The organism is Cesiribacter andamanensis AMV16, assembly GCF_000348925.1.
GTDB classification, from domain to species: Bacteria; Bacteroidota; Bacteroidia; order Cytophagales; family Cyclobacteriaceae; genus Cesiribacter; species Cesiribacter andamanensis.
The window spans coordinates 1-42,099 of record NZ_AODQ01000029.1 but is presented as its reverse complement, the minus strand read 5'-3'; the positions used below and the strand labels follow the sequence as shown (position 1 = coordinate 42,099).

General features: G+C 57.1%; 37 protein-coding genes and 2 pseudogenes. 26 read left to right on the top strand and 13 right to left on the bottom strand.

The genetic code is table 11. The features are described from left to right. From ADICEAN_RS07530 to ADICEAN_RS07505, 6 genes are all read left to right on the top strand, one after another. Positions 1–1,129, top strand: a 1,129-nt coding sequence (locus ADICEAN_RS07530; protein ID WP_040396500.1) for a hypothetical protein, incomplete at its 5' end; no start/stop codon positions are given. A 143-nt stretch (positions 1,130–1,272) separates the two neighbouring features. Then, entirely contained in the window at positions 1,273–2,208 is a 936-nt protein-coding gene (locus ADICEAN_RS07525) for an ABC transporter ATP-binding protein (protein WP_009194970.1), read from the top strand. After that, positions 2,205–5,843 (top strand): ABC transporter permease/M1 family aminopeptidase, encoded by a 3,639-nt coding sequence (locus ADICEAN_RS07520; RefSeq protein ID WP_009194969.1) that lies wholly within the window; start codon positions 2,205–2,207, stop codon positions 5,841–5,843. Before ADICEAN_RS07525 ends, ADICEAN_RS07520 begins: the two co-directional genes overlap by 4 nt. A gap of 3 nt (positions 5,844–5,846) precedes the next feature. Then, complete coding sequence (locus tag ADICEAN_RS07515) at positions 5,847–8,399, top strand: ABC transporter permease (protein ID WP_009194968.1); 2,553 nt, start codon at positions 5,847–5,849, stop codon at positions 8,397–8,399. 1 nt (position 8,400) lies between these two features. After that, entirely contained in the window at positions 8,401–9,492 is a 1,092-nt protein-coding gene (locus tag ADICEAN_RS21035) for a gluzincin family metallopeptidase (RefSeq protein ID WP_009194967.1), read from the top strand. Positions 9,493–9,714: 222 nt separating this feature from the next. Next, positions 9,715–10,632: a DUF808 domain-containing protein gene (locus ADICEAN_RS07505; protein WP_009194966.1), complete on the top strand. Its 918-nt coding sequence runs from the start codon at positions 9,715–9,717 to the stop codon at positions 10,630–10,632. Positions 10,633–10,672: 40 nt separating this feature from the next. On the opposite strand, the gene ADICEAN_RS07500 is transcribed toward ADICEAN_RS07505, so the two are convergent. Next, positions 10,673–11,560: a dienelactone hydrolase family protein gene (locus ADICEAN_RS07500; protein WP_009194965.1), complete on the bottom strand. Its 888-nt coding sequence runs from the start codon at positions 11,558–11,560 to the stop codon at positions 10,673–10,675. A gap of 198 nt (positions 11,561–11,758) precedes the next feature. Continuing rightward, positions 11,759–12,601: a diacylglycerol/lipid kinase family protein gene (locus ADICEAN_RS07495; RefSeq protein WP_009194964.1), complete on the bottom strand. Its 843-nt coding sequence runs from the start codon at positions 12,599–12,601 to the stop codon at positions 11,759–11,761. Positions 12,602–12,738: 137 nt separating this feature from the next. On the opposite strand from ADICEAN_RS07495, the gene surE reads away from it, so the two are divergent. Further along, complete coding sequence (surE, locus tag ADICEAN_RS07490; RefSeq protein WP_009194963.1) at positions 12,739–13,470, top strand: 5'/3'-nucleotidase SurE; 732 nt, start codon at positions 12,739–12,741, stop codon at positions 13,468–13,470. Positions 13,471–13,536: 66 nt separating this feature from the next. Here the strand turns inward: surE and ADICEAN_RS21030 are convergent, their stop codons facing one another. Both ADICEAN_RS21030 and ADICEAN_RS07480 read right to left on the bottom strand, forming a co-directional pair. Continuing rightward, on the bottom strand, positions 13,537–15,039 hold the full coding sequence (locus tag ADICEAN_RS21030) for a serine/threonine protein kinase (RefSeq protein WP_009194962.1): 1,503 nt from the start codon (positions 15,037–15,039) through the stop codon (positions 13,537–13,539). 160 nt (positions 15,040–15,199) lie between these two features. Further along, on the bottom strand, positions 15,200–15,448 hold the full coding sequence (locus ADICEAN_RS07480) for a hypothetical protein (protein ID WP_009194961.1): 249 nt from the start codon (positions 15,446–15,448) through the stop codon (positions 15,200–15,202). A gap of 409 nt (positions 15,449–15,857) precedes the next feature. Here ADICEAN_RS07480 and ADICEAN_RS07475 point away from each other — a divergent pair, with 409 nt between their 5' ends. Beyond that, entirely contained in the window at positions 15,858–16,880 is a 1,023-nt protein-coding gene (locus ADICEAN_RS07475; RefSeq protein WP_009194960.1) for an LLM class flavin-dependent oxidoreductase, read from the top strand. A gap of 150 nt (positions 16,881–17,030) precedes the next feature. Here the strand turns inward: ADICEAN_RS07475 and ADICEAN_RS07470 are convergent, their stop codons facing one another. The 8 genes from ADICEAN_RS07470 to ADICEAN_RS07435 form a co-directional block, all read right to left on the bottom strand. Further along, complete coding sequence (locus tag ADICEAN_RS07470; protein WP_009194959.1) at positions 17,031–18,299, bottom strand: SdiA-regulated domain-containing protein; 1,269 nt, start codon at positions 18,297–18,299, stop codon at positions 17,031–17,033. 68 nt (positions 18,300–18,367) lie between these two features. Next, positions 18,368–19,645 (bottom strand): sensor histidine kinase, encoded by a 1,278-nt coding sequence (locus ADICEAN_RS07465; RefSeq protein ID WP_009194958.1) that lies wholly within the window; start codon positions 19,643–19,645, stop codon positions 18,368–18,370. Continuing rightward, positions 19,645–20,319, bottom strand: a complete 675-nt coding sequence (locus tag ADICEAN_RS07460; protein WP_009194957.1) for a response regulator transcription factor — start codon at positions 20,317–20,319, stop codon at positions 19,645–19,647. The genes ADICEAN_RS07465 and ADICEAN_RS07460 overlap by 1 nt, the downstream gene beginning before the upstream one ends. Positions 20,320–20,346: 27 nt before the next feature. Next, complete coding sequence (locus ADICEAN_RS07455; protein WP_009194956.1) at positions 20,347–21,285, bottom strand: TVP38/TMEM64 family protein; 939 nt, start codon at positions 21,283–21,285, stop codon at positions 20,347–20,349. A 25-nt stretch (positions 21,286–21,310) separates the two neighbouring features. After that, the gene (locus tag ADICEAN_RS07450; protein WP_009194955.1) at positions 21,311–21,754 is read right to left on the bottom strand and encodes a hypothetical protein; all 444 of its coding nucleotides are present in this window, start codon (positions 21,752–21,754) and stop codon (positions 21,311–21,313) included. Positions 21,755–21,904: 150 nt separating this feature from the next. Beyond that, on the bottom strand, positions 21,905–22,282 hold the full coding sequence (locus ADICEAN_RS07445) for a HEPN domain-containing protein (RefSeq protein ID WP_009194954.1): 378 nt from the start codon (positions 22,280–22,282) through the stop codon (positions 21,905–21,907). Positions 22,283–22,435: 153 nt separating this feature from the next. Continuing rightward, positions 22,436–25,969: a pyruvate:ferredoxin (flavodoxin) oxidoreductase gene (gene nifJ / locus ADICEAN_RS07440; RefSeq protein ID WP_009194953.1), complete on the bottom strand. Its 3,534-nt coding sequence runs from the start codon at positions 25,967–25,969 to the stop codon at positions 22,436–22,438. Positions 25,970–26,120: 151 nt separating this feature from the next. Further along, on the bottom strand, positions 26,121–26,471 hold the full coding sequence (locus ADICEAN_RS07435; RefSeq protein ID WP_009194952.1) for a 4Fe-4S dicluster domain-containing protein: 351 nt from the start codon (positions 26,469–26,471) through the stop codon (positions 26,121–26,123). 222 nt (positions 26,472–26,693) lie between these two features. Between ADICEAN_RS07435 and ADICEAN_RS07430 the strand changes: the two genes are divergently transcribed. The 18 genes and pseudogenes from ADICEAN_RS07430 to ADICEAN_RS21020 all read left to right on the top strand — a co-directional run bounded on the left by ADICEAN_RS07430 (position 26,694) and on the right by ADICEAN_RS21020 (position 41,542). Next, a complete protein-coding gene (locus tag ADICEAN_RS07430) occupies positions 26,694–28,562 on the top strand; it encodes a 2-oxoacid:acceptor oxidoreductase subunit alpha (protein WP_009194951.1) in 1,869 nt (622 codons plus the stop codon). Positions 28,563–28,564: 2 nt separating this feature from the next. After that, entirely contained in the window at positions 28,565–29,578 is a 1,014-nt protein-coding gene (locus ADICEAN_RS07425) for a 2-oxoacid:ferredoxin oxidoreductase subunit beta (protein WP_009194950.1), read from the top strand. Positions 29,579–29,656: 78 nt separating this feature from the next. Continuing rightward, positions 29,657–29,995, top strand: coding sequence for an NADH-quinone oxidoreductase subunit A (locus tag ADICEAN_RS07420; RefSeq protein ID WP_009194949.1), 339 nt, complete (start codon positions 29,657–29,659; stop codon positions 29,993–29,995). Between the two features lies 1 nt (position 29,996). Next, on the top strand, positions 29,997–30,614 hold the full coding sequence (locus ADICEAN_RS07415) for an NADH-quinone oxidoreductase subunit B (RefSeq protein WP_152426347.1): 618 nt from the start codon (positions 29,997–29,999) through the stop codon (positions 30,612–30,614). 4 nt (positions 30,615–30,618) lie between these two features. Further along, positions 30,619–31,095, top strand: coding sequence for an NADH-quinone oxidoreductase subunit C (locus tag ADICEAN_RS23010; protein ID WP_009194947.1), 477 nt, complete (start codon positions 30,619–30,621; stop codon positions 31,093–31,095). A gap of 6 nt (positions 31,096–31,101) precedes the next feature. Further along, entirely contained in the window at positions 31,102–32,223 is a 1,122-nt protein-coding gene (locus ADICEAN_RS07405) for an NADH-quinone oxidoreductase subunit D (protein ID WP_009194946.1), read from the top strand. A 12-nt stretch (positions 32,224–32,235) separates the two neighbouring features. Beyond that, the gene (nuoH, locus tag ADICEAN_RS07400; RefSeq protein WP_009194945.1) at positions 32,236–33,303 is read left to right on the top strand and encodes an NADH-quinone oxidoreductase subunit NuoH; all 1,068 of its coding nucleotides are present in this window, start codon (positions 32,236–32,238) and stop codon (positions 33,301–33,303) included. A 5-nt stretch (positions 33,304–33,308) separates the two neighbouring features. Beyond that, complete coding sequence (locus ADICEAN_RS07395; RefSeq protein WP_009194944.1) at positions 33,309–33,734, top strand: 4Fe-4S dicluster domain-containing protein; 426 nt, start codon at positions 33,309–33,311, stop codon at positions 33,732–33,734. Between the two features lie 56 nt (positions 33,735–33,790). Further along, the gene (locus ADICEAN_RS07390; RefSeq protein WP_009194943.1) at positions 33,791–34,411 is read left to right on the top strand and encodes an NADH-quinone oxidoreductase subunit J family protein; all 621 of its coding nucleotides are present in this window, start codon (positions 33,791–33,793) and stop codon (positions 34,409–34,411) included. 27 nt (positions 34,412–34,438) lie between these two features. Then, positions 34,439–34,756, top strand: coding sequence for an NADH-quinone oxidoreductase subunit NuoK (gene nuoK, locus ADICEAN_RS07385; RefSeq protein WP_009194942.1), 318 nt, complete (start codon positions 34,439–34,441; stop codon positions 34,754–34,756). Positions 34,757–34,767: 11 nt separating this feature from the next. Next, positions 34,768–36,687 (top strand): NADH-quinone oxidoreductase subunit L, encoded by a 1,920-nt coding sequence (nuoL, locus tag ADICEAN_RS07380; RefSeq protein WP_009194941.1) that lies wholly within the window; start codon positions 34,768–34,770, stop codon positions 36,685–36,687. Next, positions 36,620–37,765: pseudogene (locus ADICEAN_RS07375) on the top strand (complex I subunit 4 family protein); the annotation flags it as partial. The gene nuoL and the pseudogene ADICEAN_RS07375, both read left to right, overlap by 68 nt. A gap of 43 nt (positions 37,766–37,808) precedes the next feature. Then, positions 37,809–37,895: pseudogene (locus ADICEAN_RS23855) on the top strand (hypothetical protein); the annotation flags it as partial. A gap of 120 nt (positions 37,896–38,015) precedes the next feature. After that, complete coding sequence (locus ADICEAN_RS23005; protein ID WP_201766020.1) at positions 38,016–38,186, top strand: hypothetical protein; 171 nt, start codon at positions 38,016–38,018, stop codon at positions 38,184–38,186. Between the two features lie 18 nt (positions 38,187–38,204). After that, positions 38,205–39,632, top strand: coding sequence for an NADH-quinone oxidoreductase subunit N (locus ADICEAN_RS07370; protein WP_009194939.1), 1,428 nt, complete (start codon positions 38,205–38,207; stop codon positions 39,630–39,632). Between the two features lie 7 nt (positions 39,633–39,639). Then, entirely contained in the window at positions 39,640–39,966 is a 327-nt protein-coding gene (locus tag ADICEAN_RS07365) for a hypothetical protein (RefSeq protein WP_009194938.1), read from the top strand. Positions 39,967–40,419: 453 nt separating this feature from the next. Then, the gene (locus ADICEAN_RS21025) at positions 40,420–41,151 is read left to right on the top strand and encodes a PAS domain-containing protein (RefSeq protein WP_009194937.1); all 732 of its coding nucleotides are present in this window, start codon (positions 40,420–40,422) and stop codon (positions 41,149–41,151) included. A gap of 1 nt (position 41,152) precedes the next feature. Continuing rightward, complete coding sequence (locus ADICEAN_RS21020) at positions 41,153–41,542, top strand: sensor histidine kinase (protein ID WP_009194936.1); 390 nt, start codon at positions 41,153–41,155, stop codon at positions 41,540–41,542. Positions 41,543–41,771: 229 nt separating this feature from the next. Here the strand turns inward: ADICEAN_RS21020 and ADICEAN_RS07355 are convergent. Next, positions 41,772–42,099, bottom strand: a 328-nt coding sequence (locus ADICEAN_RS07355) for a 6-phosphogluconolactonase (RefSeq protein WP_040396488.1), incomplete at its 5' end; no start/stop codon positions are given.

The window sequence follows — 42,099 nt, the reverse complement described above, 5'->3', positions numbered from 1 at the left end:
CAATGCCATGGCTGAGTGCTGGAACGAGCGCCTCACCTATGAAAGTGATGAAATTAACTGGGGCAGTGGCCGGGAGCTGGCCTTTGTGCTCCTTGCCGCCCTGGTAGCGGGGCTGATCGCCAAGCTGCCGGCCATTTTGCCCATCAGCGAGGAGGCCTTCTATCCCCGCAACATTGGCTTTATTCTGTTCCCCGCCCTGGCAGCCTACTTTGCCTGGAAACGAGCGCTGCCAACCCCCCGAATAGCCCTGCTGGCTGGTGCCATGCTGGTGGGTCTGCTGTTTATCAATTTCCTGCCAGCGCTGGAGAGCAGTGATACCAGCGTGCTGGCCTGCATTCACCTGCTGCTGTTTCTGTGGGCGCTGCTGGGCATAGCCTTTGCAGGGGATAAGCTCAAGTCGGATGAAATGCGCCTGGAGTATCTGAAGTACAACGGCGACCTGGTGGTGATGACTACGCTCATCCTCATAGCCGGCGGCATCATGACGGGCCTTACCATCGGGCTGTTTTCGCTGATCGGCTTTCAGATTGAGGAGTTCTATTTTCAGAACATTGTAATCTTTGGCCTGCCGGCAGCCCCCATTGTGGGCACTTACCTGATCCAGACCAATCCGCAGCTGGTCGGCAAAGTATCGCCGGTCATTGCCAGGCTGTTCTCTCCCCTGGTGCTGGTGATGCTGGTAATCTACCTGCTGGCCATGGCCTGGTCGGGCAAAGACCCCTACAACGACCGGGAGTTTCTGCTCGTTTTCAATGCACTGCTGCTGGGGGTTATGGCCATTATTTTCTTTTCCGTAGCCGAAACCTCCCGTACCTCAAAAAGCAAAATGGAGATCTGGATGCTCTTCTTGCTTTCCGTAGTCACCATCCTGGTCAATGGCATAGCCCTCTCGGCCATTCTGTTCCGCATCACCGAATGGGGCATTACCCCCAACCGGCTGGCAGTACTGGGCGGGAATGTACTCATCCTGATCAACCTGCTGCTGGTTACCACCCAACTGTACAGAATTGTCTTCAAGCAGGATAGCACCACGGAGGTTGGCAAGGTCATTGCCTTTTACCTGCCGGCCTATTTTGTGTGGGCCATCATTGTAACGTTTCTGTTCCCCTTTCTCTTTGGCTTTGCCTAAAGCACAAGTACAAATACACCCTCACTTTCCTCGGGGTATAAAGTCACTCCTGAACTGGGGATAGAAGGAAATAGGGGTGTCAGCTGCTCAAAACACCAGCACTAAATCGCTACGGAACACACATCTCCAGGGACTCACACGCTATGGAACTAACCATCTCCAACCTATCCAAAACCTACACCAACGGACGGCCGCTCCTCGGCGGACCCACCGAAAGCGTACAGGCATTAAAAGGCGTAAGCCTGCGCATTCCCAGGGGCATGTTTGGCCTGCTGGGCCCCAATGGGGCCGGCAAATCTACGCTGATGCGCATTCTGGCCACCCTGCAGGAGCCCGACAGTGGTAATGCCCGGCTGGGCGAGCTGGATGTGATCAACCAAAAAGAAGAGGTGCGCAAAACGCTTGGCTACCTGCCGCAGGAGTTTGGCGTGTACCCCAAAGCAAGCGCCGAAGAATTGCTGGACTACTTTGCCATCATGAAGGGGATCATAAGCCGAAAGGCCCGCCGGGAGGTAGTGGAATCGCTGCTGCGGCAGACCAACCTCTGGGAAGTGCGCCGCCAGAAGCTGGGCGGCTACTCGGGGGGCATGCGGCAGCGCTTTGGGGTGGCAGTGGCCCTGCTGGGCAACCCCCGGCTGCTGATTGTAGATGAGCCCACTGCCGGCCTGGACCCGGCCGAGCGGGTGCGCTTCCTGAACCTGCTGAGCGAACTGGGCGAGAACAGTGTGGTGATCCTTTCTACCCACATTGTTGAAGATGTCTCCGAGCTGTGCACCAATATGGCCATCATCAACAAGGGCGAGATTCTGCTGGAAGCCCAGCCCCTGCGGGCCGTAGAGGCGCTCAAGGGAAAGATCTGGCGCAAGCTGATCCAGAAACAGAGCCTGCCGCAGCTGGAGCAGGAGCATCAGCTGATCTCCACCAAGCTGCTGAGCGGGCGCACCCTGGTGCATGTGTACAGCCCCGAAGACCCCGGTCAGGGATTTGAAGCGGTAGCCCCCGATCTGGAAGATGTGTACTTCAGCACCATGGGTGGATTTTACGGCTCCGGTCAGCGAAAGCAGGAGCAGGTGCTATGAGGCTCTGGACCATCTTTCGCTACGAGTTCGGCTACCAGCTGCGCCTGCCCTGGCCCTGGCTGTTTGGGGTAGTGCTGATCATTCTCAGTTTTCTGATGACCCGGGACGGCTCCCTTTCTGAGGTGCTGTATGCTGATTTCTTTCTGAATTCCCCCTTTGCCGTGGTGAAAACCACCGTTTTTGGCAGCCTTATCTGGCTGATGATGGCAGCAGCCATTGCCGGCGATGCCGCTGCCAGAGACCGGGCTACCGGCATGCACCCCCTTAGCTACACCACCCCTGTGGGCAGGGGCGCCTATCTGGGCGGGCGTTTTTTAGCTGCGCTCCTGCTCAATGCCCTGCTGCTGCTGGCCGTTCAGCTGGGCATTCTGCTGGGGGTGTACCTGCCTGGGGTAGATGCGGCCCTCATTGGCCCTTTCAGGCCGGCGGCCTTTCTTAGTGCCTATGCCATTATTTCGCTGCCGAATGCCGTTGCGGCTACGGCCATACAGTTTGCCCTGGCCAGCGGGAGCGGACGTGCCATGGCGGGCTACTTTGGCAGTTTTCTGCTGGTTTTCATGGGGTTTTTTGTGGCTTCGGTGCTGCTGTACGGGCAGGGGCTGGGTACACTGGCAGACCCCATCGGCATCCGCATAATTGTAGAAGATATTGCCCACCTCTGGACAACGGCCGAAAAGAACTGGCGCCTGTTGCAGCTGGAAGGCATGCTGCTACAGAACCGCCTCTTCTGGCTGGGCATCGGGGGTATAGCGCTGGCCGGTACGTACCTGAGCTTTCGCTTTGCTCATCCCAGGGAGGGCGGCTGGGGGTGGCGCAAAGGGAAGAAACAGGCGCTTGCCCCGCACTCCCAGAATCCTGAGCGTAATGCCCTTTCGATTCCCCAGGTGCCCCGGCATTTTGGGCTTGCCCTTCAGGCCCGCCAGACGCTGCTTATTGCCCGTACGTCCTTCAACGCACTTGCCTTTAGCTGGGGCGAGTTTGCCCTGCTGGGTATGCTGCCCCTGATGACACTGCCGGTGCTGCTCGATCAGATGGAATCAAGGGGTGTTCCGCTGGTGCCCACGACCATCAATATTATTTATGAATTAACGGGTTCGCTTTCAGATGAGCTTAGCCGCTGGGTGATCGTTCCTTTTCTGATTGTCTACTTCGCCGGGGAGCTGGTATGGCGGGAGCGCGAGGCCCGCATGGGGGAGATTGCCCACAGCATGCCCGGCTCTGATTGGGCGCCCCTTTTGGGCAAGTTCCTGGGGCTTGCCCTGATGCTGTTGCTGTTCCTCTGCCTGCAGAGTGGGGCGGGAATGCTTGCCCAGACCCTACTGGGCTATAGAGAGTATGAACCCAGCCTGTACCTGAAGATCATGCTGGGCATACAGTTTCTGGACTACCTGCTGTTTGCCCTGCTGGCCCTGGTGCTGCATGTGGTGGTAGACCAGAAGTACATTGGTCACCTGGTGGCCGTTATTGCCTTTGTGTTCATTGCCATGGCCTCGCTCTTTGGCATCGAGCATAACCTGCTGATCTGGGGTGCAAGTTCGGGCTGGTCGTATACGGATATGCGCGGCTTTGGCCCCTCCCTGGAGCCCTGGTTCTGGTTTAAGGGCTACTGGCTGGCCTGGGCGCTGCTGCTGGCGGTGGGGGCAAAGCTGCTCTGGGTACGGGGCAGAAAAAACAGTCTGCTGCTGCGGCTTCGGCAGGCTCCCGGACGCTTCCGGGGCGCAACGGCCTATGCGGGTATGGTAGCGGCAGGGGCTGTGCTGCTGCTGGGGGGATGGATCTTCTACACCACCAATGTGCGAAACGAGTACCTCACCACCTCCGAAAAGAAAGCCCGGCAGGCCGCTTATGAGCAGCGGTACGGCCGCTTTGCCGCCAGCGCCCAACCCCGTCTGAGCGCCGCCCGTCTCCAGGTAGCCATTTACCCCGACGAGCGTAGGGCGGAGATCCGGGGTACGTACCGCCTGCTCAACAGCAGCCCGGAGCCGATTGATTCCATTCATGTGGCCACTGCAGGGGCTGTTGAGACCCGCGCCCTGGCGTTTGACCGCCCGGCCAGCCAGCTGCTTGCCGATGAGCAGCTCCACTACCGCATCTACAGGCTAGAGACCCCCCTGCAGCCCGGGGACTCGCTACAGCTGCATTTTCAGCTGCTAAAAAAAGCAAATGGCTTTAGCGAAAGCGGCATTGATCCCTCCCTGGCAGCCAACGGCACCTATTTTACCAACAGCTGGCTGCCGGCCATTGGCTATCAGTCCGGTAGGGAACTGCTCAATGCCCCTGACCGGCGGGCGCATGGCCTGCCCCCGCGCCCCATCATTGCCTCTCTGTATGATGAGAAGGCCCGGGAAAGGCGCGGAGGCGGCATCGCCTTTGAAGCCGTAGTGAGTACCAGCGCAGAACAGGTAGCGGTAGCGCCGGGAGCGCTGCTGGGTAGCTGGACCAAAGGGGGACGCCGCTTTTTTCACTACCGTACCGATGCCCCCCTTGGGGGCGAATGGGCCTTTTTTTCTGCCCGCTATGCCGTGCAGGAAGCACTGTGGACAAACCCCGACAGAAGCGGGCAAACCATCACCATTCGTCTTTACCACCAGCCAGGGCGCACGGCACAGCTTGAGCGCATGCTGGAGAGCATACATGCTTCTCTTACCTATTATACCCGTCACTTCGGTCCGTATCCCTACAGCTTTTTAACCTTTGTAGAGCGCCCGGGCAGGGGTACGGGCATGCATGCCGATGCCAGCATGATCACCTATGCCGAGGGCTTTTCCCTCTGGCAGCCCATGGGAGACGAAGAAACTCCGGATGTGCCATTTGCAGTAGTGGCGCATGAACTGGCGCACCAGTGGACCGTGCCCTATGCTCCCGTAGAAGGGGCCCCGGTGATGTCCGAAAGCCTGGCCTGGTACTATGCCATGAAGGTGGTGGAAACCGCAAAAGGGGAGGCGCATTTCAGGCGATTTCTGAGCTGGATGCACCAACCCTACCGGAAGGAGATCCGCCGGGGCGAACCCCTGCTGCGGGGCCTGGATCCCTACATGTCCTACCGCAGGGGTCCTTTTGCCCTCTATGCCTTAAGCGAGTACATCGGTGAGGCGCAGGTAAACAGGGCCCTGCGGCGCCTGCTGGAAAAGTACCAGGCACCGGCCGCCCCCCTGGCCACTACGCTTGATCTGTATGCCGGGCTGCAGGCCGAAACACCCGATTCGCTGCAGTACCTGCTGCATGATCTTTTTGAGGTAAATACCCATTGGGAGCTCAAGGTGGAGCAGGCCACGGCAAGCCCCACACCCGAGGGCAACTGGCAGGTTAGGCTGGAGGTACAGGCCCGCAAGCTGGTGTTTGACAGCGCAGGGGTAGAACGCGAGGTACCCATGATGGATTGGGTAGACCTGGCCCTCTTTGCCTCTCAGAAAGGGGGTGCCGCACAGGCGCCGCTCTACCGGCAGAAACATCGGATCCATACCGGCCGGCAGACTCTTACCCTAAGCCTGCCTGAGCAACCCGCGCGTGCCGGTCTGGACCCCTACAACCTGCTGATCGATCCAAAGCGGGAAGACAATGTGCAGCCGGTAGTACCTGAGCAGGCGCAGGCACCGGCAGCCGCTAAGCGCCTAAGCCAACAAAAAAAGGAGTAGCCCATGAAATTCTGGACAATCATTCGATTTGAACTGGCCTACCAGCTACGCCAGGGGGCTACCTGGATCTATCTGGGTTTAGCTCTTCTGTTTCCGCTCTTCTTCTCAGCCATTGGCAATCCCTCCGATAGCAGCGTTTTTCTAAATGCTCCCTCTTTCCTGATCTTTGTAACCGTATTTACCAGCGTACTCTGGCTGCTGACGGCAGGGGCCATTGCCGGCCATGCGGCGGCACGGGATGTGCACACCCGCATGCACGCCCTTACCTACACAGCCCCTGTGCACAAAGCAGCTTACCTGGGCGGTCGCTTTGCAGCGGCCTTCCTGCTGAATGCGCTCCTGCACCTGGCCATTCCCCTTAGCTTTTACGCCAGCTTTACCCTCAGGTCGGTCGATCCCGCATTGCTTGGCCCCTTCAGGCCCGAGGCGGTGCTAACCACCTACGGCTACCTGTCCCTGCCGCTGGCCTTCATTGGTACGGCCTGGCAGTTTTCTGCTGCCGTACTGGAGCGCAACGCTATTGTGGCCTACATTGCCAGCATTCTGCTCTTTCCCGTTGCGTTCCCCATCATGGGTACGCTGGCCGGCAAGCTCAGCGGTAATTGGGAACTGGTAAAGCTGATCGATCCCCTGGGAATCACCCTTATTGGCGGGCTGGATACGTGGACGAGCTATGAAAAGAATAACCGCCTCCTGGAGCTGGAGGGCTCATTTCTCTGGAACCGTCTGATTTGGCTTAGTCTGGCGGTGGGCGCCCTTGCCGTTGCCTACCTCCGTTTCCAATTTGTTCATGCGGTTTCCAGTCCCTGGTGGAGCAGGATCCGCTTCCGAAAAAATGGGCCTAGCCCCCTGGCAGTCCCGGTCAATACCAGGGAAGGAGCTGCCCTCCTGGTTCCTCCGCTCACCCCTTCCTTCGGGCTGGCCACTGGGCTGCGGCAGACAGCAGCCATTGCGGGCTCATCCTTTCGAATGATTGCCAAAAGCAGGGGTGGACTCCTCATCGTGGGCCTCTTAACGGCGCAGATGATCCTATTTGCCGTGGAGTACCTGGAGTTCAGGGGGGGGCCGCAGTATCCCACCGTCATGAACCTGCTGGGAATGCTTACTGCTCCCCTGAGGGATAGTCAAACGCCGCTCCTTATCATCCCGGTCCTGATTGTCTTTTATGCCGGGGAGCTGGTCTGGCGGGAGCGGGACTGGGGCATGCACAGCCTGTCCGATACAGCGCCGGTATCGGAGTGGAGCCTGTTGCTGGGCAAGTTTTGCGGGCTTGCGGGGATTGTACTGGTTTGGCTTGGCTTTTTGCTGCTGGCCGGCCTGCTCATTCCGCTCAGCATGGGGTATCAGCAGCTGCAGCCGGGGGTGCTGCTGCAGGCGCTTTTTGGCTTTCAGCTAGTGGAGTACCTGCTGTTTGCCCTGCTGGCCCTGGTGGTGCATGTGCTGGTGAACCAGAAGTACCTGGGCCATGGGGCAATGCTGCTGATCTACCTGGTGCTGGTGTTTCCGGCAAAGATTGGCCTTGAGCATAAGCTGTTGATCTATGCCTCTGATCCGGGCTGGTCCTATACGGACATGCGCGGCTTTGATCCCCATCTGGGTCCCTGGCTCTGGTTTAAGGGCTACTGGCTGGCCTGGGCGCTATTGCTGGCCGTTGGGGGGCGTCTCTTGTGGATGCGTAGTGCAACGCCCAGCCTCCGCATGCGCCTGCAGCTAGCCCGCCAGCGCCTTAGCCGCTTCACACTTGCAGTGGCGGCTGTAGCTTTAGGGGGTATAGGGCTTACTGGCGGCTATATCTATTACAACACCAATGTGCTGAATGCCTATACAACAGCTGCTGAGCGCACAGAACGCAACGCCCGCTACGAGCTGCAGTATGGACGGTATAAGCACCTGCCGCAACCCCTGCTACGGGCCGTCAGCCTGCAGCTTGATCTGCATCCCAGCCAGCGGAAAGCCGATGTGCAGGCTACCTACCTGCTGGTAAATGAGAGCGGGCAGGCGATTGACACCCTGCACCTGGCTACGGCTGAGGGGGTCATAACCTCTGACCTGCATCTTGACAGGCCCTTTACCCCCCTGCTGGAAGACAGGGTGCTGGGCCACAACCTCTACAGGCTGGAGAGGCCGCTACAGCCGGGCGATTCCCTGCGCCTCAGCTTCCGGGTCCAGTACCAGGCACAGGGCTTTTCGCATAGCGGAATTAGGGCTTCGGTGATCCAAAATGGCAGCTACCTCATCAATTACGAGTGGTTGCCGGGCATAGGCTATCAGCCGCAGCGCGAGCTCCGGGATAACGGGCAGCGCCAGCAATACGGACTGGGGCCCTGGAGTATGCCCTCTCTCTACGACAGCACCCGGACATGGCAGATCATGCCCGGCCAGGAGCTGATTGATTTTGAAGCGGTGGTGAGCACTGAAGAAGGTCAGCTGGCGGTGGGCCCGGGCCAGCTGCTGCGGCACTGGACCGAAGGGGGGCGGCCGCTTCTTTCACTATGCTACCAGCGCGCCCATCCGCAATACCTACTCCTTTTTCTCCGCAGCTTATGCTACCCATGAGGTGCAGTGGAAAGATCCTGCGTCGGGGCAGCTGGTGGATATCCGCCTCTATTACCACCCGGGGCATGCCGAGCACATTGCCCGGATGGCAACCAGTGCGCAGGCTTCCCTTACCTACTTTAGCCGGATGTTCGGGCCCTACCCCTATCGCCACCTGACCCTTGTTGAGCGCTCGGGCTATGCAGGAGAACTGAACGCCGAGCCTACTACCATTGATTATGGCGAGTCGTTTACCTTCTCCAACCTGAAGGACAACCCCTGGGCGCTGGACCTCATCTATTTTCCCATAGCGCACGAAGTTGCACACCAGTGGTGGGGTGCGGCACAGCTGCTGCCTGCACAGGTGGCAGGGGGTATAGTCGTGTCTGAAACCCTTGCCAACTACTCCGCCCTGCAACTTGTGGAAGAAGAATATGGCGAGGCCCATGCCGAAAAACTGCTGAGCATGTGGCGAAAATCATATGAAGTGCCCCGCTCCCGCGCCACAGCTCCGCTGCTGCAGGCGGCCGATGCCTTCATAGGGTATCGCAAAGGACCCCTTGCCCTGCATGCCCTTACCGAATACATGGGCAAAGCGCCGGTACATGCAGCACTCCGGCGGTTGATTGCACAATACGGTTCGGGCACTCCCCCTTTTGCCACCTCACTCGATCTTTACCGGGAGCTGCAGGCCGCTACCCCAGACTCGCTCCAGAACCTGCTGGAAGATTATTTTGAGAAAAACCTCTACTGGCAGCTAAAGACCAGCCAGGCGGAGGTGCAGCAGCTTGAGTCCGGCAGCTGGCAGGTTCACCTGCGCCTGCAGGCCCATAAAGTGCTGGTCGACAGCACCGGTGCTGAGACTGGCGTACCCATGAATGACTGGGTAGAAGTGGGTGTTTTCGGATCGGGCGAGGCTTCCGGCACCCCCCTCTACCTGCAGAAGCACCGCATCCGCTCGGGGGAGCAAACCCTTGTCCTGACCGTGCCGGCCAAGCCTGTCCGTGCCGGGCTTGACCCCCGCTACCTGCTCATTGACCTGAACCTGGACGATAATATCCGGAAGGTACAGCAGGCGGGGATAGCCGAGGAGCCGCCCAGTATCATTGACTAAGCAGGCCAGGTAATTCCTTCAACCAGGATAGCGTGCTGCCGCTCCAGGGGAAGGGGATGCGGAAAAAGTGCCGGAATTATCAGCAGGGAGCCCCCTGCACCAGCCAACTTGTGCAGATAATCATTATTTTGCGAGGCTCGCCCACAGCAGCCCAGGCTCCCGGCTATCTGGCTTTTGGAAGGGAGCAACAAGTATTGGTTTTTTTATCTCTATACACGGTTTATGGCTTCTGGACTTCTGGCCTTATTGGATGATGTAGCTGCCCTGGTGAAAGTAAGTGCGGCTAGCCTGGACGATGTACCCACGCAGGTGGCAAAAACAACGGGCAAAGTATCGGGAATTGTGATAGACGATACGGCAGTTACGCCCAAATATGTGGTAGGCCTGGATCCCTCAAGGGAGCTGTCCATTATTTTTCAGATCGCAAAAAAATCCCTGTTCAACAAACTAGTCCTGCTCAGCCCGGCGGCCCTGCTGCTGGGATTCTTTGCTCCCTGGGCAATTCCGCCCATATTAATGCTGGGCGGCGCCTTTTTATGCTATGAGGGCTATGAAAAGGTCCACTCCATGTTCAGCACGTCACATGCTGAAAACCCTGATAGCCAGCAGGCAGCAGTAAAAGTGATCACCCCTGAGGAGCTGGAAAAGGAGCGGGTGACAGGCGCAGTGCGCACAGATCTGATCCTGTCTGCGGAAATTATGGCCATTGCGTATGCCACCGTAGCGGAAGATGCCCTGCTTACCCAGATTGTGGTGATGATCTGTGTAGCGCTTTTTATCACACTGGCAGTATATGGGTTTGTAGGGCTGATTGTAAAAGCCGATGATTTTGGGGTGCACCTGGCCAAAAGGAGCCAACGTCCGCAGCTTAGAAAGCTGGGGGAAGGCATTGTGAAGTTTATGCCCCATTTTCTGAAAATTCTTGGCTATGTGGGAACGGCTGCCATGCTTTGGGTAGGTGCCGAAATCATTGCCCATGGCATTCCCTACACCAGCCATGCGCTGGATGATATAGGGCATTCCCTGGCCGAGTGGCCGGCGCTGGGCTGGCTGGCCAAGGTTGTTGTTTCGGCCATAGGGGGTCTGGTGCTGGGATTTTTCATTGATAAGGGGGTAACACTTTTGAAAAAAGCTCTTTAAGGGAGCACATGCCACACAGCCCTAAGCCTGCCCTGGGTGGTCAGCTCAGGTGCTGCCTGAAAAAATCAATGGTGCGTTGCCAGGCGAGCTCGGCAGCCGCTTTGTCGTAGCGCGGGGTGCTGTCATTATGGAAGCCATGGTTTACCCCGGGGTACATATGGGCGGTATAGGCCTTGTTGTTTGCCTTCAGGGCAGCTTCATAAGCCGGCCACCCCTCGTTTACACGCCCATCCAGCTCGGCATAGTGTAGCAGCAGCGGCGCCTGTATGGCAGGCACGTCTTCTGCAGCGGGTTGCCCCCCATAAAAGGGTACGGCTGCGGCCAGTTCCGGCAGGCGCACGGCCATCATGTTGGAGATCCAGCCGCCAAAACAAAAGCCCACCACGCCCACCTTTCCGTTGCAGTCGGGATGTGCCTTTAAATGCGCATAGGCGGCGATAAAATCTTCCAGCATTTCATGTCGGTCCCGCTTGCTTTGCAGGGCCCGGCCCTCGTCGTCATTTCCGGGGTAACCGCCCAGGGGGGTAAGGGCATCCGGAGCAAGGGAGATAAAGCCGGCCAGGGCAGCCCGGCGGCCTACATCCTCTATATAGGGGTTCAAGCCGCGGTTTTCATGTACCACCACAATGCCGCCCAGCTTTCCAGTTGCGTTTGCCGGTTTTGATAAAAGGCCTTTGATGGTGCCACCCCCTTTTGGGGAGGGGTAGGAGATATAAGAAGTGCTCAGCCGCGGATCATCCGTAGAGATCTGCAGCGTACCCGTATAGTTGGGCATTACAAAGCTCATGAGCGAGGCAACTGTAAGGCCGCCTACGGCATAGGCCGATAGTTTTTCCAGAAATTCCCGCCGGTCTATCTGGTTGTGGGCATAGTCATCATAGAGGTCAAATACCTCCTGCCTGATGTTTTCTTTTTTGATCTCGTCCATAAAAAAGAGGGGCTTGGTGGGGAAAAATCGTGCCGGGCAGATCCCGCTAGCGTCAATATCGGAAAGATTGGGCTGAAAATCGATAAACTGTTCCGCTATTTCCCGGGCTGCACTGGCTGGTGGACGTGGCGGATACCTTTCTATGGTCTGGTGATGAGGAGAAGCTAAAACTTTGCCGAAAGCGGCCGCTATGCGGAGTCAACTGCTCAGCACCTCCAGCCCCTTGGGAATAAGACTGAACTGGATCGTAAGCGCAGAGGGGCTATCGTGCATCTCAATGCCATCATAATGGTGGCGGCCGCTCCAGCGTATGCTCAGGCTTTTGGCTCGGTGTACGGGCAGGGAGCCGCGGGGCAGATCGCCCTTCTGAATGGCGGAGAGGTACTGCTGCAGCAGCTGGCGTTCTTCTTCCCGCACCAGCACCACATCCAGCAGGCCATCGCTGGCATCGGCACCCGGTGCCAGCGCAAGGCGGGGGCCGGTATAGCCCATGTTCATGACCTGTACCAGCAGGTAGCGCCCCTCCAGCGGGTACCCGTCAAGCACTAGCCTGGCGGTATCGGCCTGTTGGGTACGCAGCAGTTTCAGCAGCTGCTGGCGGGCAGCCTGCAGCTCGGCTTCCTGTGTGCGGGTGCCGGATGTATCTTTGGAGTGTTCTGCGCCCAGGTGAGGAAGCAGTCCAAAGCCGGCCGATTCCAGGAAATAGTCCTGTGCGCCGGGCTTTTCCATTAGCCCTACATCCAGGGCTTTGCGGCGGGAGAGGTCCCAGTGCCGGATGAGTACTGCGGGCGGCCCGCTGATACCCAGCTGGGTGGCAATATTATTGGCAGTGCCCAGGGGTAAAAAGGCCAGGGGTACCCCCTTGCCTACCAAATGCCTGCTCACTTTCAGAAGGGTGCCGTCTCCGCCTGCAATCACCACCAGCTGGCCCGGATCCTGCAGCTGCGCCTCGTAATCGTCGGTCTTGTAATTACAATAGTGCGCCTGAAAGCCTTTCTCTTCCAGAGCAGCCAGAAGTTGTTGAGCGGGGTTACTGATCAAAGCCCGCTTCGGGATTGTGAACAAGGGTTATGGGGATGGCCATGCGCAGCTGACTAGGGAATGGGGAGCAATGAGATAAACGAAACCGGAGCAGTCAGGTTATCGCTACAGGAGCTGAGCCAATTAAACGAAATGCTATGCGAATATTGATTGCAAATGATGATGGGATCTACAGCCCGGGCCTGCTGGCCCTGGCGGAGGTAGCCCGGGAGTTCGGACAGGTGCGCATTGTAGCCCCCGATGTGGAACAATCGTCCATGGGCCATGCCATATCGGCCCATACCCCCCTGCGCTATCGCCCTACGGCCATAGGCGATTTTGAAGCGTACCGGGTCAATGGCACCCCGGCCGATTGTGTGGCGCTGGGGCTTTTTCATTGGGAGCAGCAGGTAGATATTGTGCTGTCGGGCATTAACCTGGGCACCAACCTGGGCAATTCTGCCTGGCATTCGGGCACCCTGGCTGCTGCCAAGCAGGCCGTGCTCTTTGGCTTCAGGGGCATTGCCTTTAGTACGCCCGTAAGCCGGGAGGAGCCCGACTTTAGCGCCATCAAACCCCATGTGCGGGAATGCCTGGAGCTATTGCTGCCCCAAAAGGATCTTTCCCTGATCAATGTGAATATTCCCCGCAATGCAAAGGGGCTTCGCTGGGTGCGGCAGTCGCTGCGCCATTACGATGGCAAGGTAGTGCCCGGCACCGACCCCATGGGGCGGCAGCATTACTGGTTTACGGTGGTGCCGGTAGAGATTACGGAAGAAAATACCGATCGGTGGGCAGTAGAAAACGGCTGGGTATCGCTCACCCCTCTGCGGCTCGATCTTACCCATGAAGAGGAGCTGGAGCGGGCCCTGAAACGGGCAAAATCCTGATCAAAATCTCTTTGCTGGTATACACTGCCTGCCTTGGCTACCTTCTGGCCGGCGCAAAATAGTCCCTTAGGAGAAGCGCCGCTTTAGCTTTTTCACCCGTTTGTGATGGGGGTTCTTCCTGGGGGCTGAGCTAGATTTTGGCCGAAGCTGAAACAGGGGCTTTTTCTTTTTGGAAATGGTTGTGTTGGAGGTAGCGGGACGGCTGGTAGCAGTTGTGCTGCTTTTGCTGCTTTGTGGGCTTCTCGCTATCCGGTCTGGCTTTTTTGCAGGGCCTGTGGCAGGCGTTGTGGCTGCCGGGCGGGCGGCTGCGGCTGAAGGCGCTCCGCCAGCTGCTGTGCCGGTGTTGCCGCTCATCTCTTTGGGAACCAGCAAGGGCTTTTCGGCAAAGCGGGTGCTGCCGGGCTGTGCAGAAGACCGGCTGGCTTGCTGCCGGGCAGGCTCCTGATGCCGGCCAGGGGGCTGCACCCCTTTTTTTGCTGGGCTGCTGCTGGCGATAGGGGGGGTGATTGGTTCCAGGCTAACCGACTTCCCAGGCTCCTGTATGCGGCTGTCATGAGCGCTTCCAGCTGGGTTTCCAGCCAGGGACTCTTCCTGACCAGGCGTGGGGGAGGCTCCTGCAGGCTCCAGCTCATACAAAGCCACACCTGCGGTAGCCACCAGGGCCACCGCCGCAGTGGCCAGGCCTGAAACCAGCGTCTTGCTCAGGGGGCGTATGCGGTTTTTCTTTCCTGCTCCGGGCCAGCTACCTGTTTCAAGATACTGGCTGCCCAGCTTGCAAATAGCGCTGGCGCTGGGCCTGTTGCTGGGATCGGCTGCCATGCAGGCTTCCAGAATGGCACTTAAGGCAGGGGAGTAGGCAGGGGGCAGGGCGGGGATGCGCGCGCCCTTTAGCAGGCACTGGCCTCCCGCCCCTTCCCAGGGTACGGTACCGGTGCACATCTCATACAGGCTTACGCCCAGCGAAAAGATGTCGCTGGCGGCATCGGCGGCTGGGTGCCGATCGAAACGCTCGGGTGGGGCATAGGCAACGGTTATGGCCTGCAGAGAAGCTGCCGTGTGGGTAAGGGTGGTGCGAAGGCGGCTGCTGATGCCAAAATCGGCCAGCATGAACAGGTCCGGCTGCAGCAGCAGAATATTGTCGGGCTTGATGTCCTGATGGATGATGGAGGGCTGCTGCCGGTGAATTTCTTCCAGGGCCGACCCGATCTGGCTCATGACCAGCGCTACCTGCCGCTCGCTGTAGGTTTCTCCCTTGCGCAATCCTTCCCCCAGCGATCCGTAGGGGCAGTAGGTCATCAGCAGATAGGGTGACCCATCGGCCACATCAAAATGGTTTACCTTTAGCAGGTGCGGATGGGAGAGGTTGTGGGTAAGGGCGAATTCGTTTCTAAACTGTTGAAGACCCCATTCATCCAGCCCCTGCTGAGGCGCGTAGATCTTCAGGGCTACTGTTGCCTCATGGGCCATCAGGTCGCTGGCTTTCCAGACCTCCGAGAATCCACCTTCACCCAACAGGTGCTCTAAGCGATATCTCCCGGCAAAAATAGTGTTCGGCTCAAATACAGGCATAAAAATTTACTACGTCCAACCCAAAAAAAACAGTAGCCGCCTGAGGAAGGGGATGCACCTGCGGGTAAGCAGCGCCTTCTGACCACAAAAAAATAGCAGGGGTCAGCTACTAACGCACATTATATATACTGAAGGCTGCCGGTTTTATTGTCCGGACTGCTCATACTTCTTCTGCCGGCGCTTGCTGTGTCTGGGGCGGAGAAGGGGTCTGCTTCTGCCGGGCCAGGATCTGGTAATAGAGGTAAGGGCTCTGAGATGCAGCGCTTTCCTTGCTGAACTGTGCATTTGGCTGGGCTACTATGGCGCCATGCAGCACATAGCCCTCCGGTAATAACTTTTCTACCTGGATTTCAATCTCTTCCTGATTGGCGCCATACACAATTTTAAATGAATTCGCATCAAAGGTCATGGTAAGGGGCTGGTCCTGTAGGTGCTCAACAACTTAAGAGAATCTTCCAGAGGCGGCTAAGCATGTCGCCCAGGGCCCTGCCGGCATCCGCTCCTGCCTTCTGTGGCTGTAGCAAAGGTGGGTGATGGCTGCTGGCCAGGCAGGGATAGTCTTGCTGGACTACCCCTAATACGCAGCGGGAAGGGCTTAAGTTGTAATAAAAATTAAAATTAGATTAAAAAAATCCCGCAGCTGACTTTGTTACTTTTGTGCTGTACCCATTGTTGCAGAAATTGGTTTTTCGGCTAGATGGATAGAGCGCTGGTCGCCAGTGGGCTATGCTTTCGGGTGCGCTGCTGCACAACAGCCTGCCCTGCGGCGGCCGAATGTTTCCGGCACTGCCGGTGTTCTCCTTTCAGATCCATTGTACATGTCAACAATAAATACTTCCATACCCTACTCCCTGCTGGAACTGGCCACCGTATCGGCCGGCAGCAGCCCTGCCGATACCTTTAAAAACAGCCTGGACCTGGCCCGCAAGGCTGAGGCATGGGGCTATACCCGCTTTTGGCTGGCCGAGCATCACAACATGCTCAGCATTGCCAGCTCGGCCACCTCGGTGCTCATGGGCCATATTGCCGGTGGCACCAGCCGCATCCGGGTAGGCTCCGGGGGCATTATGCTGCCCAACCATGCACCTCTGATCGTAGCCGAGCAGTTTGGCACCCTGGGGCAGCTCTATCCCGGCCGCATCGACCTGGGCCTGGGCCGGGCGCCCGGTACTGACCAGCTGACGGCGCATGCCATCCGCCCGGACCGCATGCAGGCGGTTTACAATTTTCCCGAGGAGGTGGGGCAGATCCAGCAGTATTTTTCACCTGCCAACCGCAGCGCCCGGGTGCGGGCCCATGTGGCCGAAGGGGTGGAGGTACCCCTTTACATCCTGGGCTCCAGCACCGACAGCGCCTGGCTGGCGGCCAAAAAGGGCTTGCCCTATGCCTTTGCCAGCCACTTTGCTCCGGCGCAGCTCTTTGAGGCCCTGTCGATCTATTATGCCAATTTTCAGCCCTCGGAGCAGCTACAGGAGCCCTACAGCATTGCCTGCATCAATGTGATAGCGGCCGATACCGATGCCGAGGCAGAGCGGATCTCCAGCTCGCTGGTAAAAATGATGCTGGGGGTGCTCACCAACAAGATCGACTACATGCAACCCCCTGCGGAGCTGAGTGCCGAGCTGCGGGCCCTGCTGCAGGAACCAGCCTTTCAGCGCATGCTCAAATATGCCTTTATCGGCAGCAAAAAAACCGTAGCGCAACAGACGGCCGACTTTCTGCAGGAAACGCGGGTAAATGAGCTGATGGTGGTCTCCCACATCTACGATCATGCCGACCGGCTGCGCTCCTACCGCCTCTTTTCCGAGATCATGCAGGAAAAAGAGGTACTGTCTGCCTAAGCTGAATCAGGGATTAGCAGGATACGCTGCGGCGGCAGGTTCGTATGAAAAGCTGCTAACGGGCTGGTGCTACAAGCTCGCACCAGCGAAAGCGGTAGCTGCTCTTTTTGTTTGCTGCCTGAGCTATAGGGCGCTTATCTGTTTTGATGCTTAATAGCCGGAGGTATACTTCAGCAGTACCCCTTTGCCTTTTTTACCCCCTTCACTGGAGATGTAGAGCGCCCCATCCGGGCTAAAGGCAAAGGCCTCGGGCTGGCGCAGCTGCCCCTTATCCAGGGAGATCAGTTGCCGGATCTGCCCCTGGGGGTCAAGGGTCAGCAGCAGGTGGTTTTTGGCATCCAGCAGGTAGAGTGTTCCGTTGGTTTCGTTTATTTCCAGGGAAGAAGGCTGCAGCACATCGTAAGGGTCCTTCTTGCTGCTGCCCGCCAGTTTTTCCTGATCCAGCGGGATGGTGATCACCGGCTTGGGCTGCATCTTTTTATCGGCCAGCGAAAAGGCATAAAGGCCCTTGTAATTGCCCAGCTTCTTGTCGTAGCCCTTGGGGGCAATAAGCAGGCGCTGGTTGGCCTTATCGTAGGCCAGGCCTTCGGTATCCTGGCTTTTGGCCAGTACCGAGGGGTGCAGGGTGGTGGTGGGCTTGCCCTGGCGCAGGGGGCTAACTTCAAAGAGGGCGCCATCGCTGCGCAGTACAAAGGCTGTGTTGTCTACTACGACAAGTCCCTCGTAATCGCCCTCTTCGGCAAAGGGGATGGTTCGGGTAATGGCTTTTTTGCTGAGGTCGTAGAGGTAAATAATTCCCTCCTCATCCTGCACACAGGCCAGCACCCCCTCATCCAGAAAGGCCATGCCGGATATTTCCCGCAGCTCAGCGGGCAGCTCCCAGCTGCTTTGAGGGGCGGTAAGGGTAGAAGGTCCTTCGGTAGCAGGTGCGTGTCTGCTAAGGAGCGAGGCCTGCTCCAGCTGCGATGTGGGGCCGTTGGCAGCAGCCTGCTGTTCCAGTAACTTCCCCTGCTCATCAAAGAGCAACAGCAAATCATCTTTATCTTCCAGTTCTACCTCGTAATAGGTTTGCTGATCCTGCTGCACACGTGCAACCTCGTCTATTTTGTACTGCGTATAGCGGCTTTGCAGCAGCGCCAGGGCAGCAGGAGGCAGGTAGCGGTCGTCTATCTCTTCGCTGTAGCGCAGCAGCCGGCCATCGACGCTAAAGTGGGCAGTGCGTTCCCAGCTGCTAAGCTCAAATTCTACTTGGTAGGTATCGCCCTCCAGCTCCCACTCTACCCGCTCGGCGGTGGGGTATAGCTGTACAAACTGCTGCTCTACGGCATCAGGTATGGTGGGCTGTCCCCACCAGTTGCCCTCACAGGCAGTCAGGGAGAGGATGCCAGCCAGGGCAGTATATATCATCTTCGTTTTCATAGGTAGTATGGGTAAGTTCCAATACAAGTATACTTCCCCAATCTGTAGGAAATCTGGAGATGAGGCAGTTAGCCGGCCGTTGGCGGAAAATAAATGCAGAGAATGTGCTGCCCCTCGCTATAGGTATAGCTTGGGACAAGGGCATAGTGCTCACAGATCTTTTTGACCAGTGCCAGGCCAATGCCAAGGGACTCGGGGGCCTGGTGGCCGCTGGTAAAGCGGGTAAAGTACTGCTCGGTGGTGGCGCCGGCATAGGCCTCGCCGGTATTTTTGATGCAGAGCTGGCGGGGGGTAAGGCTAATGGAAATGCTGCCGCCGGTATGGTTGTGGCGAATGGCATTCACCAGCAGGTTCGAGATCAGGATCTCGGCCAGGCCCCGGTTCATGCGCCTGTATACCGGCTCCAGCAGGGGGGGCTCTACCACAAGCTCCCGCATGCCGATCATTTCCTGCAGCTGCTCCAGCTGCTCCTTCACCAGGCTATGGAGGGGCAGCTCTTCCTGCTCGCTGAATTCCTGATTCTCAATGCGGGTGAGCAGAATAAGGGTCTTATTGAGCCGCCCCAGGCGGTTGATGGGCGCATAGAGTTCCTGCAGCAGCTGGGCCTGCTGTTGGCTGAGGGCATCGGACTGCATGATCAGCTCCAGCTTGTTGTTGACAATGGCCAGGGGGGTCTGTATTTCGTGCGAGGCGTTTTCGGTAAATTCCTTCAGGTTCAGGTAATCCCGGTGCATCTTGTGGGTCATGGCTTCCAGCACGGCATTAAGCTCCTGAAACTCCCGGGTACTGGTAGGGGTAAGCTGCAGGGGCGGGTCTTTGGCCAGGCTGTAGCGCTTTATTTTGCTGAGGGTATCGTAAAAGTGCCGCCAGATAAATTTGTTGATGTAGTAGTTGATAAAGACCAGCCCCACCAGCAGCAGCACAAAGATTACCCCCATGGCCAGCATGGTGCTTTCAAACAGATCCTCAAAATCGGTGAGCGACTTCAGAATGGTGTACTCATAGGGCCGGCCATCCTGGTAGGCGGTAAAGGTAAGGCGGCGAAAGTATACATACTCCTCGTCGTAGCTGCTGTAGATCAGCGTATCGGCCAGCTTTTCCAGGGTGGGGCTGGCGGGGTTTGCCTCCTTTACCAGAATGGCCTCCGAGATGCCAGAGGTAACGCTGGGCAGGCGGTTGTTTTGCCGGATAAAGGCAAGGATGTTTTCTTTGTCGGTGAAGAGCTGGTCATCTACCTCATCGTAAATTTCCTGCTGCATGATCCAGTAAAAATTGATGCCTCCCAGCAGAAACACCACGGCAGAGAGCAGCAGGTAGTAGTAGCTGGTTTTGGTGAGTACCCGCATCAGCAGTTGAATTTATAGCCCAGCCCGTATACTGTCTGGATGTAGTCTTCGCCACCCCCTTCCAGCAGCTTGCGGCGTAGGTTTTTGATGTGGGTATAGACAAAATCAAGCGAGTCCAGAAATTCGGCATGGTCGCCCCAGAGGTGCTCGGCGATGGAATCTTTGGTGAGCACCCTGTTTTTGTTGGAGATGAAGTAGAGCAGCAGGTCGTATTCTTTCTTGGTAAGCGCCAGTTTGGTTTCGCCTATGGAGGCTTCGGCGGCATCGGGATAAACCTTCAGCGAATTGATCTCGATCACCTTCATGCCCTGAAAGCTCCGCCTGCGGATAACGGATTTGAGGCGGGCGTTCAGCTCCGAGAGGTGAAAGGGTTTGGTCAGGTAATCATCTGCCCCCAGCTCCAGGCCGCTGATCTTATCGTCAAGCGCATCGCGTGCTGAAATGATGATAATACCGGTCTCTGCACTTTTTTCTTTTAGCTGGCGCACCAGGTCCAGGCCATTGCCGCCGGGCAGGCCCAGATCTACCAGCACGCAGGCATAGGTGTAGAAGGCGATCTTGGTTTTGGCCTCCCCATACGCATCGGCCCATTCGCACACATAGCCCCCCTGCTGCAGGTAGGTACAGATGGATTCCCGCAGGGCCTGTTCATCTTCAATCACCAGAATTTTCATATGCTTTTGCTCAGAAGGCGCTACAGCCTATAACCGTTTTTTGGGGGAAAGGGTGGTGTGCAGGGCAGATTTTTGGCCATTTGCCGTACTACAGGGGGCTGCCCGGCTATACGCTGGCTTAGTCCCCTGTAGTGGAGGTAGCGGATTTGCCTTTCCCCTTTTTAGCCTACTGTAGAGCATGTAGCCCAGCAGCGCTGCTATGCTGATGGCCGATACCCAGATAAGACCGGTTTTGAGCCGTTCGTTGTTCTCGCCCAGCCAGGCCAGCAGGATGGTCAGAGGGGTAATGCCCGCCAGGGTGGCGCCTATGAATTTGAGATACGACATGCGGGCCAACCCGGCCACAAAGCTTACCGCATCATTGGAGAGAAAAGGGGAAACACGGGCAATAATGATGGCCCAGACGCCCCAGCGGTCCATAAAATGGCTCACCTTTTTTTCGGCTTTCTGCCCGATGAGCCGCACCACGCCGGCCTCGCCCAGGCTTCTGCCCAGCGCCCAGCCAATGGTAGAGGCAACCAGCACCGCTGCAATGGCCAGCGCGGAGCCCCAGAAGGGACCATAGGCCAGAATGGCTACCAGCATCAGCGCCACTACATTTACCACCAGCAGAAACATTTGCGCCACCATGGCCAGTATGATAAAAAGCGGACCCCAGGCGCCAAACTGGCTCACCCATTCAGAGATTTTCTCTTCCTCGCCGCTGCCAAGTACCTGCCAGCCCTCCTGCAGGCTTTGCTGAAAGGACGGGATAAAGAAGTAGGCCGCTATACCGCCCCCTATCAGCAGAACGGTCAGCAGCAGGGGCCAGCGGCTCTGTTTAGGACTGGCTGCATCCGCAGCTGCCTTTTTATCCTGGCTGGCGGAGGGGGCTGCCTGGGCCCTGCGGGCCTGTCCGTTAGCGGAGGGTGCAGGCCGGATTGAGGGGGAGTTGGATGTATTGTGGGGGGTAGCGCTGTTCTTCATTGTAAAAAATATGGGGTAAGAGGAGCTATTTCATATAGGCGGGCTCGTCCAGCTTTTGGCCGTCTGCCGAAAAGACCAGCCAGTAATCCCGCCCCTTCCCATCAAAGGCCAGTTGGTAGTAGGTGGTGCCCCCCTGCTTCAGCACCTCTATATCGGCAAGGGGAATGCCGGCATAGTCCCGCTCCAGGCTAGCCCGTACGGCCTGGGGCAGCTCCTCTTCCAGGATGTCGTATTTATATTTGACGATGGCGCCCGTGCGGTCCAGCAGCACTTCATAGGGAATGTTGTCAAGGTTGAATTCGGCGGCGTAATACTGATCAATTTCCTCCCATTCCAGCACCCGAACATCGGGAAAGTCGGCTGCCAGCCCCTGGCGAACCACCTGGGGTACATTTTCTTCGGCCAGTTCGTTGTCGCAGGCGCTCAGGCTGAGGCCAATCAGGAGCAGGAGTAAGGGGAGCCATTTCATAGTGGTGCCAGTTAAAAAATACAGGTCTAGTTCCTGAAGCTACGGCCCGATTCTGTGCTAATTCTGAAGTTGGGGGGATGGCGGGAATTTGCCCATAAAAAAAAGCGCTTCGGGAAACCGAAGCGCTAAAGGAGAGGATAGCAGTAGCCGCTAAGTGATCAGGTTTTCTTCCCGGATCAGGCACTCCAGCCGGCTGGCTACCGTAAGGCAGCTGCAGACCTTGGGAATATCCGCGCAGCCCCGGCTGTTGGGCAACTCTGAGCGGCAGCGGAAGGCCGAAATGTCAATGCGGTTGAAATGAATGTTCATAAAAGCACATTCATCAAAGAGCTCTTCCAGCGTGGTAAACTCAGACGGATCAAGGGATTCATTCAGCAGGTATCCCCGCAGAAAGTGCTCTACGGCAAGCTGGGCATTCTGGCAGATCACATCGGGTGACAGGTCTTCCTGCGGCCTGAAAAACTCGTTCTTGGCTTGATTTAATTTATCGATTGCTTCGCTAAATAGCTGGTTGGCGGTAGGTTCCATCTTTGTTCAGGTAAAAGGGTGGAGTGCCATGGAGTTGGTAGGGAAAATAGTGCTGCTCAGCTGCTCATGAGGTGGGCTGGCCCCTACAGCATCCGGCTGATGCTGCAGGGGGGGTGCCCGCTTCATTAGGCTGCTCAACAGGGGGCTGGCGCCTTAGCTGTTTTTCAGCAGCTCCAGTTTTTCCCATTTTGCTTCAATCTCTTCCTGTGCCTGCTGCAGCAGTTGGGCGCCCAGTTCTGCATCCTCCTTCACCACGCGGGTAAAGCGGGTCTCCTGGTACATGAAGTCGCTCACCGGGGCTACAGGGGGTTTGGAATCCAGCTTAAAGCGGCTGCCTTTTGGCTTGGAAGGGTCGTAGCGGAACAGCGGCCAGTAACCGGTTTCCACCGCTTTCTCCTGGTGGGCTACCCCATGCTTGAGCTCATAGCCATGCTCGCCGCAGTGGGAGTAGGCAATGATCACCGAGGGGCCGGGATAGGCCGCCGCTTCCTCAAAGGCCTTGAGGGTTTGCAGGTCTTTGGCGCCAATGGCCACCTGGGCTACATACACATTCTCGTAGGAGATGGCCTGCAGGGCCAGGCTCTTTTTGCTGTTGCGCTTGCCGGCTACCGCAAATTTGGCACTGGCACCCAGGGGGGTCGCTTTTGATTTCTGCCCGCCGGTATTGGAGTAGACCTCGGTGTCCATCACCAGGATGTTGATATCCTCGCCGGACGACATGATGTGGTCTACCCCGCCAAAGCCGATATCATAGGCCCAGCCGTCGCCACCCAGGATCCATACCGCTTTTTTGCGCAGGTACTCGCTCAGCTGCAGCAGCTTCTGGGCATTGGCATCCTGCGGATAGCTGGCCAGCAGGCCGTTCAGGATCTGGATGTCGGTAAGCTTCTGCTTTTTGAGCCCTTCGCTTTCCTCCCCATTGCTTAGGATGGCCTCAACCAGGGCAGGGCCCACCAGGGGTTCCAGCGTTTTCAGGAGGTCTTGGGCAATTTCCTGCTTTTTGGAGAGGGCCAGCTTCATGCCCAGGCCAAACTCGGCATTGTCCTCAAAGAGCGAGTTGGCCCAGGCCGGACCCCGACCCCCTTCGTTTTTGGTGTAGGGGGTGGTGGGCAGGTTGCCGCCGTAGATGGACGAGCAGCCGGTGGCGTTGGCAATCAGGATGCTATCGCCATACAGCTGGGTAAGCATTTTCACATAGGGGGTTTCGCCACAGCCCGAGCAGGCGCCGGAGAACTCAAAGAGCGGTTGCAGGAACTGCGAGCCCTTGATGTTGGTGGTCTGCAGGGCCTCCCGCTTGTAGTAGGGCAGGGTGGTAAAGAAGTCCCAGTTGGCATTTTCCTTCACCTCTACTTCCAGCTTGCGGTGCATGTTAATGGCCTTAAAGTCGGCAATCTCCTTGCTTTCGGCCGGACAGACCGCCACGCAGAGGTCGCAGCCGGTGCAATCCTCGGGCGATATCTGCAGAATGTAGGATTCGGTTTTTTCATTGAAGGGGCGGCCTTTTGCAGGGGCTGCCTTCAGCGAAGCGGGGGCGTCGGCCAGCGCTTCGTTCAGCACCACTTTGGCCCGGATGGCGGCATGCGGGCAAATGGCCACGCATTTGTTGCACTGCGTACAGAGGCTGGCATCGTCCCAGACAGGGATAAAGTCGGCAATGCCGCGCTTCTCAAACTGCGAGGTGCCGGTGGGGAAGGTGCCGTCTACCGGGAAGGCGCTTACGGGCAGCTCTTCGCCGGCGCCGGCCAGTATCCTGCCCAGCACGTCGGTCACAAAGGGGTCGGTGCCGCCGCTCATTATGGGCTTGAAGGCCCGGCTGTTGGTGGTCTGGCGGGGGTAGTCTACCTGCTGCAGGTTGTCCAGGGCCGTATCTACCGCATCAAAGTTCATCTTAACGATCCGCTCCCCTTTGTGGGAGTAAGATTTGATGATGGCATCCTTGATCTTCTGGATGGCCTCCGCCTTGGGCAGCACGCCCGAGATGGCAAAGAAACAGGTTTGCAGTACCGTATTGGTGCGCTTGCCCAGCTGGGCCTGCTGTGCCACGCGGGTGGCATCAATTACATAGAAGTCGAGCTCATTTTCGATGATCTGCTGCTGCACTTTTTGAGGCAGCTGGTCCCAGATCTCGTCTTTGGAGAAGGGCGCATTCAGCAGGAAGGTACCCCCTTTGCGGATCTTCTTGAGGATATCATACTTATCAATAAAGCTAAACTGGTGGCAGGCAATAAAATCGGCCCGTTCGATCAGGTAGCTGGAGTAGATGGGTTCCTTGCCGAAGCGCAGGTGCGAAACGGTTTGTGCGCCGGCTTTTTTGGAGTCGTACACAAAGTAGCCCTGCACATAGTTATCGGTGGTTTCGCCAATGATCTTGATGGAGTTTTTATTGGCTCCCACGGTACCATCGGCCCCCAGGCCGTAAAACAGGCAGTTGATGGTGGATTTTCGGGCCTTGAAGCCGGGGTCGTAGGCCAGGCTGGTGTGGGTTACATCATCGTCAATGCCAATGGTAAAGTGGTTTTTGGGCTTGCCCTTCAGCAGCTCGTCGTAGATGGCTTTTACCATGGCAGGGGTAAACTCCTTAGAGGAGAGGCCATAGCGGCCGCCGATGATCAGAGGCATGTCCCGATCGCTTTCGGCAAAGGCCGTTACCACATCCTGATAGAGGGGCTCGCCAAGGCTGCCGGGTTCCTTGGTGCGGTCCAGCACCGCAATGCGTTTGGCGGTTTGGGGCAGCTTGTCGATAAAGTGGCTGAGGGAGAAGGGCCGGAACAGCCGTACCACCAGCACTCCTACCTTTTCGCCCTGCTGGCGCAGCGCCTCCACGGTTTCCCGCACGGCCCCTTCGCCGGAGCCCATCAGGATGATGACCCGCTCGGCCTCCGGATCGCCCAGGTAATCGAAGAGCTGGTACTGCCGGCCGGTGTAGCTGGCAAACTCGTCCATCACCCCCTGTACGATCTGGGGCACTCTATTGTAGTACTGGTTGGCGGCTTCCCGGGCCTGGAAGAACACATCCGGGTTTTGGGAGGTGCCGCGGATTACGGGATGGTCGGGATCCAGCGAGCGCTTTTTATGCTCCATCACCTTATCCTCAGGCATCATGGCCCGGATGGTGGCATCCGGAATTCCATCGATCTTGGAGATCTCATGCGAGGTGCGGAAGCCATCGAAGATGTTCAGGAAGGGGATGCGGGCATGCAGGGTGGCCACCTGCGAGATAAGGGCAAAGTCATGGGCCTCCTGCACCGTGCCGCCAAAGAGCATGGCAAAGCCGGTCTGACGGGCGGCCATTACGTCGGAATGATCACCAAAGATGGAGAGGGCATGGGTGGCCAGCGTACGGGCCGCCACATGGATCACCGAGGGCAGCAGCTCGCCCGCCATCTTGTACATGTTGGGGATCATGAGCAGCAGGCCCTGCGAAGCGGTAAAGGTGGTGGTGAGGGCACCGGCCTGCAGCGCACCATGCACCGCACCGGCGGCACCGCCCTCGCTTTGCATCTCTACAATTCTGGGTATGTTGTTCCAGATGTTCTTCAGGCCCTTGGCGCTGTACACATCCACATGCTCGCCCATGGGCGATGCCGGGGTGATGGGGTAAATGGCGCAGACCTCGTTGGTTTTATGGGCAATGATCGCAACGGCCTCGTTGGCGTCACAGATCAGTTTTTGGGATTCTTTTTCCATCACGGGTAGTATAAGCGTAAGCGATGTATATTCTAAAAGGGGGTCACCCTGTGGACATATATTTGCAGATAGTAAGCTCTTTTATTGCAAAAAATGCCATCTAATAGCCGGTGGGGGTATCAGATGGCATTGTTTGCATGGCTTCTTACTGTTATGCGCCGTGTAACCAGGCCTTTTTCTCCATAAGCTGCTCCTCGGTTTCGAGATGACTTTCGTCAAGAATGCAGCAATCTACCGGGCAAACCGATGCGCATTGTGGTTTTTCGTGGAAGCCCTTGCATTCCGTGCACTTGTCGGATACAATAAAATAGTATTCGTCCGATAAGGGGCTGTTCTTGGCCTCTGCATCAACTTCTTCTCCGTTTAGGGTGCGGATCAGGCCGCGCAGGCTGGTTCCGTCGGCAAAGGTCCAGTCCTGGTCCGGCTCCTGAATTGCGTTATTTGGGCATTTTGAGATGCAGGCATCACAGTTGATGCATTCCTCAGTAATGATAAGTGCCATAGCTAGTGTGTTTTGAGTGGTGGGATAAATGTAGGCACACTTGAGAGAGGATAAATATGACAGTTGTCAAGTTTAGGTATGATGGTAATCAGGAGGCCTTACATGACTGAAGTCATTTTTGCAGGTGATGGGAATCATTTTTATTGCTTTAGGCGAATTCTAGCTTTGAACAAGCGAAAAACTGATAAAAGTCGCCTCTTCCATTCTTAATCAGCGCCCCCCATGATCACAGAAATCCCTGTTCTAGAAAAGAAAGAACCGCAGCCCGAAGTACTGGAAGCTGTGGTGGTACGCTTTGTTGGCGATTCCGGCGACGGCATGCAGCTTACCGGAACCCAGTTTACCGATACCTCGGCCATGTTTGGCAACGACATTGCCACCTTTCCCAACTATCCTTCTGAGATCCGGGCGCCGCAGGGCAGCCTCTATGGGGTATCGGGCTTTCAGGTACACATCGGCAGCATTGAGATCAGCACCCCCGGCGACAATGTAGACCTGCTGGTGGCCATGAACCCGGCGGCGCTCAAGACCAACCTCTATTCCGTAAAGCCTGGCCATACCATTATCGTAGATACCGACGCTTTTACTAAAAAGAACCTGGAGAAGGCCGGCTACACCGCCAACCCCCTGCACGATGGCAGCCTGGCCAATTATAAGGTGATTGAGGTAGACATGACCTCCCTCACCAAAGAGGCCTTAAAGGATATTGAAGGGCTGGACAACAGCGCCATTACCCGCAGCAAGAACATGTTCTCCCTGGGCATGATCTACTGGATGTACAACCGCTCCACCGAGCATACCATCGATTTCATCAATAAGAAGTTCAAGTACAAGCCCCATCTGATCGAGGCCAACACCAAGGTGCTGAATGCCGGCTTCTACTATGCCGAAACCCTGGAGCTGATCCCCAACTCCTACACCATTTCGCCGGCCAAAATGCCGCAGGGCACCTACCGCATCATTATGGGCAATACGGCCACCGCCTGGGGCCTGCTGGCAGCTTCCGAAAAATCGGGGCTGGAGCTTTTTCTGGGCTCGTACCCCATTACGCCGGCTACCGATATCCTGCATGAGCTGGTAAAGCACAAGCACTTTGGCGTAAAGGCCTTTCAGGCCGAAGATGAGATTGCGGGCATTACCTCGGCCATCGGCGCTGCCTTTGCCGGCGATCTGGCCGTTACCACCACCTCGGGCCCCGGCCTGGCGCTGAAAGGCGAAGCCATTGGCCTGGCAGTCATGATGGAGCTGCCCCTGGTGATCATTAACGTACAAAGGGGTGGCCCTTCTACCGGTCTGCCTACAAAAACAGAGCAATCGGACCTGCTGCAGGCCATGTGGGGACGCAATGGCGAGAGCCCGGTGATCGTTATTGCCGCCAGCACCCCGGCCAACTGCTTCAATTATGCCTACGAAGCGGCCCGCCTGGCCCTGGAGCACATGACCCCCGTTATCCTGCTCACCGACGGCTACATTGCCAACGGCTCGGCCCCCTGGAAGATCAAGACCGTGGCCGAAATGCCACCCATCCGCAACCATAAGATTACCCTGGCTTCCGAAAACGCCCACCCCTACGGCCGGGACGAGCAAACGCTGGCCCGCAGCTGGGCTGTGCCCGGCACCCCTGGCCTGGAGCACCGCGTAGGGGGTCTGGAAAAAGACATTGTGAGCGGCAACGTATCGCACGTACCCGAAAACCACCAGAAAATGACCGACCTGCGGGCCGAAAAGGTGCGGCGCGTGCAGCAGAACATTCCCGACCAGAAGGTAGAGTTTGCCTCAGAGGGCGATCTGCTGGTAGTGGGCTGGGGGGGTACCTACGGCGCTCTTTACTCGGCGGTGAAGCAGATGAAGCGGGAAGGCTATACCACCATTGGCCTGGCGCACTTCAACTACATCAACCCCCTGCCTGCCAACACAGGCGAGCTGCTGGGCCGCTTTAAAAAGATCCTGGTCTGTGAGCTGAACGCGGGGCAGTTTGCCAGCATCCTAAAAATTCACTACGGCAAGCTGGCATTCGACCAGTTCAACAAAGTACAGGGCCTGCCCTTTGCCAACGACGAGCTCATTCAGGAATTTAAAAAACATGTGTAAGTATGGAACCTACAGCAGTACCCCCATATACCTTTAAGGATTTTGCCAGCGATCAGGAAGTGCGCTGGTGCCCCGGCTGCGATGATTACGTAGTGCTGCGGGCCATGCAAAAGGCGCTTCCCGAGATGAATGTGCGCAAGGAAGATGTGGTGTTCATATCCGGCATTGGCTGCTCGTCCCGCTTTCCCTACTACATGGATACCTATGGCATGCACAGCATCCACGGCCGGGCGCCGGGCGTGGCCTCGGGCGTTAAGCTGGCCAACCCGGCCCTGAGCGTATGGGTGATCACCGGCGATGGCGACTCCATGGCCATTGGCGGCAACCACCTGATCCATGCCCTGCGCCGCAACATCGACCTGAACATCGTGATGTTCAACAACGAGATCTACGGCCTTACCAAGGGACAATTCTCGCCCACCTCGCTGCTGGGCCAGAAAACAAAATCCTCGCCCTACGGCAATACCCAGCCCCCCTTTAACCCCGGCGAGCTGGCCCTGGGCGCCAATGCCCGCTTTTTTGCCCGCATTGCCGGCAACAGCCCCAAGCTGATCTCGCAGGTACTGGTAGATGCGCACAAATTCAAGGGCACTACCCTCATCGAGGTGCTGCAGAACTGTGTGATCTTCAACGACGGCTGCTACGATGCCATCACCCATAAAGATGTGAAGGAAGACAAGCAGATCTTCCTGGAGCATGGCAAGCCCATGCTCTTCGGCAAAAACCGGGAAAAAGGGCTGGTGCTGCGCGGCCTGAAGCTGGAGGTGGTGACCCTGGGCGAAAATGGCATTACCGAAGCCGACATTCTGGTGCACGATGCCAACGAAAAAGATCCCACCCTGCACGGCATGCTCATTCGCCTGGAGTATCCCATGGCTACGGGGGTGATCAGAAGTTTTGAGGATTATACGCTGGAAGAGCGGGAAAATGCCCTGACCGAACAGATCAAGGCCAAATCGAGCTTCACCAAGACCGATGATCTCTTCTTCTCCGGCGAAACCTACGAGGTAAAATAAACGAGTGCGGCGCCCCTGCTGGCAGGGGCGCTGCTTTCACCCCAACACAAAATCGCTTACCCTTTAACGCTTAGTACGATGGGTGCAGAAGCCTTGATCGTTTTCTTCCTGGCCGGTGTGGTGCTGGTTGCCGGCGGCAATTTCATCTCCAACCTGCTTTCCCACAAATCCGACAACCTGCAGAAACGGGAGCCTTATGAAAGTGGCATGACCACCATAGGGCCTACCTGGGTGCAGTTTAAGGTGGGCTACTACCTCTTCGCCATTCTCTTCCTGATCTTCGATATCGAGATGGCCTTCCTGATTCCCTGGGCGGTGGTGTACCAGACCGTAGGGGTGGTAGCGCTGGTGGAAATTCTCATTTTCCTGCTCATACTGGGAGCGGGGCTGTTGTATGCATGGAAAAAGGAGCACTAAAATGGCAGTAGAACCCATCACCCCCCCGGCCTGCCCCTCAGGCAATGGGGCCAAACCGGCAGGCACCCCCGCTGTTCCGGCCGATTTTCCCGGCAAGGTTATTCCGGCCGGCAATGGCGCCAACATCATCGTCACTACCCTGGACAAGATCATTAACTGGGGGCGCGCCAACTCGCTCTGGTCGCTGTACTTCGGCACCAGCTGCTGCGCCATCGAGATGATGCAGACCGGTGCGGCCCGCCACGACTATGCCCGCTTTGGCTTTGAGGTAGCCAGACCGTCACCACGCCAGGCCGACCTGATCGTGATTGCCGGCACCATTACCCATAAGATGGCCCCGGTGCTGCGCCGCCTCTATGATCAGATGGCCGAGCCCAAGTATGTGATTGCCATGGGCGCCTGCGCCATCTCCGGCGGTCCTTTCTTTTACAACTCCTATTCGGTGGTAAAAGGGGCCGACCACATCATCCCGGTCGATGTGTACGTGCCCGGCTGCCCGCCCAGGCCCGAAGCCCTGCTGGAAGGCATGCTGCTGCTGCAGGAAAAGATCAAAAAAGAGCGCCTGCGGGATAAGGTAAACCCCATTGAGGGCTTTGACGAAGGCTATTTAAACACCTGATGCCATGAGCAACGACGCATTACAGGCCCTGATCGGCAGCTGGTTTCCCGAGCCCGAAGCGGACAAGTTGCAGTGTAGCACCGAAGGCAGCCAATACCTCACCATCAGCCTGGACCCGGCCTACCTGTCGGGCCTGATGGAGCGGCTGAAAAGCAGCCCCGAAACCCAGTTCGATTACCTCTTCTGCCTTACCGGGGTAGACTGGGGCAAGGAGCTGGGGGTGGTCTACCACCTGGAATCCACCACCCACCGCCACATCCTGGTAGTAAAAGTGCAGACCGCCGATCGGGAGGAGCCCTGCTTCGATTCCGTTTCGCACCTCTGGCCCACGGCCAACTTTCATGAGCGGGAGGTATTCGATTTCTTCGGGATCCGCTTCCGCAACCACCCCAACCTCAAAAAGCTCTTCCTCACCGACGAGTGGGAGGGCTACCCCCTGCGCAAGGACTATACCGACGAAGTGAACATGATTGTTAAATAAGGCAGCATGGAAACGGCAACAATCGCTCCTCCTATCAAATCCGAAGAATACTTCATCAACATGGGGCCGCAGCACCCGGCCACCCATGGGGTGCTTCGGCTCCTGCTCACCCTGGATGGGGAGATCATCAAAAAAGTAGAGCCCGACCTGGGTTACATACACCGCTCCATCGAAAAAATGTGTGAGCGCAACAGCTACCAGCAGATCATTCACCTGACCGACCGGCTGGACTACCTCTCTTCCCACATCAACAACGAGGCCGTATGCCTGGCCGTAGAAGCGGCCCTGGGCGTGGAGGTACCCGAGCGGGTAAAGGTGGTGCGCACCATTCTGGACGAGCTCATCCGCATCTCTTCCCACTGCCTCTGGTGGGGGGTCATGGGCATGGACCTGGGCGCTCTTACCAGCTACTTCTATGCCTTCCGGGACCGGGAGATGATCAACGACATCTTTGAGGAGACCTGCGGCGCCCGCCTCACCATGAACTACAATGTGCCGGGCGGCCTCATGCACGACATCCACCCCAACTTTGTGGCCCGCACCAGGGAATTTCTGGCGCACTTCAAAACCAAACTGCCCGAGTACGACCGCCTGCTGACCGACAATGTGATCTTTCAGAAACGGACCAAAGGGGTAGGGGTGCTGAGCCGCCAGGATGCCATTGCCTTTGGCGCTTCGGGTCCGGTGGGCCGTGCCTCGGGCTACTCCTGCGATGTGCGGGTGCACCACCCCTACAGCGCCCTGCCCAAAGTTACGTTCAAAGAAGCCCTGCGGACCGAGGGCGATTCCTTTGCCCGCTACCAGGTGCGCATCCAGGAAATGTGGGAGTCGGTGGCCATTATCGAGCAGCTGATCGATGCCATCCCGGAAGGCCCCCACCAGGTGGCCACCGATGCGGTGATCAAGCTGCCCAAGGGAGAATTCTACCAGAAGGTGGAGACGGCCCGCGGAGAGCTGGGGGTGTTCATCATCAGCACCGGCACCAAAAACCCCTACCGGCTGAAATTCCGCTCGCCCGGATTCTCCAACCTTTCGCTGCTCAACCACATTGCCGTGGGGGGCAAAATCGGCGACCTGGTGGCCACCATGGCTACCCTGGACCTTGTGATCCCTGATATAGACCGTTAATCCGCGAAGGCTATGCTTACCTCCTCCTTACTCTTTATTCCAAGCCTGCACGACTTTCTGTTCTCGCTCCTGCCCCCCGGGCTGGCCAAAGGGGCAGAAATGGTGCTGGTAGGCATTATCTACTTAACCATCTTTGCGGTGGCCGGGCTGTTTCTGGTGCTGCTGGAGCGCAAGGTGGCCGCCCGCTTTCAGCTGCGCCTGGGTCCCAACCGGGTGGGCTACGGGGGCTCCATGCAAACGCTGGCCGATGCGCTGAAGCTGCTCTCCAAAGAACTGACCGGCACCGTGCGGGCCGATAAATTCCTCTTTAACCTGGCCCCTTACTTTGTGATCATAACCGCCCTGATGGCGCTGGCCGTGCTGCCCTTTTCCCAAAGCATGCAGGTGTTTGATATCAACATCGGGCTGTTCTTTCTCATTGCCCTTTCCTCGGTAGGGGTGATCGGCATCCTGCTGGCCGGCTGGGGCAGCAATAACAAATATGCCATGATCGGGGCCATGCGCAGCGGGGTGCAGACCATCAGCTACGAGCTGTCGGTGGGCCTGTCGCTGGTAACCATGGTGCTGCTGGCCGGCAGCCTGCAGCTGTCGCAGATCGTGGAGGTGCAGAAGAGCGGCTGGCTGATTGTGCAGGGGCATATCCCGGCCCTAATCGCCTTTATGATCTTTATGATTGCCGGCACTGCCGAAACCAACCGGGCGCCCTTTGACCTGGTAGAGGCCGAATCGGAGCTGGGCGCCGGCTTCCACACCGAGTACTCGGGGATGAAGTTTGCTTACTTCTTCCTGGCCGAATTCATCAACATGTTCATCATTGCCGCCATTGCCGTGATAGTATTCTTCGGCGCCTGGCTGTCGCCCTTTGGCATTACCGAGTCGCTGCCCTGGCTGGGGGTGTTCTGGTTCCTGGGCAAAACCTTTCTGGTGGTGCTGCTGATGATGTGGTTCCGCTGGACGTTCCCGCGCCTGCGGGTAGACCAGCTGCTGACCCTGGAGTGGAAGTACCTGCTGCCGCTGAACCTGGCCAACCTGGTGCTGATGGCTGTAACGGTGTGGCTGAACCTAACCATTCAATTCTAAGTGCCATGAGCTACTTTACAGAAATATACCATGGGGTGAAAACGCTGCTGACGGGCATGCGTGTGACCGGCAGGTACTTTATCACCTCCGGCAAAAGTGCCATTACCCAGCAATACCCCGACAACAGGGCCAGCCTGAAGATGTTCGATCGCTTTCGGGGCGAGGTGGTGATGCTGCATGATGAAAACAACGAGCACAGCTGCACCGGCTGCCAGAAATGCGAGCTGGCCTGCCCCAACGGCAGCATCGAAATTATCTGGGACAGGGGGGTAGATCCCGAAACGGGCAAGAAGAAGAAATTCATCGACAAGCACATTTACCACCTGGGCATGTGTACCCAGTGCGGCCTTTGTGTGCAGGCCTGCCCCTCCAATGCCATTGTGTGGGCGCAAAAATTTCGAAAAACTCGGTCTACGACAGAACCGAGCTGACCAAAGTACTAAACCAGCCGGGCTCCAAAGTGCGGGCCGGCGTAGAGGAGTAAGCCATGGAAAAGCTCTTATTTTACACATTTGCCCTGCTGATCATTGGTTTTGCGGTGGCCTCGGTGAGCAGCCGCAACATGCTGCGCTCGGTGGTATACCTGCTCTTTGTGCTCATAGGCATAGCAGGGGTATACTTTATGGCCGACTACTACTTTCTGGCAGCGGTGCAGCTGGCCGTGTATGCCGGCGGCATTATCGTGCTGATCATCTTTTCGGTACTGCTGGTGCACCACATCGAGATGGAGCTGGAGGTGGCCAAACTTTCCCGGCGCCTGCTGGTGGGGGCTACCTGCCTGCTGGGCCTGGGGGTATTTCTGGGCACCATTTACACCCATCCCTTTGTGGAGGCCAGCACGACCGCCCCTACCACGGTAGAAGCCATCGGCCTGCTGCTGCTGAGCTACGAGGCCGGGGGTTTTATCCTGCCCTTTGAGGTGATCAGCATTCTGCTGCTGGCCGCCATGATTGGCGCCATTACCATTGCCAAAGGGGGCGGGCCTGTGGCCGAAGAAAGCAAAACCCCTGCTCCACGTACCGAAGAGGTGCCCCTGGTGGCTACAGCCCGGCAGGCCGAGCCTGCGCCGGCGCCCGTCCTGGATGCGCCCGAACTGGTGGCTCCCTAACCCCTTACCCTTTAACCTGAACGCCTTATGATACCCGGCATCAGCATTACAGAAGTACTTACGCTCTCGTCCATCCTCTTCTTTATAGGGGTGTACGGGTTCATGACCCGCACCAACCTTATCTCCGTGCTTATCTCGGTAGAGCTTATCCTAAATGCCTCTGTCATCAACTTTGTGATGATCAACAAATACCTCTTTCCCGAGCTGTTGCAGGGGGTGGTCTATTCGATCTTCATCATAGCGGTGGCCGCTGCTGAAACTGCGCTGGCCGTTGCCATCATCTTTAACCTCTACAAGCAGGTAAGCTCGGTAGCGGTACGGGAAACTGAAACCATGAAGTATTAACTCAGGAAACTATGAATATTGGCTATCTCCTCCTGGTCCCCCTAATTCCGCTGCTGGTCTTTCTGCTGCTGGGGGTGTTTAACAAGCGCATTACGCCTGCTGTTTCCGGCCTTATAGGGGTAGCGGGCCTGGCGGTATCTACAGGGCTCTCCTATTATGCGGCTTTTCAGTACTTCTTTGTAGCGGCTAAGGTGGAGGGCGCCTACCAGGCCTTTGTGCTAAAAGGGGTCTGGATGCGCTTTACCGAAACGCTGCACATCGACATGGGCCTGCTCATCGACCCCATTTCGGTGATGATGCTGGTGGTGGTCTCCACCATTTCTCTGATGGTGCATATTTACAGCCGGGGCTATATGAAAGGGGATGCCGGCTACACCCGCTTCTTTGCCTTTCTCTCGCTCTTTACCTTTTCGATGTACGGGCTGGTGCTGGCCACCAACCTCTTTCAGATCTACATTTTCTGGGAGCTGGTGGGGGTATCGTCCTTTTTGCTGATCGGCTATTACTATACCAAACACTCGGCGGTGGCGGCGGCCAAAAAGGCCTTTATCGTTACGCGCTTTGCCGACTTCGGCTTCCTGATCGGCATCCTGATCATTGGCTTCTACACCGGCACCTTCGATTTTGAAAGCCTGAACGACCCGCAGGGGCCGGCCATTCTCCACTGGGCCTCTACCTCCTTTATGGGGCTCTCGGCTATTAGCTGGGCGCTGATCCTGATGTTTATGGGCGGCGCCGGCAAATCGGCCCTATTTCCGCTGCACATCTGGCTGCCCGATGCCATGGAAGGTCCCACGCCGGTGTCGGCCCTGATCCACGCCGCTACCATGGTGGTGGCGGGGGTGTACCTGGTGGCCCGCCTGTTTCCGCTCTATTTCTTCGTGGATGAAGGATTTGTGCTGCAGATCGTGGCCTATGTGGGGGCCTTCTCCTCGCTCTTTGCGGCTATCATCGCCATTACGCAAACGGATATTAAGCGCATCCTGGCCTTTAGTACCATGTCGCAGATCGGCTTTATGATGATGGCGCTGGGGGTATCGGGCTTTGCCGGGCACGAAGGGATAGGCTATATGGCCTCCATGTTCCACCTCTTTACCCACGCCATGTTTAAGGCGCTGCTCTTCCTGGGGGCCGGCTCGGTGATCCATGCGGTGCACAGCAACAACCTTCTCCAGATGGGCGGCCTCCGTAACTACATGCCCATTACCAACATTACCTTTTTGATAGCGGCACTAGCCATTGCCGGGGTGCCGCCCCTGGCCGGCTTCTGGAGCAAGGACGAAATTCTGGTGGCTGCTTTTGCCGCCAGCCCCCTGATCTATGGAATAGGGGTGGTGGTGGCGGGCCTCACCGCCTTCTACATGTTCCGGCTCTACTTTGGCATTTTCTGGGGCAAAGAAACCCGCTATGCCCATGCCCCGCATGAGTCGCCCCTGTCCATGACAGGCCCCCTGCTGGTGCTGGCAGTGCTGAGTGCGGTGGTAGGCTTTATCCCCTTCAGCCAGTTTGTGGCCGCCGACCGCATCGGTTTTGTAGCACAGCTGCACTGGGAGCTGGCCGGTGTAGCCGTGGCGGTTGGCCTGCTGGGCATTGGCCTGGCCTGGCGCTTCTACAAAACCGAAAATGCGCTGGCCGGCCGTTTTGCGCAGGGTTTTGGCCCGCTGTATACCTGGGCCAGCCACAAGTTTTACCTGGATGAGCTCTACCTCTTTGTAACCCGCCAGCTGATCTTCAAGCGTATCTCGGCCCCCATTGCCTACATCGACAAGAAATGGGTAGATGGCAGCATGGAAGGCATTGGAAATAAAACCGTACTGATCGCCTCCAAGATAAAGGGCCTGCAATCCGGCAGGCTGCAGGATTATGCCTTTGCCTTTATCGGCGGGGTGGTGCTGCTGGCGCTGGTGTTTGTGTATCTCTGGACCCTCTAATTGCATTGATATGGACATTTTATCATTATTCGTCCTGGTGCCGGTACTGGTGGTGGTGGCCCTGGTGTTTACCAAAGGATTGCCCCAGGCCCGCCTGGTTTCCATGGTGGGAGGGTTGGTGCAGCTGGGCATGGCCATTAACCTCTTGTTTGCCTACCTGCGGGAAAGCGCTGTGAATAGTAGCATCTTTCTTTTCACCCGGGATATTGTCTGGTTCCGGCACTTCAACATCCACTACAGCATAGGAGTAGACGGCATTTCGGTGGCCTTGATCCTGCTGACGGCCCTGGTGGTACTGGCAGGGGTGTTCATTTCCTGGAAGATCGACGACTTGCCCAAAGAGTTCTTTATCTCGCTGCTGGTGCTGGCTACGGGGGTGTACGGCTTCTTTATCTCCACCGACCTCTTTACCATGTTCCTTTTTTACGAGGTAGCGGTAATTCCCATGTACCTGCTGATCGGCATCTGGGGCTCCGGGCCCAAGGAATACTCGGCCATGAAGCTGACGCTGATGCTGATGGGCGCCTCGGCCCTGTTGCTGGTGGGCATTCTGGGCATTTACTTCCATTCCAATGCCGATGGGGGTGCGCTCACCTTTAAGCTGCTGGAGATTGCCCAGGTAAACATTCCGCTGGAAGCGCAGAAGCTCTTCTTCCCCCTAACCTTTATTGGCTTTGCGGTGCTGGGCGCCCTGTTCCCCTTTCATACCTGGTCGCCCGACGGCCACGCCTCGGCCCCTACGGCGGTATCGATGCTGCATGCCGGGGTGCTGATGAAGCTGGGTGGCTATGGGGTGTTCCGGGTGGCCATGTTCCTGCTGCCGGCGGGGGCACTGGAGTGGTCCTGGTTCTTTATCATCCTCTCGGCCATGGGGGTGGTGTACGGGGCCTTTGCGGCCATTAAGCAGACCGACCTCAAGTACATCAACGCCTATTCTTCGGTAAGCCACCTGGGCATGGTGCTCTTTGCCCTGTTGATGCTGAACAAAACCGCCTGGAACGGGGCCATTCTGCAATCGCTCTCCCATGGCTTTATGACGGCGCTGTTCTTCGCCCTCATTGGCATGATCTACAGCCGCACCCCATACCCGGGACATTACCAAACTGGGCGGGCTGCTGAAGGTGATCCCCTTTATTTCGGTGGTGTATGTAATTGCCGGTCTGGCCTCGCTGGGCCTGCCGGGCTTCAGCGGCTTTGTGGCCGAGATGAACATCTTTGTAGGCGCCTTCCAGCAGGAGGCCCTGTTCTACCGGGTAGCCACCATCCTTTCGGTATCGGCCATTGTGATTACGGCGGTGTACATTCTGCGGGTGGTGGGCATTATGCTGATGGGGCCGGTCAAGAACCCCGAGTTTGCCAGCCTGCCGCAGGCCACCTGGTATGAGACCACCGGCATTGTGCTGCTGCTGCTGCCCATTGTGGGCATCGGTGTGGCGCCTCTCTGGCTCAGCGATATGATCTTAAAAAGCCTGCAGCCCTTTTTACAGGGGGTATTATAATCTTTAACACCTACGGAGATGGATCTGAGTACTCTACTACTGATGCGGCACGAGGGGATACTGCTCCTGATTACGCTGCTGCTGCTGGGCGCCGACCTGTTCATGCCAGCAGGCAAACGGAGCAGCCTGGTGCACCTGGCCCTGCTGCTGTTTGGCCTGCATACGGCCCTGGGCTTTTTGCCGATGGAAGAAAGCAGCCTGTTTGGCGGCATGTTCCGCAGCACCCCCCTTATCTACTTCTTTAAAAATGCACTGAACATCGGGGTATTCATTCTGCTGTTGCAGTCGGCCGACTGGGTAAAGGAAAAGATCCTGCAGCAGCAACGGGGCGCCGAGTTCTTTCTCCTGCTGTTTTTCTCCCTGCTGGGCATGTACTTCATGATCTCAGCCGGCGATTTCCTGATGTTCTACATCGGCCTGGAGCTCTCTACCCTTCCCCTTGCGGCCCTGGCGGCCTATGAGATCGGCAAGCGCCAGTCCAGCGAGGCGGGCATTAAGCTGGTCCTGTCGGCCGGCCTGGCCTCCGGGGTATCGCTCTTTGGCATCTCGATGCTCTATGCGACGACGGGCTCCATTTACTTTGAGGCCATCATAGGGGTACTTAGCAGCTCCCCCCTGGCCATTCTGGGCATGCTACTCTTCTTTGCCGGCCTGGCCTTTAAGATCTCGCTGGTGCCCTTCCATTTCTGGACAGCCGATGTGTACGAGGGCTCGCCCATTCCGGTGGCCTCATTCCTGTCGGTGATCTCCAAGGGGGCGGCGGTCTTTATCCTGATGATCCTGCTCTTTACGGTGCTGAAACCCCTGATGCCCGTATGGGAAAACCTGGTGTATGGGCTGGCGCTGCTAACCATGTTTGTAGGCAACCTTTTTGCCCTGCGCCAGCAGAACATGAAACGCTTTCTGGCCTTCTCGTCCGTAGCGCAGGCCGGCTTTATCCTGCTGGGCCTTATTACCGGCAGTCAGCTGGGCACTGCCACGGTGGTGTACTTTGTGCTGATCTACATCTTCTCCAACCTGGCGGCTTTTGGGGTGGTGCAGGCCATTTCGCTGCAGACCGGCAAGGAGAACATGGATGATTACGAGGGCCTCTACCGTACCAACCCCCTGCTGAGCCTGGTGATGCTGCTGGCCCTCTTTTCGCTGGCGGGCATACCACCGGTGGCGGGTTTCTTCGGCAAGTTCTTTCTCTTTACGGCAGCGGCCAGCGAGGGCTACTACCTGCTGGTGTTTCTGGCGGTGGTAAATGCCACCATCTCGCTCTACTACTACCTGCTGGTGGTGCGGGCCATGTTTGTGCGCAAGGGGGAGCATCCGGTTCCCTACTTCCGCAATGCCGGCTACATGCGGCTGGGCCTGGCCATCACCGTCATTGGCATACTGGTGCTGGGCCTGTACAGCCCGCTCTACGACTACATCTTTGAACTAAGTGCAGCATTAAAATAGCAACCCCATGGCACTGGAAGGAAAACATAGCTTTGGCAGCATTGGCGAAACCCGGGTGAGCTTTGTGGAAAAAAAGGCAGACGCCGCCCGCAGGGACTTCTTAAAAGCCCTGCTGGAGCACAACGGCTTTGAGGTGGTGCTGGAAGAAGAAAAGCGCAAGACGGAAGAAGAGCCGCAGCTCTATACCGTTGCCGTAACGGACATGCTTTTTAATCCTGCAACCTACATTTTCGAGCGCCGGCTGCGCACCCCCGACGGGCGCCGGGTAACCCAGGACTACTGGCTGCAGAAAACAGAGGAGACCCGGCCGCAGTACTGGAGCCGGACCCATTAGCTTTTGCTCCTGCTTTTTGCCGGCCAGCAAAGCAGGAGCAAGGGCCTGTGATGGGAGTCATGCGGATATATATTTTTTATGGAAGCTCCCAACAGCGCCTGGGCTGCCGGCCTGCTGCTTTCGGCAAGGCAGCCTTTACAAGTAGTGTAGCCGGCACTTAGCCCTGCTGCTTCTAAGCACGGCTATTACCGGCGGCAGGGGTGCACATTGGCCGGGCAGGCTGCGGGGATCATTTGCTCCTGGCGTTGCTGCTTAACTTTTTCGGGTATCCTGCGTATTTTTTTAGGGCTGCAATACCAGCGATCTGTTTAGCAGGATTGGATGCGGAGAATGGCTGAGGTTGAAGCAAAATGAGAATAAAGCAGAGAACGTAGGCAAGCTACCCCCTTTGCCCTGGTGTTTGGGGCGGCCGCTGGCTTTGCAATTTTTTGATAACAGGAAGACTCAGCCACCGTGAAAGATCCAAAAGAAATCATAGACCACCGGAAGATTGCCTCTGAAGATGTGCTGCTGCATGAGGTGATCGAAAACATCAGCGAGTATGCCATCTTTCTGATGGATACCAGGGGGCACATAGCCAGCTGGAACAAGGGTGCCGAAAAAATAAAGGGCTATAAAGAAGCTGATGTGCTGGGCCGCTACTATGGCATGTTGTTTCCCGAAGATAAGCAGCAGGAAGGCCTGCCTGAGCGGGAACTCCGGATTGCCATTGAAAGCGGGCGCTTTCAGGATGAATCCTGGCGCAGAAAGAAAAACGGAGAGCTGTTCTGGGCCAATGTGATGCTTACGGCCATCCCCAACAAGCAGGGGAACGTTACCGGCCTGATCAAAATTACCAAAGACCTCTCGGAGCGCAAAAAAGCCGAAGATGCCCTTTACAAGCACAACGAGTTGCTCATCAAGCTCAATGCCGATCTGGATAACTTTGTGTACACCGCCTCGCATGATCTGAAATCGCCGGTGCTCAACCTGGGCAGCCTGCTGGAGGTGCTGGAGAAAGAAACGGATCCGCAGAAAAGTGCTCAGATCCGCCAGTACATGCGCACCTCTATCCAAAAGCTGGAGCAGACCATTTCTGAGCTTACCAACATTGCCAAGGTGCAAAAAAGACCTGGAAGACGGAAACGAGGAAAAAGTATCACTTCCGGATCTGCTGGAGGATGTCAAGTATTCCATTACCAATAAAATGCATGTGGAATGCCCGGGGATCGAAACCGATTTTCGGGTAGAGGAGCTGATGTTTTCCAGGCTGAACCTGCGCAGCATTTTCGCCAACCTGCTCACCAATGCCATGAAGTACCGCTCGCCCGAGCGGGAGTGCCGGGTGAAGATCTCCAGCTGGGCAGAAAAGGACAAGGTGGTGCTGGAGGTGGCCGACAACGGGATTGGGATGCCCAAAGGCTATCAGAACAAAGTGTTTAAAATGTTTACCCGCATGCACACCCATGTGGATGGCTCCGGGGTAGGCCTTTACATCATCAAACGGATTGTAGACAATGCCAACGGACAGATAGAAGTAGAGAGTGCCGAAGGCCGGGGCACCACCTTCCGGGTACATCTGCCGGTCTGTTCCTAGCGGCTTCTCCAATATCCTTTAAATGCTGGTTATCCCCCTGGTGCCAGTGTCTGGATAACCAACGGCAGGCCGGGCAGCGCCTGTTTATTTAACGTGAATTATGGATTAGCTTTTTTAAAGAAGTTGAAAAGCGGTACGAAAATCCCCCTACGCGGGCCGCCCTTCGCCAAGGGGGATTTAGGACCATATGGAAGCTTTGCAGTAAAACAAGCCCATATTTCACCCTAAATTACCTCACCCCATTCAGGCGGCTGGCGGCGGCTCTGCCAACCAGCCAGATGGGCTCTCCCGCTTGTGGCTTAATGAGCTGGGCGGGGTAGTGCTCCGGCCTGTAGGGACCCTCCAGCACCTGCTGCAGGGCCTCGGCTTTTTTCTCTCCAAAGACCAGGAACACAATTTTGCGGGCGGCATTGATCACCGGAGCTGTCAGGGTAATGCGGTGCATCTGCTGGGCGGGCAGGTAGTAGGCCTGTACCCAGCGGTTTTGCTCCTGCAGCACCTCGCCCGGAAAGAGGGAGGCCGTATGCCCATCCTCGCCCATGCCCAGCAGCACCAGG

Excerpts from the sequence above, each read along its gene's own strand:
- ADICEAN_RS21020 (WP_009194936.1), top strand. The coding sequence starts at position 41,153 with ATGCATGTGGAATGCCCGGGGATCGAAACCGATTTTCGGGTAGAGGAG.
- ADICEAN_RS07500 (WP_009194965.1), bottom strand. The coding sequence starts at position 11,560 with ATGGACGAGATCAAAAAAGAAAACATCAGGCAGGAGGTATTTGACCTC.
- nuoK (WP_009194942.1), top strand. The coding sequence starts at position 34,439 with ATGATACCCGGCATCAGCATTACAGAAGTACTTACGCTCTCGTCCATC.
- nuoH (WP_009194945.1), top strand. The coding sequence starts at position 32,236 with ATGCTTACCTCCTCCTTACTCTTTATTCCAAGCCTGCACGACTTTCTG.
- ADICEAN_RS07465 (WP_009194958.1), bottom strand. The coding sequence starts at position 19,645 with ATGCGGGTACTCACCAAAACCAGCTACTACTACCTGCTGCTCTCTGCC.
- ADICEAN_RS07365 (WP_009194938.1), top strand. The coding sequence starts at position 39,640 with ATGGCACTGGAAGGAAAACATAGCTTTGGCAGCATTGGCGAAACCCGG.
- ADICEAN_RS07405 (WP_009194946.1), top strand. The coding sequence starts at position 31,102 with ATGGAAACGGCAACAATCGCTCCTCCTATCAAATCCGAAGAATACTTC.
- ADICEAN_RS07525 (WP_009194970.1), top strand. The coding sequence starts at position 1,273 with ATGGAACTAACCATCTCCAACCTATCCAAAACCTACACCAACGGACGG.
- ADICEAN_RS07515 (WP_009194968.1), top strand. The coding sequence starts at position 5,847 with ATGAAATTCTGGACAATCATTCGATTTGAACTGGCCTACCAGCTACGC.
- ADICEAN_RS07390 (WP_009194943.1), top strand. The coding sequence starts at position 33,791 with ATGGAAAAGCTCTTATTTTACACATTTGCCCTGCTGATCATTGGTTTT.
- ADICEAN_RS07455 (WP_009194956.1), bottom strand. The coding sequence starts at position 21,285 with ATGAAGAACAGCGCTACCCCCCACAATACATCCAACTCCCCCTCAATC.
- ADICEAN_RS07430 (WP_009194951.1), top strand. The coding sequence starts at position 26,694 with ATGATCACAGAAATCCCTGTTCTAGAAAAGAAAGAACCGCAGCCCGAA.
- ADICEAN_RS21030 (WP_009194962.1), bottom strand. The coding sequence starts at position 15,039 with ATGCCTGTATTTGAGCCGAACACTATTTTTGCCGGGAGATATCGCTTA.
- ADICEAN_RS07425 (WP_009194950.1), top strand. The coding sequence starts at position 28,565 with ATGGAACCTACAGCAGTACCCCCATATACCTTTAAGGATTTTGCCAGC.
- ADICEAN_RS07450 (WP_009194955.1), bottom strand. The coding sequence starts at position 21,754 with ATGAAATGGCTCCCCTTACTCCTGCTCCTGATTGGCCTCAGCCTGAGC.
- ADICEAN_RS23005 (WP_201766020.1), top strand. The coding sequence starts at position 38,016 with ATGGGGCCGGTCAAGAACCCCGAGTTTGCCAGCCTGCCGCAGGCCACC.
- nifJ (WP_009194953.1), bottom strand. The coding sequence starts at position 25,969 with ATGGAAAAAGAATCCCAAAAACTGATCTGTGACGCCAACGAGGCCGTT.
- ADICEAN_RS07445 (WP_009194954.1), bottom strand. The coding sequence starts at position 22,282 with ATGGAACCTACCGCCAACCAGCTATTTAGCGAAGCAATCGATAAATTA.
- ADICEAN_RS07505 (WP_009194966.1), top strand. The coding sequence starts at position 9,715 with ATGGCTTCTGGACTTCTGGCCTTATTGGATGATGTAGCTGCCCTGGTG.
- ADICEAN_RS07475 (WP_009194960.1), top strand. The coding sequence starts at position 15,858 with ATGTCAACAATAAATACTTCCATACCCTACTCCCTGCTGGAACTGGCC.
- ADICEAN_RS07435 (WP_009194952.1), bottom strand. The coding sequence starts at position 26,471 with ATGGCACTTATCATTACTGAGGAATGCATCAACTGTGATGCCTGCATC.
- ADICEAN_RS07420 (WP_009194949.1), top strand. The coding sequence starts at position 29,657 with ATGGGTGCAGAAGCCTTGATCGTTTTCTTCCTGGCCGGTGTGGTGCTG.
- ADICEAN_RS07460 (WP_009194957.1), bottom strand. The coding sequence starts at position 20,319 with ATGAAAATTCTGGTGATTGAAGATGAACAGGCCCTGCGGGAATCCATC.
- ADICEAN_RS07470 (WP_009194959.1), bottom strand. The coding sequence starts at position 18,299 with ATGAAAACGAAGATGATATATACTGCCCTGGCTGGCATCCTCTCCCTG.
- ADICEAN_RS07520 (WP_009194969.1), top strand. The coding sequence starts at position 2,205 with ATGAGGCTCTGGACCATCTTTCGCTACGAGTTCGGCTACCAGCTGCGC.
- ADICEAN_RS07415 (WP_152426347.1), top strand. The coding sequence starts at position 29,997 with ATGGCAGTAGAACCCATCACCCCCCCGGCCTGCCCCTCAGGCAATGGG.
- ADICEAN_RS07480 (WP_009194961.1), bottom strand. The coding sequence starts at position 15,448 with ATGACCTTTGATGCGAATTCATTTAAAATTGTGTATGGCGCCAATCAG.
- surE (WP_009194963.1), top strand. The coding sequence starts at position 12,739 with ATGCGAATATTGATTGCAAATGATGATGGGATCTACAGCCCGGGCCTG.
- ADICEAN_RS07395 (WP_009194944.1), top strand. The coding sequence starts at position 33,309 with ATGAGCTACTTTACAGAAATATACCATGGGGTGAAAACGCTGCTGACG.
- ADICEAN_RS07370 (WP_009194939.1), top strand. The coding sequence starts at position 38,205 with ATGGATCTGAGTACTCTACTACTGATGCGGCACGAGGGGATACTGCTC.
- ADICEAN_RS23010 (WP_009194947.1), top strand. The coding sequence starts at position 30,619 with ATGAGCAACGACGCATTACAGGCCCTGATCGGCAGCTGGTTTCCCGAG.
- nuoL (WP_009194941.1), top strand. The coding sequence starts at position 34,768 with ATGAATATTGGCTATCTCCTCCTGGTCCCCCTAATTCCGCTGCTGGTC.